This is a genomic window from Pseudomonas cuatrocienegasensis (assembly GCF_900110925.1).
Lineage (GTDB): Bacteria > Pseudomonadota > Gammaproteobacteria > Pseudomonadales > Pseudomonadaceae > Aquipseudomonas > Aquipseudomonas cuatrocienegasensis.
Genome location: NZ_FOFP01000007.1, coordinates 113526 through 170523, shown reverse-complemented (window position 1 = coordinate 170523; position 56998 = coordinate 113526). Strand labels below are relative to the sequence as shown.

The 56998-nt window shown below is 62.7% G+C and carries 51 protein-coding genes and 3 pseudogenes (2 of these 54 only partly in view); 27 read left to right on the top strand and 27 right to left on the bottom strand.

The genetic code is table 11. The features are described 5' to 3' along the window. Nucleotides 1-375: the start of a serine hydrolase domain-containing protein gene (locus tag BMW49_RS11990; protein WP_069520124.1), read on the bottom strand. The gene continues 738 nt to the left of window position 1, outside the view; only the first 375 of its 1113 coding nucleotides appear in the window; its start codon is at nt 373-375; its stop codon lies beyond the left edge, outside the window. A gap of 73 nt (nt 376-448) precedes the next feature. Beyond that, entirely contained in the window at nt 449-1234 is a 786-nt protein-coding gene (locus BMW49_RS11985; RefSeq protein WP_069520125.1) for an oxygen-binding di-iron domain-containing protein, read from the bottom strand. Nucleotides 1235-1509: 275 nt separating this feature from the next. On the opposite strand from BMW49_RS11985, the gene olsB reads away from it, so the two are divergent. Continuing rightward, nucleotides 1510-2253, top strand: a complete 744-nt coding sequence (gene olsB, locus BMW49_RS11980; protein WP_069520126.1) for an L-ornithine N(alpha)-acyltransferase — start codon at nt 1510-1512, stop codon at nt 2251-2253. Between the two features lie 73 nt (nt 2254-2326). Continuing rightward, nucleotides 2327-3118 carry a lysophospholipid acyltransferase family protein gene (locus BMW49_RS11975; protein ID WP_069520127.1) on the top strand — a complete coding sequence of 264 codons (792 nt, stop codon included), beginning with the start codon at nt 2327-2329 and terminating at the stop codon, nt 3116-3118. Here the strand turns inward: BMW49_RS11975 and BMW49_RS11970 are convergent. Beyond that, nucleotides 3115-3690 carry an acyl carrier protein phosphodiesterase gene (locus BMW49_RS11970; RefSeq protein ID WP_069520128.1) on the bottom strand — a complete coding sequence of 192 codons (576 nt, stop codon included), beginning with the start codon at nt 3688-3690 and terminating at the stop codon, nt 3115-3117. The genes BMW49_RS11975 and BMW49_RS11970 overlap by 4 nt on opposite strands. Before the next feature lie 431 nt (nt 3691-4121). Between BMW49_RS11970 and BMW49_RS11965 the strand changes: the two genes are divergently transcribed. Continuing rightward, nucleotides 4122-4424 (top strand): ArsR/SmtB family transcription factor, encoded by a 303-nt coding sequence (locus tag BMW49_RS11965; protein WP_069520129.1) that lies wholly within the window; start codon nt 4122-4124, stop codon nt 4422-4424. Nucleotides 4425-4566: 142 nt separating this feature from the next. Beyond that, nucleotides 4567-5616, top strand: a complete 1050-nt coding sequence (locus BMW49_RS11960) for an alkene reductase (RefSeq protein WP_069520130.1) — start codon at nt 4567-4569, stop codon at nt 5614-5616. Nucleotides 5617-5843: 227 nt separating this feature from the next. Here BMW49_RS11960 and BMW49_RS11955 read toward each other — a convergent pair whose 3' ends face one another. After that, nucleotides 5844-6695, bottom strand: a complete 852-nt coding sequence (locus BMW49_RS11955) for an ATPase (protein ID WP_069522649.1) — start codon at nt 6693-6695, stop codon at nt 5844-5846. A gap of 307 nt (nt 6696-7002) precedes the next feature. Between BMW49_RS11955 and BMW49_RS11950 the strand changes: the two genes are divergently transcribed. Beyond that, nucleotides 7003-7317 carry a hypothetical protein gene (locus tag BMW49_RS11950; protein WP_069522648.1) on the top strand — a complete coding sequence of 105 codons (315 nt, stop codon included), beginning with the start codon at nt 7003-7005 and terminating at the stop codon, nt 7315-7317. 269 nt (nt 7318-7586) lie between these two features. Here BMW49_RS11950 and BMW49_RS11945 read toward each other — a convergent pair whose 3' ends face one another. The 3 genes and pseudogenes from BMW49_RS11945 to BMW49_RS11935 form a co-directional block, all read right to left on the bottom strand. After that, nucleotides 7587-8201: a Rossmann-fold NAD(P)-binding domain-containing protein gene (locus tag BMW49_RS11945; protein WP_139133834.1), complete on the bottom strand. Its 615-nt coding sequence runs from the start codon at nt 8199-8201 to the stop codon at nt 7587-7589. 209 nt (nt 8202-8410) lie between these two features. Next, nucleotides 8411-8833 (bottom strand): annotated as a pseudogene (locus BMW49_RS11940) (NAD-dependent epimerase/dehydratase family protein); the annotation flags it as partial. Continuing rightward, complete coding sequence (locus BMW49_RS11935; protein WP_069519983.1) at nt 8830-9735, bottom strand: LysR family transcriptional regulator ArgP; 906 nt, start codon at nt 9733-9735, stop codon at nt 8830-8832. The pseudogene BMW49_RS11940 and the gene BMW49_RS11935, both read right to left, overlap by 4 nt. A 189-nt stretch (nt 9736-9924) precedes the next feature. Here BMW49_RS11935 and BMW49_RS11930 point away from each other — a divergent pair, with 189 nt between their 5' ends. From BMW49_RS11930 to BMW49_RS11920, 3 genes are all read left to right on the top strand, one after another. Further along, nucleotides 9925-10539 carry a LysE/ArgO family amino acid transporter gene (locus tag BMW49_RS11930; protein WP_069519982.1) on the top strand — a complete coding sequence of 205 codons (615 nt, stop codon included), beginning with the start codon at nt 9925-9927 and terminating at the stop codon, nt 10537-10539. A gap of 372 nt (nt 10540-10911) precedes the next feature. Beyond that, nucleotides 10912-11493: a superoxide dismutase [Fe] gene (gene sodB, locus BMW49_RS11925; protein WP_069519981.1), complete on the top strand. Its 582-nt coding sequence runs from the start codon at nt 10912-10914 to the stop codon at nt 11491-11493. A 313-nt stretch (nt 11494-11806) separates the two neighbouring features. Next, nucleotides 11807-13870 (top strand): putative bifunctional diguanylate cyclase/phosphodiesterase, encoded by a 2064-nt coding sequence (locus BMW49_RS11920; protein WP_069519980.1) that lies wholly within the window; start codon nt 11807-11809, stop codon nt 13868-13870. A gap of 217 nt (nt 13871-14087) precedes the next feature. Here the strand turns inward: BMW49_RS11920 and BMW49_RS11915 are convergent, their stop codons facing one another. Both BMW49_RS11915 and BMW49_RS11910 read right to left on the bottom strand, forming a co-directional pair. Continuing rightward, on the bottom strand, nt 14088-14984 hold the full coding sequence (locus BMW49_RS11915) for a GIDE domain-containing protein (protein ID WP_069519979.1): 897 nt from the start codon (nt 14982-14984) through the stop codon (nt 14088-14090). A 3-nt stretch (nt 14985-14987) separates the two neighbouring features. Continuing rightward, nucleotides 14988-15560 (bottom strand): LemA family protein, encoded by a 573-nt coding sequence (locus BMW49_RS11910; protein WP_069519978.1) that lies wholly within the window; start codon nt 15558-15560, stop codon nt 14988-14990. Between the two features lie 222 nt (nt 15561-15782). Between BMW49_RS11910 and BMW49_RS11905 the strand changes: the two genes are divergently transcribed. Further along, nucleotides 15783-17120 carry an imelysin family protein gene (locus tag BMW49_RS11905; protein ID WP_069519977.1) on the top strand — a complete coding sequence of 446 codons (1338 nt, stop codon included), beginning with the start codon at nt 15783-15785 and terminating at the stop codon, nt 17118-17120. A gap of 217 nt (nt 17121-17337) precedes the next feature. Here the strand turns inward: BMW49_RS11905 and BMW49_RS11900 are convergent, their stop codons facing one another. From BMW49_RS11900 to BMW49_RS11890, 3 genes are read right to left on the bottom strand one after another with little or no spacing between them, the layout of a single operon-like run. Beyond that, a complete protein-coding gene (locus BMW49_RS11900; RefSeq protein ID WP_083251789.1) occupies nt 17338-18147 on the bottom strand; it encodes a PAS domain-containing protein in 810 nt (269 codons plus the stop codon). Then, nucleotides 18144-18809 carry a two-component system response regulator NarL gene (narL, locus tag BMW49_RS11895; RefSeq protein ID WP_069519976.1) on the bottom strand — a complete coding sequence of 222 codons (666 nt, stop codon included), beginning with the start codon at nt 18807-18809 and terminating at the stop codon, nt 18144-18146. The genes BMW49_RS11900 and narL overlap by 4 nt, the downstream gene beginning before the upstream one ends. Continuing rightward, nucleotides 18806-19909, bottom strand: a complete 1104-nt coding sequence (locus BMW49_RS11890; protein WP_069519975.1) for a sensor histidine kinase — start codon at nt 19907-19909, stop codon at nt 18806-18808. Before BMW49_RS11890 ends, narL begins: the two co-directional genes overlap by 4 nt. 280 nt (nt 19910-20189) lie before the next feature. On the opposite strand from BMW49_RS11890, the gene BMW49_RS11885 reads away from it, so the two are divergent. From BMW49_RS11885 to BMW49_RS11840, 11 genes and pseudogenes are all read left to right on the top strand, one after another. Then, nucleotides 20190-21560 (top strand): NAD(P)-binding domain-containing protein, encoded by a 1371-nt coding sequence (locus BMW49_RS11885; RefSeq protein WP_069519974.1) that lies wholly within the window; start codon nt 20190-20192, stop codon nt 21558-21560. Between the two features lie 73 nt (nt 21561-21633). Further along, the gene (locus BMW49_RS11880) at nt 21634-23979 is read left to right on the top strand and encodes a trimethylamine N-oxide demethylase (RefSeq protein ID WP_069519973.1); all 2346 of its coding nucleotides are present in this window, start codon (nt 21634-21636) and stop codon (nt 23977-23979) included. Between the two features lie 107 nt (nt 23980-24086). Next, a pseudogene (locus BMW49_RS25395) lies at nt 24087-24848 on the top strand (PAS domain-containing protein); the annotation flags it as partial. A 27-nt stretch (nt 24849-24875) separates the two neighbouring features. Next, nucleotides 24876-25097 (top strand): annotated as a pseudogene (locus BMW49_RS25115) (methyl-accepting chemotaxis protein); the annotation flags it as partial. Between the two features lie 242 nt (nt 25098-25339). Continuing rightward, complete coding sequence (locus BMW49_RS11870) at nt 25340-26716, top strand: ammonium transporter (protein ID WP_069519971.1); 1377 nt, start codon at nt 25340-25342, stop codon at nt 26714-26716. Between the two features lie 54 nt (nt 26717-26770). Continuing rightward, nucleotides 26771-26950 (top strand): hypothetical protein, encoded by a 180-nt coding sequence (locus BMW49_RS11865; protein ID WP_069519970.1) that lies wholly within the window; start codon nt 26771-26773, stop codon nt 26948-26950. 151 nt (nt 26951-27101) lie between these two features. Further along, nucleotides 27102-28895, top strand: a complete 1794-nt coding sequence (locus BMW49_RS11860) for a methyl-accepting chemotaxis protein (RefSeq protein ID WP_069519969.1) — start codon at nt 27102-27104, stop codon at nt 28893-28895. After that, the gene (locus tag BMW49_RS11855) at nt 28895-30313 is read left to right on the top strand and encodes an ethanolamine ammonia-lyase reactivating factor EutA (protein WP_083251788.1); all 1419 of its coding nucleotides are present in this window, start codon (nt 28895-28897) and stop codon (nt 30311-30313) included. Before BMW49_RS11860 ends, BMW49_RS11855 begins: the two co-directional genes overlap by 1 nt. A 12-nt stretch (nt 30314-30325) precedes the next feature. Then, a complete protein-coding gene (gene eutB / locus BMW49_RS11850; protein WP_069519967.1) occupies nt 30326-32536 on the top strand; it encodes an ethanolamine ammonia-lyase subunit EutB in 2211 nt (736 codons plus the stop codon). Nucleotides 32537-32546: 10 nt separating this feature from the next. Next, complete coding sequence (locus BMW49_RS11845; RefSeq protein ID WP_069519966.1) at nt 32547-34025, top strand: aldehyde dehydrogenase family protein; 1479 nt, start codon at nt 32547-32549, stop codon at nt 34023-34025. A 460-nt stretch (nt 34026-34485) separates the two neighbouring features. Then, nucleotides 34486-36141 carry a methyl-accepting chemotaxis protein gene (locus BMW49_RS11840; protein WP_069519965.1) on the top strand — a complete coding sequence of 552 codons (1656 nt, stop codon included), beginning with the start codon at nt 34486-34488 and terminating at the stop codon, nt 36139-36141. A gap of 266 nt (nt 36142-36407) precedes the next feature. Here BMW49_RS11840 and BMW49_RS11835 read toward each other — a convergent pair whose 3' ends face one another. The 9 genes from BMW49_RS11835 to BMW49_RS11795 all read right to left on the bottom strand — a co-directional run bounded on the left by BMW49_RS11835 (nt 36408) and on the right by BMW49_RS11795 (nt 45257). Then, nucleotides 36408-37109 carry a type 1 glutamine amidotransferase gene (locus BMW49_RS11835; RefSeq protein ID WP_069519964.1) on the bottom strand — a complete coding sequence of 234 codons (702 nt, stop codon included), beginning with the start codon at nt 37107-37109 and terminating at the stop codon, nt 36408-36410. Between the two features lie 291 nt (nt 37110-37400). Continuing rightward, on the bottom strand, nt 37401-37739 hold the full coding sequence (locus BMW49_RS11830; protein ID WP_069519963.1) for a DMT family transporter: 339 nt from the start codon (nt 37737-37739) through the stop codon (nt 37401-37403). A gap of 61 nt (nt 37740-37800) precedes the next feature. Next, complete coding sequence (locus BMW49_RS11825) at nt 37801-38931, bottom strand: aminomethyl transferase family protein (protein WP_069519962.1); 1131 nt, start codon at nt 38929-38931, stop codon at nt 37801-37803. A gap of 51 nt (nt 38932-38982) precedes the next feature. Beyond that, nucleotides 38983-40011, bottom strand: coding sequence for a heme-dependent oxidative N-demethylase family protein (locus BMW49_RS11820; protein ID WP_069519961.1), 1029 nt, complete (start codon nt 40009-40011; stop codon nt 38983-38985). A 57-nt stretch (nt 40012-40068) separates the two neighbouring features. Then, complete coding sequence (locus tag BMW49_RS11815; RefSeq protein ID WP_069519960.1) at nt 40069-41013, bottom strand: PDR/VanB family oxidoreductase; 945 nt, start codon at nt 41011-41013, stop codon at nt 40069-40071. Continuing rightward, nucleotides 41010-41555, bottom strand: a complete 546-nt coding sequence (locus BMW49_RS11810) for a dimethylamine monooxygenase subunit DmmA family protein (RefSeq protein WP_083251787.1) — start codon at nt 41553-41555, stop codon at nt 41010-41012. The genes BMW49_RS11815 and BMW49_RS11810 overlap by 4 nt, the downstream gene beginning before the upstream one ends. 426 nt (nt 41556-41981) lie before the next feature. Continuing rightward, nucleotides 41982-43226 (bottom strand): dicarboxylate/amino acid:cation symporter, encoded by a 1245-nt coding sequence (locus tag BMW49_RS11805; RefSeq protein WP_069519959.1) that lies wholly within the window; start codon nt 43224-43226, stop codon nt 41982-41984. A gap of 148 nt (nt 43227-43374) precedes the next feature. Further along, nucleotides 43375-44583: an aminotransferase class I/II-fold pyridoxal phosphate-dependent enzyme gene (locus tag BMW49_RS11800; RefSeq protein ID WP_069519958.1), complete on the bottom strand. Its 1209-nt coding sequence runs from the start codon at nt 44581-44583 to the stop codon at nt 43375-43377. Then, nucleotides 44580-45257, bottom strand: coding sequence for an RraA family protein (locus BMW49_RS11795; RefSeq protein WP_371850882.1), 678 nt, complete (start codon nt 45255-45257; stop codon nt 44580-44582). The genes BMW49_RS11800 and BMW49_RS11795 overlap by 4 nt, the downstream gene beginning before the upstream one ends. A gap of 118 nt (nt 45258-45375) precedes the next feature. Here BMW49_RS11795 and BMW49_RS11790 point away from each other — a divergent pair, with 118 nt between their 5' ends. After that, the gene (locus BMW49_RS11790; protein ID WP_069519956.1) at nt 45376-46284 is read left to right on the top strand and encodes a LysR family transcriptional regulator; all 909 of its coding nucleotides are present in this window, start codon (nt 45376-45378) and stop codon (nt 46282-46284) included. 78 nt (nt 46285-46362) lie between these two features. On the opposite strand, the gene BMW49_RS11785 is transcribed toward BMW49_RS11790, so the two are convergent. Further along, nucleotides 46363-46842, bottom strand: coding sequence for a hypothetical protein (locus tag BMW49_RS11785; protein ID WP_069519955.1), 480 nt, complete (start codon nt 46840-46842; stop codon nt 46363-46365). Between the two features lie 328 nt (nt 46843-47170). Here BMW49_RS11785 and BMW49_RS11780 point away from each other — a divergent pair, with 328 nt between their 5' ends. Together BMW49_RS11780 and BMW49_RS11775 are read left to right on the top strand one after the other, a co-directional pair. After that, nucleotides 47171-48361, top strand: a complete 1191-nt coding sequence (locus tag BMW49_RS11780; RefSeq protein WP_069519954.1) for a GGDEF domain-containing protein — start codon at nt 47171-47173, stop codon at nt 48359-48361. A gap of 182 nt (nt 48362-48543) precedes the next feature. Then, nucleotides 48544-49293, top strand: coding sequence for a substrate-binding periplasmic protein (locus BMW49_RS11775; RefSeq protein ID WP_069519953.1), 750 nt, complete (start codon nt 48544-48546; stop codon nt 49291-49293). Between the two features lie 300 nt (nt 49294-49593). Here BMW49_RS11775 and BMW49_RS11770 read toward each other — a convergent pair whose 3' ends face one another. The 4 genes from BMW49_RS11770 to glnT all read right to left on the bottom strand — a co-directional run bounded on the left by BMW49_RS11770 (nt 49594) and on the right by glnT (nt 54119). Continuing rightward, nucleotides 49594-50919 carry an FMN-binding glutamate synthase family protein gene (locus tag BMW49_RS11770; RefSeq protein ID WP_069519952.1) on the bottom strand — a complete coding sequence of 442 codons (1326 nt, stop codon included), beginning with the start codon at nt 50917-50919 and terminating at the stop codon, nt 49594-49596. Between the two features lie 107 nt (nt 50920-51026). Further along, on the bottom strand, nt 51027-51710 hold the full coding sequence (locus tag BMW49_RS11765; protein WP_069519951.1) for a GltB/FmdC/FwdC-like GXGXG domain-containing protein: 684 nt from the start codon (nt 51708-51710) through the stop codon (nt 51027-51029). A gap of 40 nt (nt 51711-51750) precedes the next feature. Continuing rightward, complete coding sequence (locus BMW49_RS11760) at nt 51751-52659, bottom strand: class II glutamine amidotransferase (protein ID WP_069519950.1); 909 nt, start codon at nt 52657-52659, stop codon at nt 51751-51753. A 125-nt stretch (nt 52660-52784) separates the two neighbouring features. Continuing rightward, nucleotides 52785-54119, bottom strand: coding sequence for a type III glutamate--ammonia ligase (gene glnT / locus BMW49_RS11755; protein WP_069519949.1), 1335 nt, complete (start codon nt 54117-54119; stop codon nt 52785-52787). Nucleotides 54120-54363: 244 nt separating this feature from the next. On the opposite strand from glnT, the gene BMW49_RS11750 reads away from it, so the two are divergent. From BMW49_RS11750 to BMW49_RS11735, 4 genes are all read left to right on the top strand, one after another. Further along, the gene (locus tag BMW49_RS11750; RefSeq protein WP_069519948.1) at nt 54364-54963 is read left to right on the top strand and encodes a helix-turn-helix domain-containing protein; all 600 of its coding nucleotides are present in this window, start codon (nt 54364-54366) and stop codon (nt 54961-54963) included. A gap of 232 nt (nt 54964-55195) precedes the next feature. Next, nucleotides 55196-55489: a hypothetical protein gene (locus tag BMW49_RS11745; protein ID WP_069519947.1), complete on the top strand. Its 294-nt coding sequence runs from the start codon at nt 55196-55198 to the stop codon at nt 55487-55489. A 525-nt stretch (nt 55490-56014) separates the two neighbouring features. After that, the gene (locus tag BMW49_RS11740; protein WP_083251791.1) at nt 56015-56248 is read left to right on the top strand and encodes a Phd-YefM; all 234 of its coding nucleotides are present in this window, start codon (nt 56015-56017) and stop codon (nt 56246-56248) included. Between the two features lie 6 nt (nt 56249-56254). Beyond that, nucleotides 56255-56539: a type II toxin-antitoxin system RelE family toxin gene (locus tag BMW49_RS11735; RefSeq protein WP_069519945.1), complete on the top strand. Its 285-nt coding sequence runs from the start codon at nt 56255-56257 to the stop codon at nt 56537-56539. 195 nt (nt 56540-56734) lie between these two features. Here BMW49_RS11735 and BMW49_RS11730 read toward each other — a convergent pair whose 3' ends face one another. Beyond that, nucleotides 56735-56998, bottom strand: the 3' portion of a protein-coding gene (locus tag BMW49_RS11730) for an IclR family transcriptional regulator (protein ID WP_069519944.1). 486 nt of this gene lie beyond the right edge of the window; the window shows 264 of its 750 coding nt (coding positions 487-750); its start codon lies beyond the right edge, outside the window; the stop codon is at nt 56735-56737.

Sequence of the window (56998 nt, the reverse complement as noted above, 5' to 3'; positions counted from 1 at the left end):
CGGCGGGTAGTAACGGGCCACGGGCGCATCGAGCTGAAAGCGCCCCTCGCCATAGGCCACGCCCAGCACAGTCGCCAGCAGGCTTTTGCTGATCGACCAGCTCAGGTGGGCGCTGCTCGCCGTGGTCGGCGCCGCATAGCGCTCGTAGACAATCTGACCGTCACGGATCACCAGCAGCGCATCAGTACGCACACCCTGACGCGTAGCGTCATCACGGGGCGGGAAAGCATAGGTTTCCAGCGTGGCCAGGGCTTCGCCGCTCAATGCAGGGCCAGGCGTCCAGTCCGGCACCGGCCAGGTTTCGGCCAGCAGGGCAGGAGCAGGCGCCAGCAGCGCCCATGTCAGCAGGCAATGACGTAATAAAGCTCGGGACATCACGGATTCTCGGTCGCACCGCGAGTGCGGCAAGAGAACCTAGCACGCCGTTGATGACACCAAAAGTAGTGCCTCAGCGTGGTACGCGGTAATCCTCCGGGCCCATCAGGTCGAGGCCGCATTCGAGCTGTTCAATCCACTGGAGAAAGGCATCGATCATCGCCTGCCCGACAAAAGGCCGCCCGTGTTGCGGCACGATCATGGCCACGTCCAGCTCACGCACCATACCTGCCCACAACCGGCAGACCTTGTTGCTGGCCATGTAGCGCCGATGGAAACCTTCCATGTGCGGCACGTGGGCGGCAAAGGACTGCACCGGGCTGGCGTCGTCGACCAGCGAGGCACCCATGTCGCCGGAAAACAGAATCTTGCTCACCGGGTCGTACAGCTGAAAGTTACCCACCGAATGGAGAAAGTGCGCCGGCAGCGCCTTGAGCGTGCATTGGCCCAGAGCAAAGGACTGGCCGCGGTCTGGCAGGGCGATGATCCGGTCGTAGGTGGAAATGCCATGGTTGATGGCCAGGTAATTGGCGGTCAGGTGTGGCAAGAAGCGCGCCCAGAGTTTGGAGCAGATCACCCGCGCGCGGGTGTGCAGCAGCCACTTGTCCAGCGAGGCGATGATGTCCGGGTCCTGGTGCGAGGCGAAAATGTAGGTCAGGTCCTGCACCGACATGAACCTGGACAGGCCCAGCGACAGCGGCGTGTAGGTGAGATTGCCCCCCGGATCGAGCAGCAGCGACTGCTCATGATCGGTGATCAGAAACTGGTTGGACTGCACGCCCTCGCCGCTGACCAGATCATCGAACATCAGGCATTGGTGGCTGCCGTTATCGAACAGCACGATGGGCTCGCGGCGCATGGAAACCTCATAGATGGAACGCGAGGCAACCTTAGTGCGACGCCCGGCAGCGCGTACTGATATGGATCAAGCCTGGGCGACAATCTGCCGCGCCTGCTAACGGCGCCTGCTCCCGCAGGAGCCAGTAATCAGACAAGGTTCATACAGCCAGGCTACACCGTCACATAAGCATCAAAAAAGCGTCACGGGGGTGACACGGCGGCCACCTAGCCTGAGATTGCCCAACCGCAGTCATCGGTTGCAAGGCCCAGTCGCCAGACCATGGAGAATAAGGCATGACCCAGATCGCAGCCCCCCGCACGCGTCACCTGCAAGCCGAACGCCTGAATGGTGCCCACGCCCTGCGTGAAGCTCAGGCATTGCGCTACCGCGTTTTCAGTAGCGAATTCGCGGCCGAGATGCAGGGCGCCGAGTTGGGCCTGGACATGGATGCCTACGACCCCCATTGCCAGCACATCGGGGTACGCGACCTGAACACCGGTGCGCTGGTCGCCACCACCCGCCTGCTCGACCACCGCGCAGCCGCAGGCCTGGGCAGCTATTACAGTGAAGAAGAATTCAGCCTGCATGGCCTGCCCGAGCTTGAAGGCCCGGTACTGGAAATCGGCCGCACCTGTGTCGACGCGGCCTACCGCAACGGCGCGACCATCGCCGTGCTGTGGAGCGAGCTGGCCGAGGTGCTCAACGAAGGCGGCTATCGCTACCTGATGGGCTGCGCGAGCATCTCCATGCAGGACGGCGGTATCCAGGCCCAGGCGATCATGCAGCGCCTGCGCGAACGCTACCTGTGTACCGAGCACGTGCGCGCCGAACCGCGCCACCCGCTGCCCGCGCTGGATGTGCCGAGCAACGTGATCGCCGAAATGCCGCCACTGCTCAAGGCCTACATGCGCCTGGGCGCCAAGATCTGCGGCGAGCCGTGCTGGGACCGCGATTTCCAGGTCGCCGACGTGTTCATCCTGCTCAAACGCGATGAGCTCTGCCCGCGCTACGCTCGTCACTTCAAAGCCGCCGTGTGACCCACGGCTTGCACCGCTGGGGGCAGCCTAGGGACAATGCCGACCACTTGGCCGGCAGCCCCTGGGGAAATCGATGAGCACACTGCGTCTTGTTCTGCGCCTGCTGCACCTGTTTGCGGTCATTGCCCTGGGCGCCCTGCTCGCGGCACTGATCAGCCTGGGCGAGCGCCTGGCGCGCCACGACCTGCTGGCGCTGCGTCAGCGCATCAGTCGTTGGTACCTGGCGCGTCTGGCGGGTGTGCTGCCGTTTCGCGTGCACCTGCGGGGCGAGCGCCCGCAAGCGGCCATGCTCTGGGTCAGCAACCACGTGTCCTGGACCGACATCCCCTTGCTCGGGCTGATAGCCCCGCTGTCTTTCCTGTCCAAGGCCGAGGTGCGTGACTGGCCCCTGGCCGGCTGGCTGGCGCACAAGGCCGGCACCCTGTTTATCCGCCGTGGCGCCGGTGACAGCAGCGCCCTCAACGCCCAGCTCGGCGAACGTCTACAGGCCGGCCATTCGCCGCTGCTGTTCCCCGAGGCCACCACCACCGACGGGCGCGCAGTGCGCACCTTCCATGGCCGGCTGCTGAGCAGTGCCATCGACAACCAGGTCGCCGTGCAGCCGGTGGCGATCCGCTATCGGCGCAACGGCGAGCGCGATGATGTGGCACCCTTTATCGGCGACGACAGCATGGGCGCTCACTTGCTGCGCCTGCTGGCCTGTGAGGTCAGCGACGTTGAAATCACCCTACTGCCACCGATTGCCAGCCATGGCCTGAACCGCAACGAGCTGGCCCGGCGTGCCCAGGCAGTGATCAGTACCGTGGTGCTGGAGGCCGAGGTCGTGGCCGAAGTCGCCGAGGAAGAGGAAGGCGCAGCGGCCTAAGCGCGCTCCGTCGCGACGAACGCCTGCAGCTGCGGATAAAAGGCATGGAAGTCGTCCAGCAGCGGCTGGTACAGCGCCTCCAGCTCGGCCATGGCGCCGTCCAGCCCCTCGGGACGCGATAGGCGCCGCTGCAACCCTGCCACCACCTGTTCGAGCACCGCAAAATCACGATAACTGCCCAGCCAATCCTGCGCTGCCATACGTGGCGCGATCAGTGCCAGGCGCTCGGGTAGCGTCGGAGTCGCCGCCAGTACCTGGTAGACCCGCGCGGTGAACTGCCCCAGCGGTTCGGCGGCATACGCCGGCCAGTGACAGGCCAGACAGTGGTCGAAGAACACATCCAGCAGCATCCCGGCATAGCGCCGTCGCTCACGCGGGAAGCGCGCTCGCGATGCAGCCTGCAGCGGGTGGCTGTCGGTGAAGGCATCGATGCGCCGATGCAAGCGGATAGCCGCCTCGATATCGGCCGGCCAGCGCCCATCCAGCGGGCCTTTGACGAAATCGCCATACAGGCTGCCAAGCAACTGGGCCGGCGCATCGCCGCCCAGGTGAAGGTGTGCAAGGTAGTTCATGGCAGCCACTCTGGGTCTGTTGAAGTGGGCGACTAACCTTTATTCGCGACAGCAACAGCATCGCGAATAAATTCGCTCTCATCAAACAACTTTTATGTCATTGATTTTATGGGTTATTACGCTATACGTGGGAGGGGCTTTAGCCGCGAAATCTTCGCGGCTAAAGCCCCTCCCACAACAGCGAGCCCCGCGCGCATCCAGTTTGCTTCGCGACAGCGCGGCGTCTGGACGACGGGGCCTCATTACACCACAGCCATGCCAGCCTCCTACGCCATCGGCATGGATTGACAACGCGGTCACGCCGAAGCTTCAAAAGCCCCGATGCCATCACGCCGATCAATGAGCACTATCGTCACGAACGATCTGTATATCGGCACATAGCGATATAAAGTTCGCCCCACTCCGATATGCCAAGGTTTCAAAGGATTTTCATGCCGCCCGACTTCGACGATGTCATCAAGGCCCTCGCTCACCCGGTGCGTCGCGACATCCTGCATTGGCTGAAAGACCCAGAGGCTTATTTTGCCGAGCAGGATCATCCACTGGAGATCGGTGTATGCGCCGGCAAGATCGTCCAGCGTACTGGCCTGTCGCAATCGACGGTCTCGGCGCACCTGGCCACGTTGCAGCGCGCCGGGGTGATCAGCAGCCGCAAAGTCGGCCAGTGGCACTTCTTCAAGCGCGACGAAGCGGCCCTTCAGGCTTTTATCCAACAGCTTGGTCAAACCTTGTAACGGCCGACTTAGGGGCCGCAGCCTGCCCTGGCACTGATTGCCACGCTGCCGACATTTAACCCCCGCCGCACGCAGGCTGAACCTGTACCGGCGACTTCTGACTAACCTCAGGCACCGCCTGAATGACCCACCTGGAGACGATATGACGACTCTTTTCGACCCGATCACCATTGGCGAGCTGGAGCTGAAAAACCGCATCATCATGGCGCCACTGACCCGCTGCCGCGCCGATGCCGGCCGTGTGCCCAACGCGCTGATGGCCGAGTACTACGTACAACGCGCCTCCGCCGGGCTGATCATCAGCGAGGCTACCTCTGTCACGCCGATGGGCGTGGGCTACCCCGACACCCCCGGCATCTGGTCCGACGACCAGGTCCGTGGCTGGCACGGCATCACCCAGGCGGTGCATGCCAACGGCGGCAAGATCGTCCTGCAGCTGTGGCACGTCGGCCGCATTTCCGACCCCAGCTACCTCGACGGTGAACTGCCGGTCGCACCGAGCGCTATCGCCGCCAAGGGCCACGTCAGCCTGATCCGCCCGCTGAAGGACTACGTGACTCCGCGCGCCCTGGAAACCGAAGAGATTGCCGAGATCGTCGAGGCCTATCGCCAAGGTGCCGAAAACGCCAAGGCCGCCGGCTTCGACGGGGTAGAAATTCACGGCGCCAACGGCTACCTGCTCGACCAGTTCCTGCAGGACAGCACCAACCAGCGCACCGACCAATACGGCGGCTCCCTGGAGAACCGTGCGCGCCTGATGCTGGAAGTGACCGACGCCGTGCTCTCGGTGTGGCCAGCCGGCCGGGTCGGCATGCACCTGGCACCGCGCGCCGACGCCCACGACATGGGTGACAGCCAGCGTGCCGAGACCTTCACCTACGTGGTTCGCGAGCTGGGCAAGCGTGGCATCGCCTTTATCTGCGCCCGCGAGAAAGAAGCCGACGACAGCCTGTCGCCTAGCCTCAAGCAAGCCTTCGGCGGCGTATTCATCGCCAACGAGCGCTTCACCAAGGCCCAGGCCAACGACTGGCTGGCCAGCGGCAAAGCTGACGCCGTGGCCTTCGGTATTCCGTTTATCGCCAACCCTGATCTGCCGGCGCGCCTGCAGCAGGATGCCCCGTTGAACGAACCGCACCCGGAAACTTTCTACGGCGCAGGCCCGGTCGGCTATATCGACTACCCGCGTCTGTAATTCGCGGCGCCGACGTAACGCAGTGACGCCGTGTTACGTTCAAGTGCGGGGCCGCTGCATCCCGTAGGGTGCGCCGTGCGCACCAACGCTGGTTGCAATTGCTTGGTGCGCGCAGCGCACCCTACTGCCAAGTAGTGCCCCTTGGTACATAGCCATTAAAAAACCGCCGCTACGGTCGAAGCATGCTTCGTTCGTAGCGGCGGTTTTTTGCGTTGCGGCGCCGCGGCTTAACGCATGGCGTCGATCTGCTGCTGCAGGTTCTGCACCTGGGCCTGCAGGGTGCTGATATTACGGCTCATCTGCGCGCGGAAGGCATCGAACTCGGCGGTATTGCTGCTGGCTGCCGGGCGGGTTTCCAGGTCGCCCTTGAGTACCAGCAAGTCCTGCTCGATCCGGCTGATGGCCTGGTTCGGGTTGCCGATCTTCTTCAGTGCGTCCACCTCACCGCTCAGACGTTTAAGCTGCGCTTCCAGCTCACCCACACCCCCTTGTGCGGCCTTTAAGGTGGCCAATTCGCTCTTCAGCGCGGCTTGTTCGGTGCCCAGGGTCTTGAGCGGTGCCGCGAACTTGTCGGCTTCGCCCTGCTGCGCCTTGAGATCCGTGGTCAGCTGTTCCAGACGACCGTCCTGGCTACGCTGCTGGGTAATTGCAGCCTGCTGTTGCTTGGTCAGCTCGGCAACCTTGGTTTCCAGTTGGCGCACCTGCAGACGCAGCGCTTCACTGCCGCTGGTTACCGTCGACTCGGTGGCCACCACCTTGCCGGATATATCCTGGATACGCCCGGCGGCTTCCTCGCTGATACGCGCGAAGCTTTCCTGAGTCGCTACCAGTTGCTGCTCCATCAGATTGATCTGCTGGAAGCTCCACCAACCCAGCCCGCCGAGGGCGATCATCAAAGCCCCCACCAGCGCCCACAGCGCACCGGTGCTGGCGCCACGGCTGCTGGCTGGCGGTGTCGCACGGCCATAAGTCGGGGCCCGTGCCGGCTCGGCGCGCTCGACCTCGTAGCTGTCGCGGTCGCGCGCATCGGTGGTCAGGCTGGGCACATCATCGAGTTCATCGTGAGCATCGTTACGCATGGGAAAAACCTTCAGAAAAACGCCGGTCAGAAAGGCGGCCAGTATAGCGGTTCACGCCGCGAGCTTTTAGTCCCGCGCTATCACAGTGCAATCGCACCTGTGCAGGGCGCGCGCCACGCCTGGGACCGGCTACAAGCCGCGTAGTTTCAAGGGATGTGAACTGGTATGCACTTTGCACTTGCCTGAATACGACGTTCACGTGTGCACAGGAGCCATGCACCCCGTCGTGTACCGCGGGCTAGAGCTTGTGGTGCGCTATAGGCACGCCGGAGCGCGGCCATCAGCCAATGCGATAACGGGGGCAATAATGGAACTCAACAAGGCCGTACTCGATTGCATGAAAGCGCTACGCCGCCAACTGCGCGATGAGCAGGCACTGGATATTCGCCTGAGCCAGCCCGACGCAATCAACGCCATGCTCAGCGCCTGCCTGAGCTCCGATAATGACGACACCCGCCAGCTTGGCATGCGCCTGGCGCAATTGAGCGAAACCCCCTTCTCCTTCGAGCCCGCCGCACCTACTCCGCGCATGCAGGCCGGGCACCCGCTGCTGGTGGAGCCGGCCCCCGCCCATCACACAGGCTCAGTGCGCATCTACCGCGGCCAGCGGGTCTATGCCTAATGCTAGGGTCTGTTCCCGTTTCGTTCGCGGCCGCGCCGGAGCCAGTTTTAGCGCGAGGCAAGGCACGAGATGCGAAGTTTAGTGAGCTAAATGAGCCATCGAGAAACGCTGCATCGCGCTAAAACTGGCCCGGCCCTGCGGGTTGCGCGCAAAATCTCGCCATGCGGTGTTGGAGGACTTGGCAAGGGAACAACCATTACCTTCGTCCTCCGCCTAGCCTGGCGAGATTTTTCGCAGCAACGCGGCTTGCGACGAAACGGGAACAGACCCTAGGCCCGCCACCACTGGCAAAACTCATCCAGTGCCGTCCATAGGCTGACCTGCGGATCGTAGTTCAGGTACTGCCGCGCTAGGCCAATGTCCAGGCTGAAATCCTTGGCCATTACCGCCACGCCCAGACGGAACAGGGTCGGCTCGGGTTGGCCGGGGAGTAACCGGCAGGTCCACTCGTTGAGCGTAGCGGCGGCGTATGCCACGCCGTAGGGCAAGTGGCGAGTCACCGGCGGCAGCGCCAACTGACGCAATACATAATTGACTGCATCCCACAGGGGCACAGGCACACCATTGCTGATGTTGTACACCCGCCCAAGGGCCTCATCGCCGGCCAGCAGACTGCTGAACAAGGCGTCGTTGAGGTTCTGCATACTGGTGAAGTCGACCCGGTTAAGGCCATTGCCGATGATCGACAGCCGGCCTTTGCGCTGCATCGCGATCAGTCGCGGAAAAATGCTGGTATCACCTGCGCCAGTGACGAAGCGCGGGCGCAGAGCAATCACTTCCAGCCCCTCGGCCTGGGCCTCGAACACCCGTTGCTCGGCGAGGTATTTAGGGTCTGTTGCCGTTTCGCTCGCGGCCGCGCCGGAGCTCGTTTTAGCGCGAGGCAAGGCACGAGATGCGAAGTTTAGCCGGCTAAATGAGCCATCGAGAAACGCAGCATCGCGCTAAAACGGGCCCGGCCCTTCGGGTTGCGTGCAAAATCTCGCCATGCGTTGTTGGAGGACTTGGCAAGGGAACACCATTCCCTGCGTCCTCCGCCTAGCCTGGCGAGATTTTGCGCGGCAACGCGGCTCGCGACGAAACGGCAACAGACCCTACTCTTGCCGTAGTGATCGGAGAAGCGCTGCGGCACCTGGTTTTCCGTCAGCCCCTGATGCGCGCGCCCGTCGAAATACACCGACGGCGAGGAGAGCTGCACCAGGCGTCGCACGCCCTGGCTCAGGCACGCCGCGATGACATTTTCAGTCACGCTGACGTTAGCCTGGTGGAAATGCGCATACGGCCCCCAGACGCCCACTGCTCCGGCGCAGTGCACCACAGCATCCACGCCCTGGCACAGGCGCCGCACGCACTCGATGTCGCTCAGATCGCCCTGAATAAACTCCGCGCCACGCTCGACCAGAGCCTCCACCGCTTCGGCCCGCCGCCCGTTGATACGCACCGTGAGACCCTGCTCCAGGGCAAAGCGGGCGAAACGCCCGCCAATAAATCCGCTTGCCCCGGTCACCAGAATTTTCATGACTTGTCCTCGTTTGGTGCGATCAGACACTTGCGGCTTGCGCGGACCAGATGATCAGTCAACTGCCCGAGCAATTCGCCCCCATTGCGCCAGTGGTGCCAATACAGCGGCACATCGATCGGTCGCTGCGCCAGCAGCTCCACCAACCGTCCTGCCGCCATAGCCTCCTGCACCTGCAACTCCGGCACCAGCCCCCAGCCCAGCCCGGCCTCAGCCAGACGCACGAAACCTTCGGACGAGGGGCACAAATGATGGATAAAACTGCCTTCGACGCCCAGCAGCGCCATATAGCGATGCTGCAGTTGGTCATCAGGACCGTAGACGATGGCCGGGGCACGGGCCAAGGTATCGGCGCGCACACCGTCGGCAAAGTGTCGAGCAATGAACGCTGGACTGGCTAGCGCCCGGTAACGCATGGCACCGAGGGCCAGGCTGCGCGCGCCGGCTACTGGACGGTCGCTGGCGCAGACACAGGCGGCCACCTCGCCGGCACGCATGCGTTTGAGACCGACTTCCTGATCTTCTACAACCAGGTCCAGCACCACCCGATGGTGCGCGCAAAACGCCTCGACCGCCTGTGCCCACCAGGTCGCCAGGCTGTCGGCATTCAGGGCGATACGCAGAGGTTCAGGCAGGCCGTCCTCATCAAGCGCCGGCACCTGGCCTTGCAGGTCTCGCTCCAGCAGGCGTACCTGCTGCACATGGTTAAGCAGCCGCCGGCCGACGTCGGTCGGTGTCGGCGGCATTGCGCGCACGAGCACAGGCTGACCAATGCGCGATTCAAGCAATTTGATGCGCTGGGACACCGCCGACTGGGACAGGCCCAGCACCTGCGCCGCCCGCTCGAAGCCAGCCTGTTCCACCACCGCAGCCAAAGCGGCCAGCAGCTTATAGTCGAACAAATCGATTTTCCTTATGAGGGTCAACCATTATTGATTTTTCTTATACAACAATGGGCAGCAGACTGGCCAGCATCACCGACTTATGGAGCCACCATGAAAGCAATAACCGAGCTATTCAATGACGATCAGCAAACCCTTGCGCTCGCCCCCCCTGGCGGTCGGGCAAAGTACCAAGGCGAGGACTAAGCCATGTGGCAGAGCTACAGCAATGGCCTCCTGATTGCCGCCGGACTGATCATCGCCCTCGGCGCGCAGAATGCGTTCGTCCTGGCGCAAGGCCTACGCCGCGAACATCACCTGCCGGCCGCTGCGCTGTGCATTCTGTGCGATGCATTACTGGTTTGTGCCGGCGTGTTCGGCCTGGCCAGCGTATTGCTGCACAGCCCATTGCTGCTCGCGGCAGCACGCTGGGGCGGTATGGCCTTTCTCACCTACTACGGTTTACTGGCCTTGCACCGTGCCTGGCGGCCGCAGGGCGCTCTGCAACAGAACAGCGCCGCCGCGCCGCGCTCACGCAAGGCGGTACTCCTCGCCACCCTGGCCGTTACTCTGCTTAACCCTCATGTCTACCTCGACACGGTCCTGCTGATTGGCTCCCTCGGCGCCAACCAGAGCGTTCCGGCGGCCTATGCCCTGGGTGCAGCCAGCGCTTCGCTGATCTGGTTTCTCAGTCTGGCACTCGGCGCCGCACGCCTGGCGCCCTGGCTGGCACGCCCGGCCACCTGGCGGCTGATCGATCTGGGTGTGGCAGCCATGATGCTGAGTCTGGCCTGGCAACTGTTCAGGAACGCGCCAACAGGTTGAACCCTGGGCGCCGCTCGGCCTCCGATGCAATGCCCCAAGGGTCTGTTGACGTTTCGTTCGCGGCTGCGAACGAAACCCTGGCAGCGGCTTTCCCACACAGTTGCCGCGTGGTTATGACGCAGGGCCGGTGCTATGATCCGGGGCCTACGGTACAAGGAGCAGCAAGCTCCCGCCGTTTTGCAGGCTGTCTGAAAACGTACCGCGGTACGGCTACAGGCACTGCCGGAATACCCCCGTTGCTCGATGAACGACGGTCGGTCTATCGGCTTATGTGGCTGTCACCTGTCGCGCCTGTTTCCACACCGTCTGATTGTCTGGCCGCCCGTGATCGGCCTTGCGACCACCGCAACTGACCTGATTAGGAGATAAACCATGGCTTTCGAATTGCCGCCACTGCCGTACGCTCATGATGCACTGCAGCCGCACATCTCCAAGGAAACCCTGGAGTACCACCACGACAAGCACCACAACACCTACGTCGTGAACCTGAACAACCTGGTACCTGGTACCGAGTTTGAAGGCAAAACCCTGGAAGAGATCGTCAAGACCTCCTCTGGTGGCATCTTCAACAACGCGGCCCAGGTCTGGAACCACACCTTCTACTGGAACTGCCTGGCACCGAACGCTGGTGGCGAGCCGACTGGCGCCCTGGCTGAGGCGATCAACACCGCCTTCGGTTCCTTCGACAAGTTCAAGGAAGAGTTCAGCAAAGTGTCCATCGGTACCTTCGGTTCCGGCTGGGGCTGGCTGGTGAAGAAGGCTGACGGCTCCCTGGCCCTGGCCAGCACCATCGGTGCCGGCTGCCCGCTGACCAGCGGCGATACCCCGCTGCTGACCTGCGACGTATGGGAGCACGCTTACTACATCGACTACCGCAACGTTCGTCCGAAGTACGTCGAAGCGTTCTGGAACCTGGTCAACTGGGACTTCGTGGCGAAAAACTTCGCCGCCTAAGCCCCAATGAAAAAAAACGCCGCGATGCCTCTTGGTTCGCGGCGTTTTTTTATGCTCGGCAATAACCCACTCGGCGCCATTGACGACACCTCGTATCGCCTTTTGATGTCGGCTTAGTCCACAGGTGATATTCAAGTCCTCCGCTCTTGCTCCGATACAGCTATCAGGCGGTAGAATCCTGCAACAGCAACATGCCATGGACACTCAACGGCAGCCCAGGCAACGTGGCGAGATAATGGCCCTTTGACTGCAACCGTGAGTTTGCCAATACTCAGCACGTCGACGCATTTGGCAACGCACAAGGAATCGCCATTTGAAGCTGGAACTCAAGAACAGCCTGTCACTCAAGTTGCTGCGCGTCGTGCTGCTGTCAGCATTCGTGGTCGGTGTCGTACTCAGCTGTGCGCAGATCGTGTTCGACGTCTACAAGACCCGCCAAGCGGTGGCCAACGATGCCCATCGCATCCTGGGCATGTTCCGCGACCCCTCCACCCAGGCGGTCTACAGCCTGGACCGGGAAATGGGCATGCAGGTCATCGAAGGCCTGTTCCAGCACGAGTCGGTACGCTTCGCCTCCATTGGCCATCCCAACGAACCCATGCTGGCGGAAAAATCCCGTGAGGCGGTGCTTCTGCCAACCCGCTGGCTCACCGACCCAATCCTCGGCAAAGAACAGAGCTTCACCACGCGCCTGGTCGGCCGCGGCCCCTACAGCGAGTACTACGGCGACCTGAACATCACCCTCGATACGGCGCAGTACGGTGAAAGCTTCATCATCAACTCGGTGATCATCTTCATCTCCGGCGTGCTGCGCGCCTTGGCCATGGGCCTGGTGCTGTACCTGGTCTACCACTGGCTGCTGACCAAACCGCTGTCGAAAATCATCGAACACCTGACCAACATCAACCCCGACCGGCCCAGCGAAAACAAGCTGCCCATGCTCAAGGGCCACGAGAAGAACGAGCTCGGCCTGTGGATCAATACCGCCAATGAGCTGCTGTCCTCGATCGAGCGCAATACCCAGCTAAGACGCGAGGCCGAGAACAGCCTGCTGCGCATGGCCCAGTATGACTTCCTTACCGGCCTGCCCAATCGCCAGCAACTGCAGCAACAACTCGACCAGATCCTCGATGATGCCGGGCGCCTGCAGCGCCGCGTGGCGGTGCTCTGCGTGGGGCTGGATGACTTCAAGGGGATCAACGAGCAGTTCAGCTACCAGACCGGCGACCAGTTGCTACTGGCGCTGTCCGACCGCCTGCGCAGCCACAGCGGCAGGCTCGGCGCTCTGGCGCGCCTGGGCGGCGATCAGTTCGCCCTGGTCCAGGCCGATATCGAACAGCCCTACGAAGCGGCAGAACTGGCCCAGGCGGTCCTTGACGACCTGGAAGTACCATTTATTCTCGACCACCAGGAAGTGCGCCTGCGCGCCACCATCGGCATCACCCTGTTCCCCGAGGACGGCGACAGCACCGAAAAGCTGCTGCAGAAAGCCGAACAGACCATGACCCTGGCCAAGAGCCGTTCACGCAACCGCTACCAGTTCTATATCGCCAGCGTGGACAGTGAAATGCGTCGCCGCCGCGAGCTGGAAAAGGACCTGCGCGAGGCCCTGCCGCAAGAGCAGTTCCACCTGGTCTATCAGCCGCAGATCAGCTACCGCGATCACCGCGTAGTCGGCGTCGAAGCGCTATTGCGCTGGCAGCATCCGCAACATGGGCTGGTGCCGCCAGACCTGTTCATTCCACTGGCCGAACAGAACGGCACCATCATCGCGATTGGCGAATGGATTCTCGATCAGGCCTGCCGCCAATTGCGCGAATGGCATGATCAGGGCTTCGCTGACCTGCGCATGGCGATCAACCTGTCCACCGTACAACTGCACCACGCGGAACTGCCGAGGGTGGTCAATAACCTGATGCAGGTGTATCGCCTGCCGCCGCGCAGCCTGGAGCTGGAAGTCACCGAAACCGGCCTGATGGAAGACATCACCACCGCAGCCCAGCACCTGCTCAGCCTGCGCCGCTCCGGCGCGCTGATCGCGATCGACGACTTCGGTACCGGTTACTCGTCACTCAGCTACCTGAAGAGCCTGCCGCTGGACAAGATCAAGATCGACAAGAGCTTCGTGCAGGATCTGCTCGACGACGAAGATGACGCGACCATCGTGCGTGCGATCATTCAGCTGGGTAAGAGCCTGGGCATGCAGGTCATCGCCGAAGGGGTGGAAACCGCCGAGCAGGAGGCCTACATCATCGCCCAGGGCTGTCACGAGGGGCAGGGCTACTTCTACAGCAAACCCTTGCCAGCCCGCGAGCTGACCCTGTACCTCAAGCAGGCCCGGCGTATCGGCGCCTCGGCCAACCCCGCCACCCTGTAGCCGCGCCTCTGTCCCAGTACGGTGTTGCGTGGCGAGGATGCTTTTCGTGGGAGCTGCGCCCCGCGGCGAATGCCATGGGCAACGCCGAGGTAACTGAATGGCTGCAATCGCTTCGTCCCGAGGCGGGGCTCCTACACCTGGTTTCATGCCGGTGCTGCGCTATGGCCCTATTGGGACATAGCCTTAGCCGCGCCCGCCATGCGGCGGCGCGAGCGCATCAAAAACCCTTGATCCCCAGTAACCAGGCGTAAGCCACAGCGCCTGCCAGGCATAGCACGAAGCCCGCAGCAGCCTGCCAGTAAAAGCGTCGCGCCAGCTCATCCTCACCGGCACACGACAGCACGAAAGGCTGTGACTCCCGTGGTTTGCTCAGTTGGTGACGCGCAGGTTGCGCGCTCTGCGCCCGATGCCGGTCTTCGGCTTCCAGGCGGGCGGCCAGGCGTACCCGCGCCCACTCCCGCTCATCAAGCTGACCATCGCTGTTCTGGTCGAAGCGCTGCAGCAAACCATCGAAGTTGCCCTTCCACTCGCTCACCACCGTGCGCTGGGCGGCGTCCAGGTCCAACCCCTGGCGTCCGCCACCACTGCTGCGAAACTCACCGATGGCGTACAGCGGCTGCCCGCTGTGCAGGCGCTCTTCGGTGTAGCGGTATTCACGGCCCAGGCCCAGCGCTGCGAAAAAACCGGTCTTCGCCAACCCGCGCGGATGGCGTTGATGGCCCTGCCAAACCACCCGTGTAGCTGGGCGCACCAGCGCGCCGCGCGGGTCGATCAGGCACTGGCCAGTGTGATCATCGAGCAGCAGCCAGGCTTCGCTGGTGCCGCGCTCCACCACCCGCCAGCTGCGGCTCTTGCCACTGCCCTGGTATTCCTCGATGCGGTAGCGCCACCACTGGCAAGGCGTGCCGGTCAGGGGCGCGACTATTACCGTCTCGGGGATTTCCTGCAGCACACCATAGAACTCGGCATAGCCCTGGGCCGCAGAGCGGATCTTCGAGGTCGGCGTATCGAGCAGATGACGAGCCTGCACCAGGCGGCGCAGCGCCCACCAGCCACTGGCGACGCTGAGTACAGCACTGGCAGCCAGGCCAAATGTCAGGCCTTCAAGTCCCATGGCTCAGTTAAACAGCGAGGCCAGGTTGACGTCGGCCTTCTCTGCCTCACTGAACTCCAGCAGTGCTGCGGGCTTGAAGGCGAAAGCCCGGGCGAGCAACACATCGGGGAACTGCTCGATGCGCACGTTGTTCAGGTTCACCGCCTCGTTGTACAGCTCACGGCGATCGGCAATGCCGTTTTCCAGGCCGCTGATGCGCTGCTGCAGGTGCTGGAAACTGTCATTGGCCTTGAGCTCCGGGTAGTTCTCCGCCAGGGCGAACAACTGACCAAGGCCGGCACGCAGGCCGCTTTCAGCGCGCCCTACAGCGCTGACGTCGCCCTGCTCGCGGGCGCTGGAGACTGCCTGGCGCGCCGCAACGACCCGTTCCAGGGTGGTACGTTCGTGCTGCATGTACTGCTTGCAGGTTTCCACCAGCTTCGGCAATTCCTCATGCCGCTGGCGCAGCAGCACGTCGATATTCGCCCAGGCCTTGCTCACCCCATGTTTGAGGCGAACCAGGCCGTTGTAGAGCACCACGGCATAACCGGCGAGCAGAATAAGGACCACGAGAACAACGACACTGGCAAGGCTCATGCGCAAAGCTCCACAAATAGGGCAGCAGGTAAGTCAGTTGATTCTAGCGGCATCCAGCACTGTCCAGGCAGGCCTGGCGCACGCTTTTGCTTGCGTGCTCAAGCCATGAACATTCAATGCGTTGCACAGACCCTTTGCGCAAAATGCAAATCTTTCGCATTATGTTGCAGTTTTCCGTACGCAGTTGCGTGCGCACACCTCCACACCGCAAAGGAACTCGTCATGATTCGTATGCCCCTGGCCTCCGCCAGTCTGCTGGCCATCGCCATCTCCCTCGCCGGTTGCGGCGACGACAAGGCCCCTGCGCCGCAGGCCGCCGCGCCAGCCGCCAGCAGCGAAAGCGCACCGGTCGCCACCAGCGGCACGCTTGACGAGGCCGCTGCCAAAGCCGTGGTCGCCCACTACGCCGAATTGGCCCTGGCCGTGTTCAGCGATGCCGCCACCACAGGCAAGGCGCTGCAAAGCGCAGTCGACGCCCTGCTCGCCAACCCCAGCGACGACACCCTCAAGGCCGCCCGTGACGCCTGGCTGGCGGCGCGCGTGCCTTACATGCAGACCGAAGTCTTCCGCTTCGGCAACGCCGTGGTCGACGACTGGGAAGGCCAGCTCAACGCCTGGCCACTGGATGAAGGCCTGATCGATTACGTCGCCACTGACTACCAGCACGCGCTGGGCAACCCGGGCGCCCAGGCCAACATCATCGCCAACACCGAGATCCAGGTCGGCGAAGACAAGCTCGACGTCACCACCATCACCCCGGAACTGCTGGCCAGCCTGAATGAGCTGGGCGGTTCGGAAGCCAACGTCGCCACCGGCTACCACGCCATCGAGTTCCTCCTCTGGGGCCAGGACCTGAACGGCACCAACCCGGGTGCGGGTGAGCGTCCGGCGAGCGACTTCGTCGTGGGTGAAGGCGCCACAGGTGGTCATAACGAACGCCGCCGTGCCTTCCTCAAGGCAGCTACCGACCTGCTGGTTGCCGACCTGGACGAGATGGTCGGCCAGTGGCAAGCCGGCGTTGCCGACAACTACCGCGCCACCCTGGAAAGCGAGTCGGCCGAGAACGGTCTGCGCAAAATGCTCTTCGGCATGGGCAGCCTGTCCCTCGGCGAACTGGCTGGCGAGCGCATGAAGGTCGCGCTGGAAGCCAACTCCACCGAAGACGAGCATGACTGCTTCAGCGACAACACCCACAACTCGCACTTCTACAACGGCAAGGGCATTCGCAACGTTTACCTGGGCGAGTACAAGAAAGTCGACGGCACCACTCTGACCGGCCCGAGCCTGTCCTCCCTGGTGGCCAAGGCCGATGCTGCGGCCGACACCACACTGAAGGCCGACCTGCAAGAAACCGAAGCCAAACTGCAGGCCCTGGTCGACAGCGCCGAGAAGAACAACGTGCACTTCGATCAACTGATCGCCGCCGATAACGCCGAAGGTCAGCAACTGGTGCGCGACGCCATCGGTGCCCTGGTCAAGCAGACCGGCGCCATCGAGCAAGCGGCCGGCAAGCTGGGCATCAGCGACCTCAACCCGGACACCGCCGATCACGAGTTCTGATCGACCGCAGTGTCAGCAAACGGCTCGCCCTTGTGGCGGGCCGTTTTTCGTTGTGCAGACCCCGAGAGCTTTATGGCGGGGAATTGAATCCGGGGCCTCTCCCGGGTGTCGCTTCGCTCGACCCAGGCTACGACTTATCTGAGCACTTGGTAGCCTGGGTGGAGCACCGCGATACCCGGGACAGCGTCACCAGGGTATGGGGCGTTCAGCTACGTGCTCAGAAGCCCGCCGGGTGGGCCAGCGCGACTGGCAGCCGCTCACGCTCTGCGCGCTCCATCACCACACCTTCCAGCCCGAGGACGTCGCCCCAGTCGGAGTAGATGCCGCGGCCGCGTTCGCTCACCCACTTTTCCCGGCCATCAGCGCACAGCAGGCGATAGTCGAAAGCGTACGGCTGCACAGCGCGCAGGCCCTCTTGCACGCTGCTCCAGACGGGTTCGCGATCCAGCGGATGAATCAGGCTATTGAAGGTCAGGTGCTGGCTGTCGATCAGTTGCTCGGGGGCGTAACCGGTCAGTTCCAGGCACCCGGCGCTGACATATTCCATGCTCCAGTGCCGGTTGTTGCGGCAGCGGTAGACCATCAGCGGCAGACCATCGAGCAGATTGTTCAGACTGCGGTGGCGGGCGTGCAGCCATTGGCGCTGCGGGACCTGGGCGCTGATATCCGCCAGGCTGGCAACATAGCCACCTGAGCGGCGCACGACCCGTGCCTCGACCCACAGTAGCTCACCGGCCCGGCTGAGGTAACGCAGGCTACCGACCCAGGGTGAGGGGCCTTGTTCGGTCAGGCTCTGCAACCCCAGTTGCCAAAGCGGGCGGTCCTCGATATGCAGAAATTCGCAATGATCACGCTGCAGGCAGTCAGTCGCCCGGTAGCCGCTAAGCACCTCCCAGCCCCGGTTACCCCGGCACATCCGTCCGCGCTCATCCAGATAAACCAATGCCATGGGCAGGTCATCGACATCGGCGGCGTCTGGCGCCAGCAGTCGGCCCAGGCCTGCACGGCTACGCTGCAGCCAGTTCATCGCCACTCCCCACGATCATCGGCCAAGCCGCTGCGATGTGCCCAGGCCGCCAGCTCCAAGCGCGAACGCAGATTGAGCTTGCCCAGCAGGTGTTTGACATAGATTTTCACCGTGCCGTCGCTGATGCCCAACTGACGGCCGATCAGCTTGTTGCTGAAGCCTTCGGCGATCAGCGCCAGGGTTTGCCGCTCACGCTCGGTGAGGCTGACCCGCAGAGAGTCGACGGGAGCATCGCGCTCGCGCAGGCTGCCGGCCAGCAGCGTCGACAGCGCGGGGTCGAGGCGCGCCTGGCCACTGGCACAAGCGACTACGGCGGCGAGCAGGTCTTCCGGCTCGCTGTCCTTGAGCAGGTAGCCATCGGCGCCGGCGCGCAGCGCGGCAAGCAGGTCATCGCGCGCCGCCGAGGCAGTCAGCACCATGACCCGGCACGCCGGCTGCTGACGTTTCAGCGCCGCCAGAGTGGCCAGGCCGTCAAGGCCCGGCATATGCAGGTCGAGCAGCACCATCTGCGGCTGCAGTTGCTCAGCCAGCTCGATGCCCTGGGCACCGCTGGACACGCTGCCGACCACCTGGAACGCTCCACTCGACTCAAACAGCTCGGCCAGCCCGCGCCGCAGCAGCGGGTGGTCGTCGATCAACAACAGGCTTACCGGTTCGTTCATGGCCGCCCCCAGTGCACGCGCACGCAAGTACCGCCGCCAGGTGCCGCCTGCAGGGTCAACTGTGCACCCATGGCTGCTGCACGCTCGCGCATGATGCCCAGGCCGAAATGCCCACCCTCGGGCAAGGGTTCCGGCAGGCCGACGCCGTCATCGCGCACCTCGACCGTTGCCCCGCCCGCCACTGGCCACAGGCGCACCCACACCTGCCGCGCATGGGAGTGACGTACCGCGTTGGCCAGCGCCTCGCGGACAATCTGCAACAGCTGCAGCTCGCCCTCCGCCGGCAGCCAGTTGGCGGGCAGGCGATTATCCAGGGTGAACACGCAACTGCTGCAGCGGGCAAATTCGTCCACCGAGGCCTCCAGGGCCTGGCGCAGGCTGCGTCCATCCATGCCCAGGCGAGAATTGCTGATCAGCTCACGTACCTGGCGATGCATGACCCGCACGCTCTCACGCAGGTCGTCGAGCATCGCCCCGGCAGCGGGATGCGGGTGTTCGACCAACAGCGCCTGCAGGCGGCTGCTGCGGATCTGCAGGTAGCCAAGCTGCTGCGCCACCGAGTCGTGCAGCTCACGCGCCAGTACCGCCCGCTCGGCGGCCAACTCGCTGCGGCGCAGCCGCCGGGACTCGCCGAACGCCTGCAGCACCTCGCTCAGCCGCCGGGTGATGTCTTGCATGCGCTCGCGCTGCCAGGGGCCGGGACGCTGGCTGAAATCCACCAGCAACCAGGCCGGCCGAGCGTCTTCCGGCGGCAAACCGCCGAGAGCCCGGTAGCGGCCCTGGTCGAGACAGCCGCGGCACAAGCGCACCGTCCCCGGCACCGTCGGCTCGCAGGCCGCCAAACCGCAGGGGCAGCCCTCAGCGCTCGGCGCACCCAGTTGCCGCCAGCCTGGCGCGCCTGCCACGGGTAGCAGCAAGTACAGCGCGTTGGCGTTCAGTGCATCGCGCAGGTGCGGCAGCAGATCCAGCAAGGGCGCATCGCTGCCCGCCTGCTGCAGCAGGCGCAGCGGTAATTCATCGAGCCCCTGCTGGTAGCCAGGCGTGGCATCGACTCGCCTGGGCTGCTCGTGCAACAGGGTGCGCAACAACGACTGAAACATCCTGCCTCCAGAAAGCAGCGATGGGTGTCAGCGGTGAGCAAATTCCATGCCCCAGGCGCAAAGCGTCAAACACACCATAAAGAAAGATAATTTCTTGCCAGGAAACTAATAACGCCCCAGTTGCTGCACCAGCATAAGGCCCTCATGCCTTGGCGCAGTGCATGCGACTACCTCCAAAGGGGTACCTCCTCGGGACGAATTGCAGGCTGCCGTACAGGCCGTATGGTGATTCGCAGAGAGAAACTTAAATTCCTGAAAATAATTCCACCAGGAGCGCCACATGACCCCTCGTATCGCCATCATCGGTGCCGGCCCCTGCGGCTTGGCTCAGCTTCGCGCCTTCCAGTCCGCCGCTGCCAAGGGCGCCGTCATGCCGCATCTGGTCTGCTACGAGAAGCAGGCCGACTGGGGTGGCATGTGGAACTACACCTGGCGCACCGGTCTGGATGAACACGGTGAGCCGGTGCACGGCAGCATGTACCGTTACCTCTGGTCGAACGGGCCGAAGGAATGCCTGGAGTTCGCCGACTACACCTTCGATGAGCACTTCGGCCGGCCCATGGGCTCCTACCCACCACGTGAGGTGCTGTGGGACTACATCCAGGGTCGCGTCGAGAAAGCCGGCGTGCGTCAGTACATCCAGTTCAATACCACCGTGCGCGGGGTGACCTTCGACGAAGCCAGTGGCACCTTCGCCGTCACCGTACACAGCTACGACCAGGACCTGACCCACACTGAGCAGTTCGACTACGTGGTGGTCGCCAGCGGTCACTTCTCCACGCCCAACGTGCCCTACTTCGAGGGTTTCGAGCGCTTCGCCGGGCGCGTACTGCATGCCCATGATTTTCGCGATGCCCTGGAATTCAAAGGCAAGGACGTGCTGATCGTCGGCGCCAGCTACTCGGCCGAGGACATCGGCTCGCAGTGCTACAAATACGGCGCGCGCTCGATCACCAGTTGCTACCGCAGCGCGCCCATGGGCTACAAATGGCCGGAAAACTGGGAAGAAAAACCGCTGCTCACGCACGTCCAAGGCAGCACCGCCTTCTTCGCCGACGGCAGCAGCAAGCCGGTCGACGCGATCATCCTGTGCACCGGCTACAAGCACCATTTCCCCTTCCTCAGCGAAGAGCTGCGCCTGAAGACCGGCAACCGCCTGTGGCCACTGAACCTCTACAAGGGCGTGTTCTGGGAGCCGAACCCCAAGCTGATCTACCTCGGCATGCAGGACCAGTGGTACAGCTTCAACATGTTCGACGCCCAGGCCTGGTATGCCCGTGACGTCATCCTCGGGCGCATCGTGCTGCCCGACGAAGCCGCCATGCACGGGGAAAACCAGGCCTGGCGCGAGGAAGAACTGGGCCTGAAGAACGCCCAGGAAATGTTCGAGTTCCAGGGCAAATACATCCAGACCCTGATCGACGCCACCGACTACCCGAGCTTCGACATTGCCGCGGTAAACCAGACCTTCCTTGAGTGGAAGCACGACAAGTACGACGACATCATGGGCTACCGCAACAAGTGCCACCGCTCGTTGATGACCGGCACCCTGGCAACCGCGCATCACACCCCCTGGCTGGAGGCACTGGACGACTCACTGGAGGCGTACCTGGCGGACGAGCCGCAGACGGCCATCAAGGCCGTGGGCTGACGGATATATCGGTGCGCGCAGCAGCCCGTAGGGTGCGCCGTGCGCACCAATAAGAATAATCGAGGAACCTTGCATGCAGATGCCCGTGATCAGCCGACCACACGAGCCGGCGCTGTTCGCCCGCGCACCGGGCCTGGAGCGTCATCGCGTCGCCCCTGGCGGGCTGACGGTGATCGCCCTGGAGCCCGGCGATCGCCTGGAGGTGATCGACGTCGAAGGCGACCAGCGTGCCGAGCTACTGGCCTTCGCCGAGGCGGGTCGCGAGGCACTGGCCGAGCTGAGTCTGCTGGGCAGCCCTGGGGCCGACTTTATCGCCCGCTTGTTGCATGACGGCAGCGGCGAGTCGGCCCATGTACAGGCCGGGCTGCGCATGCGCGGCATCGATTGCCGCCACCTGCCCAACGCCGCCGCGCTGTGGCCCGAGAGCACGCCCGCCGGCTTCAGCCGCTCATTCACAGCCAGCGCGCCAGTGCTGGTGATAGTCGCGGCACCCGGCGGCCCGGTAGCAGTAGACAGCCAGCAGCGCGCCAGCGAACTGCGCCTGCTGATCCAGCGCGCCAACCCGTCGAGCCTGCTTATCCCAACGTTGCCGGCACCGCTCGGCGAGGTGATCGACGAATTTACCATCACCCCCGGCACGGCACGTGACTACCGTGTTGGCGCCGGTCAGTACATCCAGGTGATCGACGTCGCCGGGCGGCAGTGTTCGGACTTCGTTGCCTTCGACAGCCGCGGCCTGGACGCCGGCCGTGAGATCGACCTCGACCCCACCGTCACCCGCACCCTGAACGGCAACGCCTATCCCGGCCCTGGCCTGTTCAGCAAATTTTTCGACCGCAACCTGCAGCCGATGCTGGAAGTGCTGCGCGACACCGTTGGCCGTCACGACACCTTCGCCCTGGCTTGCACCGCCCGCTACTACGAGGCCCAGGGCTACTTCGGCCACGCCAACTGCAGCGACAACATCAGCCGCGCCCTCGCCGCCCATGGCGTGCAGGGGCGCGCGGGGTGGCCGGCGATCAACTTCTTCTTCAACACCGGGGTCGATGCGCATCAGCAGCTCACGCTGGATGAACCCTGGTCGCGCCCCGGCGACTACGTGCTGCTGCGCGCCATGACCGACCTGGTCTGCGCCAGCAGCTCCTGCCCGGACGACATCGACCCAGCCAACGGCTGGCAGCCGACCGACATCCATATCCGCGTGTATGCCGAAAAGGAGCGTTTCAGTATCGCCATGGCCAATCGCAAAACACCCGACGCCGACCCAGTGCTGACCCGCGAAAGCGGCTTTCACCCTGGCACCCGCACCCTCACCGGCCACTTCAGCGACTACCGCGGCTGGTGGACGCCCACCCAGTTCGACGGCTACGGCACCCTCGCCGAATACCACGCCTGCCGCGAACGGGTGGCGGTGATGGACCTCTCGGCCCTGCGCAAATTCGAGGTGCTCGGCCCCGACGCTGAAGCCCTGCTCAATTACTGCCTGACCCGCGACGTACGCAAGCTGGCGGTCGGCCAGGTGGTCTACAGCGCCATCTGCTACGAGCACGGTGGCATGCTCGACGACGGCACCCTGTTACGCCTCGGCCCGGATGCGTTCCGCTGGATCGGCGGTGAGGACTTCGGCGGCGAATGGTTGCGCCAACAGGCCGAAAAACTCGGCATGAAGGTGTGGATCAAGTCAGCCTCCGAGCAGATCCACAACATCGCCGTGCAAGGCCCGCTCAGCCGCGAACTGCTCAAACAGATGATCTGGACGCCGGGCACCCAGCCGGCGCTGGCGGAGCTGGGCTGGTTCCGCTTCCTGGTCGGCCGCCTGGACGACTACAACGGCATCCCGCTGATGGTATCGCGCACCGGCTACACCGGCGAGCTGGGCTACGAGATCTGGTGCCACCCCAGTGATGCCATGACGCTCTGGCAACGCCTCTGGCAACTCGGCGAGCCCCTGGGCCTGGCCCCGCTCGGCCTGCACGCGCTGGACATGCTGCGCATCGAAGCTGGGCTGATCTTCGCCGGCTACGAATTCAGCGACCAGACCGATCCGTACGAGGCCGGCATCGGTTTCTGCGTGCCCCTGAAGAGCAAGCAGGACGCCTTTATCGGCCGCGATGCCCTGTTGCGGCGCAAGGAACACCCCATGCAGCAACTGGTCGGCCTGGAACTGGACGGCAACGAAATCGCCGCCCATGGCGACTGCGTGCATGTCGGCCGTGCCCAGGTCGGCGTGATTACCAGCGCCACCCGCTCGCCGGTGCTGGGCAAGAACATCGCCCTGTGCCGCCTGGCCATCGACTATTGCGCGCCGGGCACACGGGTGGAAATCGGCAAGCTCGATGGCCAGCAAAAACGCATCGGTGCCACGGTAGCCACTGGCACCGTGGCCTATGACCCGGACAAGAGTCGGGTCAGGGCCTGATGCCGGCATGCCAATACGTAGGGTGCGCCGTGCGCACCAGCGGGCCTGGCTCAGTACGCACAGCGCCCCCGACGGACTTGGACGGCTAATTGCTAGGCAAGCAGTGAATGCCCCCATCAATGCCCAAGGAGGATCAGCCGATGTGGTTCAGCAATACGACCCGGAACCTGGCTAACGAGCTCAACCAGTGGCTTGATCGGCTGCTTGCCCAACAGCAACCGGACACCAGCCCCGCGCACCTGCAACGCCAGCCGCAGCTGCTGGGCAGCCTGGAACGTTTGCAGCGCGACTGGAGCGAGCTGCAACGCATTCGCCAACACGCCGAACAGCTGCCACCCGCGCCCTGCAGCGCCGAGCAATATGCTGCGCTGCAACAGCGCCTGGGCCAGGCCGAGCAGCAGTGCGCACTGCTCGAAGACGAGCTGCGCAACAGCCACGAGCAGAACCACAGCCTCCTGAGCGAGCGGGCGCACTGGGACGAAGAACGCCAGGTCTGGGAGCTGACCAAGCGCACCCTGACCGAAGGTTGCTGGGCGATGAACGTGGTGAATGGCGACCCCGACCACCCACAGAACCTGATCCGCTGGTCCGGGCAGTTCCGTGAGTTGATCGGCTACAGCGATGCCGAGTTTCCCGACGGCTGGGACAGCTATTTCAAGGTGGTCAACGCCGACGATCTCAAGCAGGTCATGCAGGCCTTCAACGCCTCGATGGTCGACAAGAACGGTGACGGTCTCTACGCCGTCGAGTACCGCATGCGCCACAAGACCCGTGGCGAGGTCTGGTTCCGCGAACGCGGGCGCTGCCTACGCGATGCCCAGGGCACGCTGATCCACGTCACCGGCGCGGTGCGCGAGATCAGTGATGAAAAAGCCGCTGCGGCCATGCGCGAGCGTGAGCAGGCCAGCATCCAGGCGACTTACGGGCAGATCGCCGAGGTCGCGGGAGTGATCAAGAGCATTGCCGAGCAGACCAACCTGCTGGCCCTCAATGCCGCCATCGAGGCCGCGCGCGCCGGCGAGCAGGGCCGCGGTTTCGCCGTGGTCGCCGACGAGGTACGCAACCTGGCGCGGCGCACCCAGGAGTCGGTGCAGCAGATCCAGGCAATGCTGCAGAAAAACCGCTGAACACGACCCATTTTCAGGCGTATCGCCAGCAGATTGATCAGAAACGGGGCATTTTCTTCACACCTCTGCAGCCCGCGTCGCCAGCCGTGGGCAGTGCATCAAAAAGCAGTTCTGGCACAAGGTTTGCCTATTCTCACAGTGAACTTTTTATAACTACAGATAAATACAGGGCACGCACACCGCTCCACTGCCAATACCCAGACCCTTCTAAGAACAGCATCGAGGATTGATTGATGGAAGAGCAGAAAACACCCCCTACTCTGGAGGAGCTACAGGCTCTGATAGAGATGACCAACACCTTGAATATGGAAATATTCTACTGGTGGTGCATCGCCCTGATGATCTGCATTCACGCCGGCTTCCTGTCCTACGAGATCGGTGCTTCGCGGCTGAAGAACGCGCTGGCGGCAGGCGTGAAAAACATCCTGGCATTCGGCTTTATCGTGCCCAGCGTATTTTTGCTCGGTTGGGCGGTGTACAACGCCTTCCCGGACGGCCTGGTGCCGCGCATGGACGCCCTGATGGCCGGCATGCCCTGGAGCGAATCCATGGGCCCGAACATCCAGGACAATGCCACCGGCATCTTCTGGGCCGCGTTCGCCATGTTTGCCGCCACCACCGGCTCGATTCTCTCCGGTGCGCTGATCGAACGGGCACGCATGAGCGCCTTCATCATCCTGACCATCGTTCTCGGCGGCTTCCTCTGGCTGCTCGCGGCATCCTGGGGCTGGCACCCGGAAGGCTGGCTGACCGTCAAGTGGGGCTACCATGACGTCGGCGCCGCCGGTGTCGTGCACATGATCGCTGGCTTCTTCGCCCTGGCCGTGGTGATCAACCTCGGCGCACGCATCGGCCGCTTCAACGAAGACGGCAGCGCCAACGCCATCGTCGGTCACAGCATGCCCATGAGCGTGGTCGGCCTGATGCTGATCATCGTCGGCTTCTTCGGCTTCCTCGGCGGCTGCATCATCTACAACTCCGGCGCCCAGTGGATCAACATCTACGGCCAGCCAACCAACCTCTCGGCGTTCGCCTTCAACACCCTGATGGGCTTTGCCGGTGGCCTGATCGGCGCCTACCTGACCACCCGCGAACCGTTCTGGATGATGTCCGGTGGCCTGGTCGGCATCATCTCCGTGGCCCCCGGCCTGGACCTGTACCACCCCGGGCTGGCTTACCTGATCGGCATGGGCGTAGCCGCGGCGGCGCCGCTGGTCAACAACCTGCTGCTCAAGTTCAAGCTGGATGACGCCGTCGGTGCCTTCGCCGTCCACGGCTTCGGTGGCTTTGCCGGTCTGGTCATCAGCGGCATCTTCCTCGCCGGTTACCCGAACATGAACGGCATGGCGCCGATCAGCTTCTTCGGCCAACTGGGCGGCGCCTTGGTCATGGCAGCCCTGGGCTTTATCCCTGGCTACATCATTTCCTACATCCTCAAGCACTTCGACATGCTGCGGGTTCCGGCACACGCCGAAGAACGCGGCCTGGACATGACCGAAGTACCGGCCCAGGCCTACCCGGAGTGGAATGCCATGTACGGCCAGAGCACCAGCGTCGGCGGCTCCGAGCCAACTTCGGGCCCGCTGATCGGCGACACCAAACCGGCCTGATCGCCATGCAGCCTGCCGTCAATGGACGGCAGGCCTACCTAAAGGAGCATTGCCATGAGCATCACCACCTTCGACGGCGCCAGCGCCGTGTTCACCTTCGCCGACAAGCCCGCCATTCTGATCTTCATCAGCCTGCTGGTGGCCGGTGTCAGCCTCTATGCGCTGATCGCCACCATCAAGCATGAGAAGCACAGCTACGCCCTGCCGGACGACAAACTCGCCAAGCTCAAGTAGCTCCCCGGCCGGCGGCGCTCGCCGCCGGCCCTTTTTTGCGAGTCGCTGCCATGCCAGCGCCCTATTCGCGCTGGAAGCCCCTTGGGTCTAGCTGCGCTCGCCTTACGTATCGATCAGCCCGGTAGCGCCCTGAAATGTCGAGGAGCCGTGCATGGCCTGGTTCAAATCCCCTCCCTCCGTTGTGCCAGCCTGGCAGGTCGTTCTGCTCGCCGGTGATGTTGAACGCGCCCTGCAGCTGGACGACGGCAGCCTACCCGAGCAGCTGCGTAGCTGCCTGGAACGCGGCCTGAGCGAGCCGCCGCCGAGCGAGGGCCGCGCTCTGAGCTTGCTCTATGGGCGCCTCGACGCATTGCAGCGGCATGCCATGCAGGCTGTCGAACAGACCGAGAACAGTCTGGCCGAAATCGCCGCCCGCAGCGGCGAACAGCTGACCTTTCTCAACCACACCCGCGGTTTTCTCGACCACAGTAGCCGCAGCGCCGATGAACTGCGCGGTGAGCTGGCCCACGAGCTGGAAAGCACCCGGCAGTTCTTCGCCAGCCAGTTCGCCGAGCTGCAGCAGGCCATCGAGGAGCGCGCCAGCGCCTCGCACCAGGTCATCCGCTCGATCGACGAGATCGGCCGCACCGTGCAACTGCTGTCGATCAACGCCGCCATTGAGGCGGCCCATGCCGGCGAGGCCGGACGTGGTTTCGCCGTGGTCGCCAGCGAGATCCGCGACCTGGCCCTGCGCACCCAGGCCAACACCCGCCAGGCCTTCGAGCAGATCGACATGTCTCAGCTCAGTGAGCAGCTGGACGCCCTGCTGCACAGCGCCGAGGCGCAGTTGCAGCAACTCAGCGGCCAAGTCGGCACCTCGCTGTCCAGTCTGCATGGTCTGTTCGGCCAGATGGCCGCGCGCCTGGACGAGATAGAAGGCAATAACAAGGTCATAGTTGCCGGCGTGCACTTGGGCCAGAGCGCCGAGGCGCAATTGCGCGGACGCAGCAACTGGAGCCGCTCGCTGCTCAATGATCTGACCTCAGTGTATGCCGACCCAGACCCGCGACAAGGACTGCAGCGCCTGCTGCACGAAGAGCGCCTGCACCTCGACCCACATTACGATCGCCTGGCCGAGATCCGCGCCCGTGGCGAAATCCGCGTGGCCATCGAGCCGGCCTTCAAGGGTCTATCCTTCCGCACCGAGGCCGGTGGCCCACTGCAGGGGCTGGACGCCGAACTGGTGCGTACCTTCGCCCACTGGCTGGGCGTGCAATGCCGCTTTATCGAACACCCCTGGGACCGCTGCCTGCATTTGCTGGAGGCCGGCGCGCAACGCCGCGACAACGAAGCCGATCTGGTGTGGAGCGCCATGCCGCCGATGCCCGGTTACGACCAGGTGGCCTTCTCCGCGCCCTACGTATTCCTCCCTTACGTGCTGGCCAAACGTGCCGGTGATACACGCATCCAGGGCGTCGAAGACCTGGCTGGCAAAGTGCTCGGCTGCATCAACGACCCGGCTGCCATGGCCACCCTGGAAGAACGCGGCCTGCGCTGGCAAGCCAACCAGCACAAGCCGGGCGGCAAGGTCGAACTGGCCAACCTGCTGGCCTACAGCGACCAGAGCCTGATCCACGACTGTCTGGCCGATGGCACGGTGGACGCCTTCGCTGTCGATCTGCCGATCTACCACTGGGCCTGCCAGGGCGAACGCAGCCCCTGGCGCGGTCGCCTGGAAATCCTCCCCGGCAACCTCAGCCCTAACCTGTGGTACTACTCGGCCGCCGTGGCTAACCAGCCGGCCAACGCCGGCCTGCTCGCCGCCATCGACGAATTTATCGCCCACTACCGTGCACAACCGGCATACCGCGAATTGGTGCAGCGCTGGCTGGGCAAGGTCTACGACGATAGCCACTGGCGCTTCGCCCCAGGCATCCACGACGCCGCTAGCCTGGCTCAAGCCTGATGCTGAGCGCACGTCATGTCCGCCTACTGGGCCTGGACTTCGGCTCCACCACCAGCAGCGCCCTGCTCGCCGAAGCGCGCCTGGGCGGGCACAGTGTCAGTGGGCGCATGGGCTTTGCCGAACCACGGGTGCTCTATCGCTCGCCGCCAGTGTTCACACCGTTCAATGGTGACGGCCTGGACGAGCCACGCTTGACCGCGCTGCTCGACGGCTGGCTACGCGACTGCGGGCTGGAGGACGAACCGCCCTTCGCCGGCGCGGCGCTGGTCACCGGGCTCGCCGCCCAACAGCGCAACGTAGCGACCCTGACCCGGCTGATCGAGGCGCGCATCGGCGACAACCTGATGGCCACAGCCGACGACCCCGGTCTGGAATCCTGGCTGGCTTTTATGGGCAATTGCGGCCTGCTCAGCCGTGCCCATCCGGGCCAGCCAATCCTCAACCTGGATATCGGCGGCGGCACCAGCAACCCGGCCCTGGGCCTGGACGGCAATGTGCTGGCCTGCGGCTGCCACTTTATCGGCGCGAGGCACTGGCGTTTCGCGCCCGGCAGCTATCGTCTGCAAGGCTGCAGTGAACAGGGCCAGGCGCTTCTGGAACACCTGGGTATCGCCTGCCGTGCGGGGGATGAACTCAGCACGGGCGACGTCGAACGCTTGGTGGGCTGGCAGGTGAGTGCTCTGGAGGCGCTGGTCAGCGGTGATGCGGCCTTCTTCGCCACGCCTATCGGCCGTCTGCACGAGCAACTGCCGCTGCGCCTGCCCGAGCTGCCATGCGCGCCCGCCATCACCTTTTCCGGCGGCGTCGGCGAGCTGATTTATGCGTACCTGGAAGGCGCGCCCTGGCCCGCCACCAGCGCCTTCGGCGACCTCGGCATTGATCTCGCCCAGGCGATTCTCGCCTCGCCCCTGCTCGGCGCCGGCCCGCACCTGCTGCCGCAAACCCGTGGCCGTGCCACCGTGCAGGGCCTGACGCTGCACAGTTGCGAAGTGTCTGGCAGCAGCCTGTACCTGCCCGATGCGCGGGTGCTGCCACTGCGTGACCTGCCGATCATCGCACGCCTGCCCTTAACCGCCAGCAGCGCCAGTCTGGCCAGCGCCCTCGACCTGGCCCGCTATCGACCCCAGGGCGCCTGCCTGCAATTGCTCGGCGCCAGCCCCAGCCTGGCTGCGCTGCGTCAGTTCGCCGAGTACCTGCGCGCAGCGTTGCAGCAGCGCCCGTTGCCCGCCGGGCAACCGCTGGTGTTGCTGCTCGAAGCCAACGTCGGCAAGACCCTCGGCCACTACGCCAGCGACTGGGGCCGCTTGCCCCAGTGCCTGTTGGTGGTGGACGAAATCCCGCCGCGCGCGGCGCAGTTCATCCATATCGGCCGCCCGCACCAGCAGATGGTGCCGGTGTCCTTCTTCGGCCTTGAATGAAGGAAGCTCCCCATGCGTGCCCTCACCCCGCTCGAGCAAATCGTTCTGCCCAGCCCGCAACCGCCACAGACCTACAGCAGCGAAATGCTGCAACGGCGCTTCAGCTTCCACGGTCTCAAACAGCTGCTCGGCGCAGCCGATATCAGCAAGGCCGGCGAACGCATGGCCGGGCTGGCGGCGGCGGATGAAGTGGAACGCGAAGCGGCGCGGGCGATCCTCTCCGGGCTGAGCCTGCAACACCTGCACGACCACCCACTGACCAACGCCCATGGGCAGATCGACAGCGTGATGCGGGTCAACTACCAGATCGACCGCGCGGTGTTCGCCGAGATCGCCGCACTCAGCCTCGGCGAACTCAAGGATCGCCTGCTGGCTAGCAAAGGTGCCGAAATCCGTCGCATTGGCACGGCCCTGACCGGGGTGATGGCCGCCGCTCTGGCCAAATTGTGCGACGTGCACGAGCTGATCCTCCTGGCCAAACGCCTGAAAAGCGGCGCCGCCGCCCGCGCGCGCACCCAGGTCGGCCTGCCTGGCACCCTGTCCTCGCGCCTGCAACCCAACCACCCCACCGACAACCTCGCAGGCATCAGTCTGCTGGTGTACACCGGCCTGTCGATGGGCGCCGGCGATGCGCTGATTGGCCTCAACCCGGCCATCGACACGGTGGACAACATCTCGGCCACCCTGCACCACCTGGACAAACTGCGCCGCGAGACGGGCGCGCCAACCCAGGTCTGCGTGCTTTCGCACATCAAGACCCAGCTCGCCTGCCTGGAGCGCGGTGCCCCGGTGGAGATCATGTTCCAGAGCCTGGCCGGCACCGAACGCACCCTGACCGACGAGTTCGACGTCACCGTCGAGCTGCTCGACCACGCCTACGCCCGCATGGCCGCCGACGGCCCACTGGGTGACAGCGCCGAGCACGTCATGTACTTCGAGACCGGCCAAGGCAGTGAGCTGACCTACGGCAAGCACGAAGGCATCGACATGGCCACCTGCGAGGCCCTGTGCTACGGCCTGGCGCGGCGTTACTCGCCGTTTATGGTGAACAACGTCACCGGGTTTATCGGCCCGGAAACCCACCTCGACAATTTCGAGATGATCTACTCCTGCCTGCAGGATCACTTTATGGGCAAGCTGCTCGGCCTCCCCATGGGCATGGCGCCGTGCTTCACCCTGCACTCGCAGGTCAGCGCCGAAGGCCAGCAGATGGCCACCGAACTGCTGGCCGCCGCAGGGGCCAACTTCTTTATGGACGTGTACCTGGGCAATGACCGCATGCTCGCCTACTTCGACACCAGCGGCCACGACGACCAGACCCTGCGCGAGGTCCACGACCTGCGCCCGGCGCCGGAGTACCTGCAGTGGGCGCTGACGCGCGGCATTTTCAGCGAGGATGAAAACGCTCAACTGCAGCGCGGGCCGAACTGGGGCAAACCCGAGCAGTTCTGCCACAGCGAGCTGGATTACCAGCGCCTGCTGGAATCAGTACCGGCCGCCTACGGTTTCACCAACGCCGGCCCGCGCCCGGCCAACCGCGTGGCCCGCACCCTGCGCGGCAACCAGGCGGTGGCGCGGCAGGCCATCTACGCCGACCTGCGCCCGGACGAACTGGGCTTTGCCGCCAACGGCCTGCCCGCACCGCGCTACCTCACCACCCGCGCGCAGAACCGCGAAGCGCACCTGGGCAACCCCGAACTCGGTGCCCAGCTGTCGGCAGACGCCCAGGCAACACTCGTCGCCGAACACACTGACGTGCAGGTGGTGATCTCCGACGGCCTCAGCGCCGAAGCCGTGCACCACAATATGAGCGATCTGCTGCCAGTGCTGTTCGACGGCCTGGCCAGCCGCGCGCTGAACCTTGGCCAAAGCATCATCGCGCCCTATGGCCGGGTAAAACTGGCCGAGGCCATCGGTGAGGCCGTGCAGACGCGCCTGGTGATCATGCTGATTGGCGAGCGCCCCGGCGGTGACGCCCTGGCCTCGCGCAGCCTGTCGGCCTATCTGGCCTATCGCCTGGAAACTGCGAGCCAGGCTGAGGCCGCGGGCTTCTCCGGCAACCCGCAGATCGCCTGGGAATACACAGTCATCTCGAATATTTACCGCGCCGGCCTGCCGCCCTTGGAAGCCGGCAGCGTGATCGCCGAAAAGGCGTTGCAGATCCTCGCCCATGGCGCGGCCGGCAACCGCCTCGAACACCTGCTCAAGCAACGCGCCGCCTGAAGGAGTTTCCATGTACCAGCGCCCCCATCTGTTTATTGAAGGCCAGTGGCTCGCCCCGCAACAAGGCGGCCAGTTCGAGGTCTTCGACCCCAGCGACGAAAGCCTGCTGGCAAGGGTTGCTGCTGCCGGCCCGGCGGATGTCGACCTGGCCGTGGGCGCTGCCCGCCGTGCTTTCGACCACGGCCCCTGGCCGCGCTTGTCTGGCGCCGAACGCGCGAGCGTGCTGCGGCGTATTGCCGAGGGCATTCGCGCGCGCCAGGACGAACTGGCGGTGCTGGAGGTGCGCGACAACGGCAAGCCCCTGCCGGAGGCGCAATGGGACATCGCCGACGCCGCCGGCTGCTTCGACTTTTACGCCGACCTGGCCGAGCGGTTGGACACGGACGAACGCCCAGTGGCCCTGGCTGATGCACGTTTTCGCGCCAGCGTGGTGCGCGAGCCGGTCGGGGTGGCCGCCGCGGTCATCCCTTGGAACTACCCGCTGCTAATGGCCGCCTGGAAAGTCGCCCCAGCCCTGGCCGCTGGCTGCACCCTGGTACTCAAGCCCTCGGAACTGACCCCGCTGACCGCTCTGGAGCTGGCGTGCATCGCCGCTGAAGCCGGGCTGCCTGCCGGTGTGCTCAACGTGCTGCCCGGCCTGGGCGGCGAAGCCGGCGCAGCGCTGGTCGAGCACCCTGGCGTGGACAAGGTGGCCTTTACCGGCAGCGTGCCGACGGGCAGCCGGATCATGCAGGCCGCGGCCCGCGACGTGAAGAACATCAGCCTGGAGCTGGGTGGCAAGTCGCCGTTTATCGTCTTCGCCGACAGCGACATCGAAGCGGCGGTGGAGTGGATCATGTTCGGCATCTTCTGGAACCAGGGTCAGGTCTGCTCTGCCACCTCGCGGGTGCTGGTGGAGCGTTCGCTGTACCCGGCGCTGCTGGCGCGCCTGAGCGATGCCGCCAGCCAGATTCGTATTGGCAACGGCCTGACCGAGGGCGTGCTGCTGGGGCCGCTGGTCAGCGCCGGCCAGCACGCCAAGGTCAGCGCTGCCATAGCCCAGGGCCTGGCCGATGGCGCGCGCCTGCTGCACGGCGGCGAACGGCCAGCCGAGCAAGCCAAGGGCTGGTTTATCCAGCCAACGGTATTCGCCGACGTACCGTTGCACAGCGCCCTGTGGCGCGAGGAAATCTTTGGCCCGGTGGTCTGCGTCAACCCTTTCGACACGGAAGCCGAAGCCCTGCACTTGGCCAACGACAGCCAGTTTGGCCTGGCCGCTGCGGTGATGTCCGCCGACCTTGAGCGCTGCGAACGGGTCGCGCGCAAGCTTCAGGCCGGCATTGTGTGGATCAACTGCTCGCAACCGACCTTCAGCGAACTGCCCTGGGGTGGCGTAAAACGCAGCGGCATCGGCCGCGAACTGGGCGAGTGGGGCTTGGACAATTACCTGGAAACCAAACAGATCACCCGCTACGAAAGCGGCGACGCCTGGGGCTGGTACCTGACGTAGGTGGCGCCGTGCGCACCAAGGCCCACAAAACTCTGTCTGCAATTGGCAGCGCAAGCCGTGGTTTGAGGATGCTTCATGCTACTTGCGCCAGCCCTCTCCTTACAAAAAGTATGTACATATGTAACTGCAGTGACACCTGTGAGGCACCCAACAAATCAGCGATAACCAATCAGAACGTGCCTTCCACAGCCCGCTATCCAGCACCGCACATTTTTAACGACTAACCGGTCATCGGGACTAACTGATAGTCCAATCGCAGCTTTGTACACACTGGCTACCATTCTGCTATCGCTGTACAGCTTCCACAGAAAAGGCTTTACAACAAAAAGCGATAGTCGTTCGCGGACGAACGACCATCAGCACCCGCGCAGGATGCGAAATCAAAGGCGTATCGCTATGCCCTTGCGGGTGCACCAATCAGCCACACCGTGTCGTTCACAAACGCACCAGGTAGTAATCTATGCCATCGAATACCCCTCGCCTCTCGACTCGCACTACCCTCTATGTCGGTTACGCCAGCCTGCTTGCACTTATGCTGGTGATCGCGAGCGTCTCGCTGTACAACCTGGCCGATAGCAATAAAAGCTTTGTGCGTTACGTCAACGGCGTAGATGCACGCGCCCGCCTGGCTAATGAACTGAATGATGCCGCCAAGGATCGCGCGATTGCCCTGCGTAATCTGGCCTTGAATGGCGATGCGGCCACTCGCGGGCAACAGCGGGCCGCCATCGAGGCCCATGAGAAGACCGTTGCCAGCAGCCTCGCCGCGCTGCGCCAGGCGGTTACGACCCATAACGATGTTTCGGCCACAGGACGTGAGATGTTTTCGCGAATCGAGCAGGTCGAGTCGCGTTACAGCCCGGTTGCTCACACCATTGCCGAGCACCTCTTCAAAGGTGATGACGCCCAGGCCCTGCGCATGGTCAGCGAGCAGTGCACGCCGCTGCTGGAAGAGCTGACCCAGGTCATCGGCGAATACCTGAGCCACACCAACGAGGTGGCTGACCAACTGGTTGCCGACAACGAGGTTCACTATCAGAAGCAGCGCAATCTGCTGATCATCATTACCGCTCTGGCGTTCGTGCTGGCGGCGATACTGGGCCACTGGATCAGCCGCAATCTGTTACGCGCACTGGGCGCCGAGCCGAGCGAACTCAACCAACTCGCCCAGCGGGTTGCCCAGGGCGATCTGCGCATCAGCCAGCGCAAAGCCGAGCCCCCACAAGACAGCGTGCTGGCAGCTCTGCTGCGCATGCAGCAGAACCTGCGCGAGATGACCCGGGGCATCGAAGCCTCATCCCAGGTCGTGGCGCAATCCAGCCAGGAACTGAGCCAGTCGAGCCTGCGCAACTCGGACAACGTGGCCCATGCTCAGCGCGAGGTCGAGCTGATCGTCACCGCTGTCCACGAAATGGCTGCGACCGTGCAGGATGTGGCGCGCAATGCCGAATCCGCCGCTGGCGCCGCCAGCGAGGCGGACAGTGCCGCCCTCTACAGCCAGCAAAAGGCCAAGGATGCGGTCAACCTGATCGGCGAGTTGGCCGAGGTTATCGGGCAGTCTAACGTTGCCATGGGCCGCATGAAAGACGAAAGCAACAACATCGGCAGCGTGCTCGATGTGATCAAATCGGTGGCCGACCAGACCAACCTGCTGGCCCTCAACGCGGCCATCGAAGCGGCCCGCGCGGGCGATGCCGGCCGCGGTTTTGCCGTGGTCGCCGACGAGGTTCGCAGCCTGGCAAAGCGCACTCAGGAGGCCACCTCGGAAATCCAGGGGTTGATCGCCGGCCTGCAGAAGATCGCCGATGAAACCTCGCAGTACATGCAGCGCTGCCAGCGCTCCAGTGAACAGTCGGTCAACGGGGTTTCCGAAGCGGGTGAAGCGGTGACCCGCATCGTCAGCATGATCGAGCGTATCAACAGCATGAACCAGCAGATCGCAGCTGCCTCTGAAGAGCAAAGCGCCGTCGCCGAGCAGATCAGCCAGGGCGTAGTGGCCGTGCGTGACAGCTCCGAACAGTCCGCCGCCGCCTTCCGCAGCGCTCAGCAGGAAAGCGAAAGCCTGTCGCGCACCAGCGTGGCGCTGCGCGAAAACATCTCCCGCTTCCAGCTCTGACCCGACTGTTCAACCCAGGCAGCACGTTGCCTGGGTTGAACTCAGCGATATCAGGAGCGCTGTTTAGCAGCGCAATTACGCAGAGCAAAAACTTCGCCGCGAGGCGCGACTCCCACAGAAAATGGCCTCCACCGGTTTAACCGGTAGCCTGGGTTGAGCGCAGCGATACCCGGAAACGATATTGCGAGTACCAAGAGACGCGCCTACACCGCGCCATCAGCCCCCGCTACGGATCCGAACGGCAAACACCTTGCCCGCCCCCAGCATCAGAGCGCGGCCCTATCCCCAACCAGATAATCCAGCAACCGAGCAATCAGTGCATTGCCCGGCACGTAGGTCGCAGGCGTGGCGGCGAGCTGTTCAGGGGTTTGCACCCAGGTACCAGGCTGTAGCTCAGCAGCACATTCAGCGAGCAACTCAGCGACTATTGCCGGGGTCATTTCCGGGTGGCACTGCAAGCCGATCACCCGTCGGCCAAGCTGGAATGCCTGATGCCGACAGGCCTGACTGGAAGCCAACAAGGTGGCACCTGTCGGCAGCGCAAAGGTTTCGCCGTGCCAGTGCAGCAGCTCGATGTGCTCCGGAAAAGCAAAACAGTCCCCCGCCAGTCCATCCGTCCGCCACACCGGGAACCAGCCAATTTCCGCCTCGGCATTCGGGTATACCGACGCACCCAGCGCGCTGGCAATCAACTGCGCCCCCAGGCACACACCCAACACCGCCACACCGGCGTCCATGGCCTCGCGCAGAAAGGCTTTCTCGGCGATCAACCAGGGCAGCGCCGCCTCGTCGTTGACGCTCATTGGCCCGCCCATAACGATGATCAGGTCGCAATCGGCAACCTTGGGCAATTGCGCATCGGCCTGAAAAAAGCGCGTATAGCTCAGCTTGGCGCCGCGCTCGGCACACCAGTCGGCCATGCTGCCGATATCCTCGAATGGTACGTGTTGCAGCACCTGTACCCGCATCGCACACTCCTTAGGGTCTGTTGCCGTTTCATCGCGAGCCGCGTTGCCGCGAAAAATCTCGCCAGGCTAGGCGAAGGACGCAGGTAATGGTTGTTCCCTTGCCAAGTCCTTCAACAACGCATGGCGAGATTTTGCGCGCAACCTAGGCGGCCCCACCCGAAGGGCCGGGCCCGTTTTAGCGCGATGCTGCGTTTCTCGATGGCTCATTTAGCCAGCTAAACTTCGCATCTCGTGCCTTGCCTCGCGCTAAAACTGGCTCCGGCGCGGCCGTGAATGAAATGGCAACAGACCCTAGACATTGCCCGGAGTCGCCAGCTTGAGGCCGACGATACCGGCGATGATCATCACCAGACACAAGCTGCGTACCAGGCCCAGGGTCTCGCCCATAAACAGCGTAGCGTAGGCCACGGTGCCAAGGGTGCCGATGCCCACCCATACCGCATAGGCCAGGCCCAGGGGCAGCACACGCACCGACAGGCTGAGCAGGTAGATGCTCAGCAGCAGAAAGAAGCCGCAGTACAAACTCGGCCACAGCCGTGTAAAACCATCGGTACGCGGGATGATCGAGGCGTAGAACACCTCGCAGATACCTGCCAGCAGCAGAAAACCCCAGCCATTCAACCAGGCCACGTTGTTACTCCTTATGGCTTTATATCGTGCAGGCGCTCGGTCTCAGCAGAAAGCGAACGGCTCAGCCCTTGGCGGTGCGTTTTTTCTTTTCCGGGTCATCGAACGGCAGCGTGTGGGCGATGGCGCTGACCGCCAGGCTGCCCTTGACCTTGAGCTTCACGCCCTGCTCGGCGTAGGGCACGTCCATCCGCGCGATGGCCATGGACTTGCCGGTCAGCCGCGAGTACACGCCACAGGTGAGCACGCCCACCTGTTTGCCGTCGGCCCACAGGGTGTCGCCGCCGGCTGCGGCCTGCTCGCCTTCAAGTAGCACACCGAAGATCTTGAAACGCTCGCGGCCCTTGAGCCGGTAGTGCTCGCGGGCACCGCGAAACTCCTGCTTGCCCGGCGATACGGTGAAGTCCAGGCCCAGCTCCCAGAGGGTGTCGCCGGCCGGTTCGTCGGCAAAGGGGTACATCTCGGAATTGTCGTAGGGAAAGAACAGCAGGTAGCTCTCCACCCGCAGCCAGTCCAGTGCGGTGAAAGCGCAGGGGATGATGCCCAGAGCCTTGCCCTGGTCGAGAATGCTGTCCCAGATCAGCGGCGCGTCGGCAGCCTTGCAGAAGATCTCGTAGCCGCGCTCGCCGGTGTAGCCGGTGCGCGAGATCATTACCGGGCGGTCGAACAACTTGGTCTGCAGGTGATGAAAGTACGCCAGGTCGCGGATGCCCGGCACGTGCTCGGCGAGAAAGTCCACCGCCAGCGGGCCTTGCAACGACAGGTCATGCAGGTCGTCATCGAACAGCACCGCCACCTGGCGGCCCTGGGCCGAGCGCAGCAGCGATTCGTACCCAGTGCCGGAGCCGTGCACCACCATAAAGGCGTTGGGGCCGGTGCGGTAAACGATGCAGTCATCGATAAATTTGCCGGCCTCGTTGAGGATGCAGGCGTAAACGCTCTTGCCCGGATACAGCTTGCCGATGTCGCGGGTGGTGGCGTAGTCCAGCAGGCTTTCGGCATGGGGGCCGACGTAGTGGACCTTCTTCAGCCCGGAGACGTCCATAAGCCCGGCATGGGTGCGGATCGCCTCGTGCTGGTCAGCCAGATCGCTGGTATAGGTCCAGGCGGTGCCCATGCCGCTCCAGTCTTCGAGGTTCGAGCCCAGTGCACGGTGACGTTCGGCAAGGGCGGAAATGCGCCAGGAATTGGCCATGGGGATACTCCTCTTGATAATGCGGTTGGCCTGCAGGCAGGCGGTATGGGTTCAGGCCGCGCAGGCCTGGGGGTCGAACTGACGCAACCAGTCCACTACGGTCTGGCGGTAGCGGGTCAGGCCTTTGTAGTCGGCGATCTCATCTGGCAGGTCGCGCAGCACGCGGTGCAGACGGCAGGCCCAGGCCGGGTTGCTGGCCAATTCTTCGAGGCTGATCAGGTAGGTACGGATGCCGAACAGCAGCGCATTGCTGCGCGGCAGGCGCGGCATGAACTGCAACTCAACGCGCAGGTGCACCAGGCTGGCGACATTTTCGGCGGTGACCTCGCCGCGCTCGTGGCCCCACTCGTGGAAGGTCTCCGAGGAGGTATCCAGGCGCGGGTTGATGGTCATGGTCCAGTTGAGCCGGCGCACCGGGTGACCGACCTGGATATTCACCAGGTACTTCAGCGCCCGCTCGAACACCCCGAGCTGGTGTGCCACGCCCGGCACTGGCGCGTGCCACTGTTTAAAGCTCATACCGGCATCGAACTTGAGTGACCAGTCCGCCGGGCAGGTGACCATGCCGGCGTCCATAAACAGATCGCCATCACGCTGGTCGAGCAAGGCGAAATCGCCCTGGGCCTGGCGGGTGATGTACTCCAGCGGCTCGCACGGCAAGGTGCTGGCATCACCAAAGGTAAAACGCTGCTCAATGCCCAACGGACGGTTGCTCCACAGCCACTGGGCGCCCTCGCGCTGCAGGGCGAAGTGTTCCGGGTAATCGGCGGCCAGGTGTTCCATCAGCATTTCCAGGGTGTCCCAGGCGGCCTGGGCCATGTGTGGCATCACCAGACAGCGGTCCGGGTCCCTCTCCAGCACGCGGGCGCGCTCGGCCATCTCGGAAACGTAGTGCTCGTCGATATCGAACCAGTGGGCGAACACCGAACCCGGCTCACGCGGCGTGGCCGGCTCCAGGTTGACCGAGTACATGTAGCTGTCTTCGGGGAACGGAAAGGGGAAACGGGCGATGGCCTCGGGACTGTTGCGAAAGGTGAAGTCGTCTCGGTAGGTTTCCAGCGCTTTCATCACAACGGACATGACTCTCTCCTGTAGGGTGCGCCGTGCGCACCATTGCCAATCGGTGGGACACACGCCCTACAAATCGAGTAGCAGCGGGCCAGAGCAGCCACCGCGGGAAACACAGGGCATCAACACATGGCTACGCTGTTGCTCATCGAGATAGTGATCGCGGTGCTCGACCTCGCCACCCAGGTAGCCCGTGGCGCACTGCCCGCAGACCCCGCCGCGACAGAGATTCGGTACCTCGACACCGGCGGCTTCCAGGGCCTCCAGCAAACTGTGGTCGCCGGCGACAGCGATGCGCTGGCCGCTGCGCGTCAGCTCGGCGGTAAACGGCAGGCCCGGCTCGGGCGCGGCAAAAGCTTCCCAATGCAGGCGCCCAGCCGACCAGCCGAGCGCAGCGGCGCGGGCGCGCAGATCATCCAGCAGGCGTTGCGGGCCGCAGATATACAGATGACTGCCGAGTGGTTTGCCCGTAAGCAAGTTGGCGCAATCCAGGCGCTGCCCGGCTGCTGCGTCATAACCGTGGAAGCGCGCGCCGAGCCGCGCCTGCAGCTCGGCCGTGTAGGCATCGGTCAGGCCGCTGCGGTAGGCGTAATGCAGCTCGAAAGACGCGCCCTGGGCCTCCAGCTCGGCGAGGTACGCCATAAAGGGGGTGATGCCAATGCCGCCAGCCACCAGAATGTGATGACGCGCCAGCGAATGCAGGGGGAACAGGTTGCTTGGCACGCCGATCTGCAGGCGGTCGCCCACCTGCACCTGCTCGTGCAAGTATCGCGAGCCGCCGCGCGACGCCTCCTGCAAGCGCACGGCAATGCGGTAAACGCCCGAGTCGCGGGGGTCGCCCAACAATGAATAGGCATTACGCAGGGTCCGCTCGGCCAGGGGCAAGACCACCTGCACATGGCTACCCGAGGAAAACCCCGGCAGCCGACCGTTAACGGCCGCGAAGGTAAATTCGCGCACCACCGGCGTCAGTTGGCGTACTGCCGCGACCTGTACTTCCAGCAGCGCACTCATGGCTGTACCACCGTGGCAAAGGGACGGTCCGGGTCGATGCACACGCCCATATAGGCACCCAGACGTTGGGAAAAATGCTCACGCACCAACAGCCGAACGCCGCAGTGGCTACAGCTGCTTTCAGTCTCCGCGCCAATCTCCTGCAGGCGGGTGCAATGCACGCAATACAAGCGCCGGCGCGCGCCCTGGCGGAACAGTTCGATCTCATCGCCGAGCAAACCAGCCTGCCGCGCCACACGATGCACCTGCCAGACAAACACCTCGTCACCGATCGCCTGCACACAGGTACCGGCCTGGGCCTGGTCGAGCAGCGCGTGCAAGCGCAGGTACAGGGCCTCGCTGCTGGGCAGCTGCTCATGCTCGACAGCTGCCGACAACTCGCCGCCCAGGCTCAACAGCAGAGTCGGCGCCAGGTGGTCGAGCAACGTTGTGGCCAGGGCCGCATCCTGCGCCACCAACACACGGTAAAGCGCCGGCCTGCGGTTGGGCACCGTGGCGTAGCGAGGTGTACTGAACATCGGCTCAGCGCTGGGCGCGGTCATGGCGAGTGCCTCCCTGGTGTGCGCGAACGAGAAAGTGGCGTTCCATTAAATTCTTATCAGGAACTTTTTGTTCTCTTTAGGAAAGCATGGACCATGCCATTTCAAGCACTCGCCCATTCCCTGGGGGCGTGCAAAGCCAGCGGCTGAGAGGGCGAAAAAACTGCACAAAGGCAGGGCAACATGCGCCACCAGGGCGCAAAGGGAGGGAGAGTGAAGCGCGGGTTTTAAGGGTGAAAAGTAGGTGGCTGTATGCGCAGCGCGCAGATTGAGCGAAACGGTACCCGGGGTAAGCATTCCCGGGCATGGCGTTGCTCAACCTAGCGACCGACTGCCGTGGTCGATCCAACCAAGGCCGGCGTTCAACAGTGTCAGGGGCTATTCCCGCTTCGTTCGCGGCTGCGATGAAACGGGAACAAATACCTAGCTCTATTGCGTGACAGCTGCCTGGTTTGGCTCAGTTGAAACGGGCACGCCTTCCGGGCAATGAATCAGCCCCTCACTCTTGGCGACCAACAAGGCGCCGACAACATCACCGGTCACATTGAGGGAGGTATGCCCCATATCGATCACACGGTAGATGCCCGCGATCACACCAACGAGCTCGAACGGCAACCCCATGATCTGCAGCATCAAGGTGCCCATTACGATGCCTCCGCCGGGAATCCCCGGCGCCGCCATGGCCAGAAGCGTACCGACCATAACGACGTTGACCATCTGCCCCATGCTCAGCTCAACACCGTAAAACCGCGCAGCAAATACAGCCAAAACCGACAAGTAGACTGCCGCTCCCATCAAATTGATGGTCGCGCCCAGTGGTAGCATAAAAGAGGTTATCCAACTGGGAACCTGCAAGTCCTCATTAGTCACCTTCATGCTCATCGGCAAGGTCGCGGCACTACTCGTAGTGGACAGGGTAACCATCCAGACCTTGCCGAGACTTTTAAGCAAGTACAGAGGACTTATCTTGGTGTATGCCACAACGACCACCAAGGTAATGAGCAATACGATCAATACGCCTATCCAGTCCGCCAAAATAAACTGACCGACTTGACTGAATATTTCCAGACCGTAATTACCCATCGAAAACGCCATCAGTGCGAACACGCCATAGGGCGACACCGCCATGACCATGTCTAATAACTTCATGATGACGTTGGATGCCTGATCGCACAGTGTCTTGATGGCGCTGGCTTTATCCCCAAGCAATACCATGGCAACACCCACCAGCACCGCGATCAGGATGACCTGTATGACGCTTCCTTTAGCCATTGAATCCAAGATATTGGAGGGAATCATGCTGAGCAAAAACTGCCCGATGGTGGGCACCTCACTGGCAGACGCAACCGAAACGCCGGCAGTCGAGAACTCAGCACCTGGCTGCAGCACGTTCGCGACTATTAAGCCAACGATGCCTGCACACACGGTCATCACGGTATAGATAACCAAGGTCTTCCCACCGACCCGCTTTAGCTTGCCCACATCCCCCATATTCGCAATGCCAGCCGCCACGCTGAAAAACACAATAGGGATGATCAGCATCTGAATGGCGCGGATAAATGCATCGCCAAGTGGCTTGAGTGCCACCCCCCATTCAGGCGCGACCAAGCCGAACAACATGCCGGTGGTAAAGCCTATGAATATCTTTGTAGAGAGACCAAAAGAAATCTTCATGCTTGCTCCTCAAATCGAGGAAGCAACGCATTTAACAAGCGGGTATTTGAGCCCTTCATTTTCGTGCCCCTTCTATTGAAATTATCGTTTTAGGCAGATCATCAATGAGTCGTTCCATGACTCTATTCAGCTTGGTTTTATAATGAAGTCAGCTCAACTTCCGACACGCCGCCGCAATTTTTCGGCAGCCGTCTTCAATAATCTCGACAGGGCTTGCAAAAGACAGGCGCAAGTAGGGAGACATGCCATAAGCGTCGCCGCTGACAGTGGCAACATTTGCTTCTTGCAACAGATACGTCGTCAGGTCGGCATCGCTCGCTATCGTTTGGCCCTGCGGCGTCTGCTTGCCTAACAAACCACTGACATTGACGAAGAGGTAAAACGCACCTTGTGGTGGCGTGCAACGGAGGCCGTCAATATCACTGAGGGCAGCCAGCATTGCCTCTCGGCGCTGAACATAGACCTTGTGCATCTCTCTGACGGGGGTCTGGTCACCCGCAAAGGCAGCAACCGCCGCCGCCTGGCTTACCGAGCTCGGGCAGGTTGTGGTTTGCGAGATCAGCTTGCCAATGGCCTGGATCAGGACGCTGGGCCCTGCGGCAAAACCGATGCGCCACCCGGTCATGGCATAGCCCTTTGAGGCGCCATTGATGATGAGGGTGCGCGATTTGAGATCGGGTGCGACATTTACAATTGAAAGGTGCTGCGCACCCTCATAAACAAAGTGTTCGTAGATCTCGTCAGACAGGATCAGAACATGCGGGTGGCGACGCAGAACTTCAGCCAACCCTAAAAGCTCTTCCCTGCTGTAAACGGCGCCTGAGGGATTGTTAGGCGTATTGAGAATGACCCATTTGCTATTTGGCGTAATGGCCCCTTCCAGTGCCTGTGGGGTCAACTTGAAGCCATTGCCCTCATCACCAGGGATGACCACCGGCTTGGCATCGTTCAGGCGCGCGATGTCGGGATAGGACACCCAGTAAGGGGCATGCACTATCACCTCATCCAGCGGGTTTAGCGTGGCGGCCAGCGCGTGGTAGATAAGCGGTTTGCCACCGCTCCCGGCAATCACCTCATCCAGCGTGTAGGCCAGGTCGTTATCGCGGGAAAGCTTGGTCACAATCGCGTTGCGTAAATGCAGGGTTCCGCGCGTGTCGGTGTAATGGGTCTCGCCATTGGCCATGGCATCAGCGGCGGCCTGGAGGACATGTGCCGGCGTGTCGAAGTCCGGCTCGCCGATGGTGAAGTTAATGATGTCCCGCCCTTGAGCGCGCAACTCAGTGACCAGCGCATTAGCCGCAACACTTGGCGACGGCTGAATGGTCAGCAGGCGGGCGGAAAGATACTGGGCACTCATTGCTGATTACCCTGGGCAAGACCGTGCTTATCGAGCACCGCGTCCATCCAGGACTGGCGAGGATTTCCAGTGGCGATTTCAGCCTTGATGCGCTCTTCATGCAGCGCATGCTTACGCGCAGCCTCAAGAAGCGCTTCGGCATGCTCTTGGCCAAATGCCAGCAAGCCATCCTCGTCGCCAACCATGATGTCGCCAGGATTGACCAGCATCCCAGCAATGCTGACCGGCACGTTGATTTCGCCAGGACCGGTTTTATAGGGGCCGCAATGGACGACATCCAGGGCATAACAGGGCGTACGTTCAAAACTGGCGACATCGCGAATCGCACCGTTCACAACGAAGCCCGCGCATCCTCGTTGCTGTGCATAAAGCTTGATTAACTCACCGATTACCGCGTTGCGTGTATCGCCCTGTGCGTCGATCACCAGCACATGCCCTGGCTGGATCATGGACATCGCTTTATAGATAAAGAGGTTGTCACCTGGACGCGTTTTGACCGTGAGCGCAGTTCCTACAAGCTTGCCCGTCTGGTTGTAGCGCTTGAGCCCACGGGCTCCGATATGACGGCCCAGGCTGTCGCTCAGGTGAGGGGTGACAACGTCACGGAACGCATCGATCAGGTGCTGGGGGGCAGGACTAACGCAGGTTTGGATTCTCAGACCAGGCAACATTATTTTTAATCTCCGGGTGGGCTTCGCTGGTTTACAGCCCGATCTTAGGAGGTGATTAAAATTATTTTTAGCGATATTTTACGATCCAATCAGACCTCTTTTTTTCATATGGAATCGTATCGTGATCACTTTCAAGCAACTGGAAGCGCTCTACTGGATAGCGGAGATGGGCAGCTTTGAAACGGCTGCAAACAAGCTGCACATGTCTCAATCCGCCATTTCAAAGCGGATCCAGGAGCTGGAAGAATCGTTCGACGTGGAGCTGTTTGATCGCTCGAAACGCCAGGCGCGGTTAACCGAAAAGGGATTCGAGCTACTCGACGATGCTAAAAGCCTGCTCGAAAGCCGGGACGCATTGGTCGAGCGGATCAGCTCGAACGAGGTACTGGTCAAGCACTTTCGCATCGGTGTAACCGAGCTGACGGCAATGACCTGGCTTCCCGCGTTGGTGGGAGGGATTCGACAAACGTATCCAAAGGTTCATATCGAACCTTCAGTGGAGCTAAGCACCCAGCTGTTCCGGAAACTGCAAGATGACCAGTTGGATCTGATCATCGTGCCGGATGTCTACGAAGACGTCCGCTTTGTCGCGACGCCGCTGAAAACAGTCGAAAACGCCTGGATGTGTGCGCCTCATTTAGCGCCCCACACATCGGCCATGCGCCTGCAAGATTTAGGTGCCTACACCGTTCTGACGCAAGGTTCCAGTTCCGGGACCGGGGTGGTGTATGAACGCTGGCTATCGAGCCACAACGTGTATCTCCCGCGAACGCTGAGCAGTGACAATTTGCTGGTCCAGGTAGGGTTGACACTGTCGGGGATCGGCATCAGCTATCTGCCCAAACAATGCCTTTCCCATCTCGTGGATCTAGGCATGCTCAAGACCATTTCGACTACGCCGGGGCTGCCGCATATACGTTATGCCGCGCTCTATAGAAGCGACCGGCAAAAAGGCCTCAACCGGCATGTGGCAGAACTGGCCAGCGCAGTCTGCGATTTCTCGACCCTGCTGTTGAATCGGGCCAGCTGAGTCACAGTTGCATTCGACGCAACGAGCGCTTTGTGCAGGTATGCACCAACGAGCCGACAGTGGCTGCCTGGCGTGTGGTTAAACGCGCGCGTTTTTCTTCTGCAGGATCATCGACGCCTGGTTGTAGGCAGCCTGGAAGGCCTCACCACCGATCCATGCCACAGCCGTGTCTTCATCTTCATTGTGCAAGAGCGCGCGGTAGGTGATCAGCAGGCCCATCATAAAGTCAGTTGCCGCCTCTTCTTCCTCCTCCGAGACCACCAGCTCCAACACCGGGTATTGCAGGAACACCACGCACATCGCCAGCAGGCTGATGCCTTCGCCGAACTTCATCGCCTGGAACAGATCGTCAAAGTCCGCCGGGTCGAAACCGTTTTCTTCGATGTCCTTGAAGTCGAAGGTGCTCAGATCGATTGCGACATCATCGAACGGCTCGTTGATCAACGGATTGGCCAACACCGGGTGCACCACATTGGCTTTGGGCTTGCCCGCACGGTTCTGCTTGGCCTTGGCTTTGGCTCGCTGGGCGCGCTTTTGCTGTTTATCTGGGGAGGCCATTGAGGCGGGTTCCTTGTGTGATGCAGCCATATTTATGGCCTAGGTGTTTGGTCCCGCGAAGTTTAGCCGGCTAAATGAGCAATCGAGAAACGCAGCATCGCGCTAAACCGGGCCAGGCCTACAGCCGCGTATCGGCTGAAGGGCAGGACGCACTAAAAACGACATGCCGAACAGCCCGCGGGCTAACGTCATGTATTTCAGGCATGCTTGCCTGGCCGCGCTGGCCAAAAGCAATCACCCCAGCCTGTACAGCCCACTATAAATGCCGCTGGTGCACCTTAACTGAGGTGTGCTGTTCGGCCCTGACGATCTAAAGGAACAAGGCTCGATGAGCGCCTTCGAATTGGACTCTGCGCCCGTACGGCAGTATGGCCGGAGCATTCCCGCGCACCTGCAGGCGCCGTTCAAGCGCTATGTGGAGCAGCATTACGGCGGTTTTTTGCTGGCGATCAACTTTATCGCGATGATCGCCTACGACCTCTACGTGTTCGCCGATGCGCTGCTGATCCCGGACATGGCCCTGGAGTCGCTGCTGCTACGTGGTGGCTTGAGCCTGATTGGGCTGGTCAATATCTACATCGTGTTTCGCCACAGCCGCAACGTGCTGCTGATGGACATGCTGATGCCCTTGCACGATATCGTCTCGACCATCGCCTGGTTCGAGCTGCTCAAACGCAGCAGCTCGCCGGATATCCACACCTTCCTGTATGCCTCGGTGGTGTTCATCATTCTCGCCAACCTGGGCGCGCGCTATTCGCTGCGCGGCATTGTGCTGTGCTCGCTGACGATCTCGGCGATCATCCTCTACAACGTGTCGCTGCTGCACGACGGCCAGAGCAAGCCGGTGCTGGTGTTTGCCATCGCCTACTTGCCGGTGCTGCTGTTCAGCCTGTTTATCAGCTGGACCAATATCAATGGCGTGCGCGTGGCGTTTCTCAATGACCTGGAGAAAAAGCGCCAGCGCGACGAACTGGCCGAGCTGAACCTGCGTCTGGAAACGCTGGCCAGCACCGATGCGCTGACCGACGTCGGTAATCGCCGCGCCTTTGACCTGAGCCTGGAGAAACACTGGAATCAGATGCGCCTGGATGGCCGGCACTTTTCACTGCTGTTGGTGGATATCGACTACTTCAAACCCTTCAACGACCACTACGGCCACCTGGCCGGTGATCAGTGCTTGCGTAAGGTCGCAAGCTGCATGGGCAATAGCGTGCGCAACGGTCAGGGGCAGTTGTTCCGCTACGGCGGTGAAGAGTTCGTGATCCTGCTGCATATCGAGCATGACGACGAATTGAGTGCGCTCGCAGAGCGGCTGCGCGAACAGGTCGCCAGCCTCGGTATCGAGCACCTGCACCGCCCCGACACCTTGCGCCATTTGACCATCAGCCTGGGCGCGATCACCTCCGCCACACCCGGGCTGCTGCATGCTCATGACCTGCTCGCGCAGTGTGACCGCCTGCTCTACCAGGCCAAACAGCAAGGCCGTAACCGTATTTGCCTAGGTGAGCACACCCACTGAGACTCACGGGCTTGAGCATGGGCCGGTTCGGCCGCCAAACGGCCCTGCAAGCTTGCCGTAGATCGCGACATGACCCATTTAGCCCTGTTTAAAAAGTTAGGTGCGTGTCAGCAACTATGCTTGTCTTGCATGTTCGACCCTATTCGTTTTTAAAACAGCGCACAGCCCATCAGGCAGAACACGTGAAATTTTCGACGCTTGCTGCAGCACTGATCTGCCTACTGCTCGGTACTTTTGCCAGGGCCGAGGAGTATCAGGTAGTTACCGAAGAGTGGGCGCCATACAACTACCATGAGAACCACCAGCTTACGGGCATGACCACCGAAATCGTTCGGGCCATCATGGCGCTGACTGGGGATGACTTCGAGATGGTGCTACTGCCGAGTATGCGAGCCACCCGTGCACTGCAGACCCGGCCCAAGACCATCATGTACTCCATGTTCCGCACCGCCGAGCGCGAACCGTTATACAAGTGGGTTGGGCCCATCGTCGAAGAGTCCATTTACCCTTATCAGTTGGCCAGCGCGGCGCAGCCCGTACATTCCCTGGAACAACTGCTGCACGTCCCGCGAATCACCACGCGGCATGCCGGCCTGGTGCCCGATATGCTGCAGTCGCTGGGCCTCAATAACATCGATAGAAGTGCCACCGCGAACCATCAGCTCTATCGCATGCTCATGGCTGGGCGCACCGATATCATCATTGGCGATACCGATGCGGGGGTGGCCTATTACAGCCGCCAGTTGAACATCGCCCCTGGCACGCTGCGCAAAATCCCTATCGAGATCTACCGCGCCTCGCTGTACATCGCCTTTAGCCGCGACAGTGACGACGAACTGATAAGCGACTGGGCCCGTGCGCTGCACCAATTGCGCCTTTCAGGTGAACTGGAGCGCATCCAGCGTCGTTACACGCAGCCCGCTGCCCCGTAAATCCGCAACTTGCGGAGGCTGTTGGCTATGTCCCAATTGACTGTTGCATTCGCCTGCAGACCGTAGGAGCGCCGCCCACGGCGCGAAGCTTGTGGGCTATCTGATAGACCGCTGAATGGCTGCTATTCGCCGCGAGGCGCGGCTCCTACGAGAAGCCGCGGCGCCGTGCAACACCGAACTGAGACATAGACTTCTTGTTAGGGTCTGTTGTATGCCTGAGTCGGTGCGAAACGACGCGATTATCGCGAATAAATTCGCTCCTACAGCGCGGGGCAGCAGCCACCTGAGCACATAGCCCGCTCAGTACTGCAGCTGCCCCGGCACCCAGTTGGTGCCGGCCAGGGGCACGCGGGCCATGGCGGCGGCTTCCACGGTCAGGGCGACCAGGTCCTCGGGGTCGAGGTTGTGCAGGTGCGATTTGCCGCAGGCGCGGGCCATGGTCTGCGCTTCCAGCACTAGCACGCGCAGGTAGTTGGCCAGGCGCCGGCCACCGGCGACCGGGTCGAGGCGCTTGGCCAGTTCCGGGTCCTGGGTGGTGATACCGGCCGGGTCGCGGCCGTTCTGCCAGTCGTCGTAGAAGCCGGCGGCCGAGCCGATCTTCTTCAGTTCCTCGTCCAGGCTCGGGTGGTTGTCGCCCAGGGCAATCAGCGCGGCGGTGCCGATGGCCACCGCATCAGCGCCCATGGCCATGGCCTTGGCCACGTCGGCGCCGGTGCGAATGCCGCCAGAGACGATCAGTTGCACCTTGCGGTGCATGTCCATCTCCTGCAGAGCCTGCACCGCTTGCGGGATGGCCGAGAGAATCGGGATGCCGACATGCTCGATAAACACTTCCTGGGTGGCTGCGGTACCGCCCTGCATGCCGTCGAGGACGATCACGTCGGCGCCGGCCTTCACCGCCAGTTTGACGTCGTAGTACGGGCGGCTGGCGCCGATTTTCACGTAGATGGGTTTTTCCCAGTCGGTGATCTCGCGCAGCTCGGCGATCTTGATCGCCAGATCGTCCGGGCCGGTCCAGTCCGGGTGGCGGCAGGCGCTGCGCTGGTCGACGCCAATCGGCAGGGTGCGCATGCCGGCCACGCGCTCGGTGACCTTCATGCCCAGCAGCATGCCGCCGCCACCGGGCTTGGCGCCCTGGCCGAGAACGATCTCGATGGCATCGGCCTTGCGTAGGTCATCCGGGTTCATGCCGTAACGCGAGGGCAGATACTGGTAGACCAGGTGCTGCGACTGGCCGCGCTCTTCTGGGGTCATGCCGCCGTCGCCGGTGGTGGTGCTGGTACCGGCGATGGTCGCGCCGCGACCGAGGGCTTCCTTGGCTTGGGCCGAGAGTGCGCCGAAGCTCATGCCGGCGATGGTCACCGGAATGTTCAGGTGGATCGGCTTCTTGGCGAAGCGGTTGCCGAGTATGACATCGGTGCCGCACTTCTCGCGGTAGCCCTCCAACGGGTAGCGCGACATGGAGGCGCCGAGTAGCAGCAAGTCATCGAAGTGCGGCAGCTTGCGCTTCGTGCCGCCGCCACGGATGTCGTAGATGCCGGTTTCTGCGGCACGCTGGATTTCCTGAATGCTCAGGCGGTCGAAGGTGGCGGACTCGCGCAGTACCGGGGTGATTTTTTCGCTCATTGCACATTCCTCGTCGAAGCAGTGGTGCGCACAGCCTAGGCGGCCCCGCGCACCCTACGGGCGTCGGTAATCGGTAGGGTGCGCCGTGCGCACCGGGCGGTGCTTGATCAGTACGCCGAAGCGTTGTCGACCTTGAAGTTGTACAGCTGACGGGCCGAGCCGTAGCGCTTGAAGGCGCTGGGGTCTTGGTCGAAGCCGGCGCGGTTGAGCAGCTCGGCGAGTTCTTCCAGGTGCTCGGCGCGCATCTCCTTCTCGATGCAGTCCGAGCCCAGGGACTTGACCGTGCCTTTGACGTAGATGCGCGTCTCGTAGAGCGAGTCGCCCAGGGCGTCGCCGGCATCACCGCAGACCACCAGCCGGCCGGCCTGGCCCATAAAGCAGCTCATATGGCCGATATTGCCGCCGACCACGATGTCCACGCCTTTCATCGAAATCCCGCAACGTGCGCCGGCATCGCCCTCGATTACCAGCAGGCCGCCATGGGCGGTGGCGCCGGCTGCCTGGGAGGCGCTGCCGCGCACACGCACCTGGCCGCTCATCATGTTCTCGGCCACGCCGACACCGACGTTGCCGTGCACGGTGACACAGGCTTTCTGGTTCATGCCAGCGCAGTAGTAGCCGGCGTGGCCTTCGATATCGATGCTCAGGGCTTCACTCAGGCCCACGGCCAAATTGTGCTTGCCGCCGCTGTTGGTCACCCGCCACTCCCGCTCTTCGAGCGTCTTGGCCTGGTCGTGCAGGGCCTGGTTGAGGTCGCGCACGCTGGCGCTGGCAAGGTCGATGGTCTTCATGGGGTGTTCTCCGAATTCGTAGAGTCGTGCGCGGGGCGGCTCAGGCAGCGCGTGGACGTTCCCAGATATACAAGGTGGCCGGCTCCGGCTCCCAGACCCGGGCCTTGTCGATACCCGGCAGACTGGACAGCGCCTGGTATTCCGAGGCCATGGCCACGTAGTCATCGGTCTCGGCAAGGATTGCCGGCTTGCAGGCGATCGGGTCGCGGATCACCGCAAAGCCGTCGCGGGTGCCGATGGCGAAGGTGAAGAAACCGTCGAGGTCGCCCAACGAGTGGTCGAGCGCTTCCTTCAGCGAATCGCCTTCGCGCAGGCGCCAGGTCAGGTAGCCGGCGGCCACTTCGGTGTCGTTGTCGGTCTCGAACGCGATGCCGTGACGGCGCAGTTCCTGGCGCAGACGGAAGTGGTTGGACAGCGAGCCGTTGTGCACCAGGCACAGGTCCTGGCCGGTGGAGAACGGGTGGCTGCCTTCCATGGTCACCGCGCTTTCGGTGGCCATGCGGGTGTGGCCAATGATGTGGCTACCTTGCATGGTGGCCAGGGAGAAGCGCTCGGAAATGTCCTTGGGCAAGCCCATGCCCTTGAGGATCTCGATGCTCTGGCCAACGCTCATCACCCGCACCTCGGGCGCCAGTTCGGCCAGCACGGCGCGCACTGCCGCCTCTTCGGCGTTGGTCTTGAGCACTGCGGCGCTGGCGTTTTGAAACCAGTCCAGCGAGCAGCCCAGGCAGCCTTCCAGCGCCCCCATCAGGGCCTGGTAATCGACCTCGGCGGCAGTGCTCTGCAGGGTCAGTTTGATCCAGCCATCCTTCACTTCGTCACCGTAGATGGCAAATCCGGCGCTGTCCGGGCCACGGTCGGTCATGGCCAGCAACATGGGCTCGAATAGCGCGCCGAGCTGGGACTCCAGCGCCGGGTTCTTCAGGTACAGGCCTACGATTCCACACATAAAAGCAGTCCTCACTTCGTTCGCCAGCTACACGCTTCAAGCGGCAAGCTGACCGAGTTGATACGGATGTCGTGCAAGGCTTCGCACCGCAGTCGCTTGCGGTTTGAAGCGTGCGGCTGGGTGCTTCAAAAAAATTCGGTGTAGCGCTCGATCTCCCAGTCGGAGACGTGGCGGCTGTACTCGACCCACTCCATGCGCTTGAGCTTGATGAACTCGTCGACCACCTCCTTGCCCAGCACCTCGCGGAACAGCGGGTCGGCTTCGAGGGCATCGCAGGCTTCCTTGAGCGACTGCGGCAGGGTGTCGATGCCACGCGCGGCGATCTCGTCCAGGCTGAGGGTGTAGAGGTTCTCGTTGCAGGCCTTGCCCGGATCGAGCTGACGGTCGATGCCGTCGAGACCGGCGGCGATGATCGCTGCGCTGACCAGGTACGGGTTGCAGCCGGCATCCGGCAGGCGGAACTCGATGCGCCCGTAGGGGATGCGCAGCATCGCCGAGCGATTGTTGTCGCCATAGGCGATAAACGCCGGCGCCCAGGTCGCCCCGGACAGCGAGCGGCCCACCACCAGGCGCTTGTAGGAGTTCACCGTGGGCGCGGCGAAGGCACACAGCGCCGGGCCGTGGGCCAACAGACCGGCGAGGAAGTGATAGGCCATTTTCGACAGGCCCATGCCGCTGGGGTCGCTGGCGTCATGGAACAGATTCTTGTTGCTCGCGCTAGCAATCGACAGGTGGAAGTGCATGCCATTGCCGGCGCGTTTGGGGTCCGGCTTGGGCATAAAGGAGCAGATCATGCCCAGGTCGTTGGCGATCTCACCGGCGGCCATGCGGAAGAAGGTGAAGCGGTCCGCCGACTCCATGGCATCGCTGTAGGTGTAGTTGATCTCGAACTGGCCACAGGCGTCTTCATGGTCGATCTGGTAGATGTCGAAGCCGACCGGTTGCAGCGATTCGGTGAGTTTTTCCAGAAAGGCCCGCGAACGCGACAGGCCCTTGTAGTCGTAGCAGGGCTTTTCCAGCTTGTCGCTGCCATCCACCGGGCACAGCTTGCCGTTGGCATCGCGGCGGAACAGGCTGAACTCGGGCTCCAGCCCTGTATTGAGGGTCCAGCCACGCTCGCTCAGGCGCGCCACCTGCTGTTGCAGCACATAACGCGTGTCATAGGGCCAGGGCTGGCCATTGACGTGACCGACGCACACCACCCGGCCGTAACCCGGCTGCCAGGGCACCGGCATCAGCGTGGCCAGGTCGCCGCGCGCCATAAAGTCCGGGCCGTGGGGCTCCATGCCCATGCCCCAGATGGCGAACCCGGCAAAACCGGCGCCCTCCTCGGCCACGGTATGCAGACCCGAGACCGGCACCGACTTGGTCTTGGCGGCACCGTGGATATCGACGAATTGGGCCAGTACGTACTTGATGCCGTGCTGGTCGATGATCTTCTGGGTTTCGCTGGGCAACATGGGTATCAGCCTCCGGTTGTGCCGCCATATATTCCAATCAGGAATTTTAATTTCCTAAAGAGAAATGCAAGCAGCTTGCCAACCTGGCTCAGCCGGACCGAAAGGCCGCAAAGCCCCGGCATTCTTCTATCTGCTCAGGAAAGATGCTTTCATAGGAGGAAAGTCCCGCTCGGTACACGCACCGAAGCAATGCAATGCGCACATTCCTGGTGCGAATTTTTTATTCATGAAAGCATGGATACCCATGACGACGACCACACCTACCACGCCCCGCCTCAAGCTCGAACAGTACCTGGGCATGCAGATCCGTCGGCAGCGCCAGGCGCAGGAACTGAAGATCACCGACGTCGCGCGCATCGCCGGCATCAGCCAGGGCATGCTCAGCAAGATCGAGAACGCCCAGGTCTCCACCAGCCTCGACACCCTCAGCCGCCTGTGCGACGTGCTCGGCATGCCGATGTCCAAGCTGTTCAGCCAATACGACCAGCAAGGCGGCAGCGCGCTGTTGGTCAAGGCCGGCGAAGGCCTGGAAGTGGTGCGCCGCGGCACCGAAAAAGGCCACACCTACCGCCTGCTCAACCACACCCGTGGGCCGAAGAAAAGCTTCGAGGCCTATATGGTCAGCATGGACGACGCCAGCGAAGAATTCCCAACCTTCGCCCACCCCGGCACCGAATTCCTCCACCTGCTCGAAGGCGAACTGATCTACCGCCACGGCAACCAGCTCTACCCGATGCAAGCCGGCGACAGCCTGACCTTCGACGGCGAAGTCCCGCACGGCCCGGAGAAACTGGTGCAAGTGCCAATACGACTGTTGTCGATCATGAACTACGGGGCGGATTGATCGCGCTCTGCTGGTATTCACAGCCGATTTTGCATGTGTGTGTGTAGGAGCGAAGGGGGCGCCTAGCCTTTATTCGCGATGGGGTCGCGAGCTTAGCGAAGACAGGCTGGGTATTTTCTTCGCGCCGGCAAGAACGCAATAGCTCCCACAGAGATAGCCAAATACAATCCCCCCAAAAATTGCCTAGCACAGGCACCGATCCTCGATAGCCTGCTGCCCATCAGGAATCAACATGAACAAAGCGACATGGACGCCGCTGGAGAAGTATTTAGCGGGCTTTTGGCTACTCGGTGCAGCAGCCCTGAGCATCTGGATCGTTACCCATGCCAATGCGGCACCCTTGAGCAACTTGCTGCAGGGTTTTGGCCTGCTCGCGTTGCTTATTAGCTGGTCAATGAGCCCGACCTTCTTCCTACAACCGTTGAAAGGCAGCCTGAAGCGCCTACTACCAAAGGCATTGCTTCCTGGCCTGGGGGCACTTTGCGCATTGCAAGTCGCGTCATTGCTCGTCGAACATTGGGCATAACCGCTAACAGCCTAATCCTCGGACTTATCCAACCGCAGCACCGTGCGCGAATGTTGATGGGCAGCGCTCCGCATTTATGATGGCGGCGAGCCTTACCAGCAGCAGCGAGAGGCCGTGAAATAGCTGCAGACATCCGTGCCTGGGATTGGCTACTGCGCAGCCACTCACCGAACAAAGTGCAGCGCATAGAAGCCTACTTCAGTGGCCACGGCTACGAGCCCCATAGGCATGACACCTATGCCAATTCCAACTATTCAGGACCGGTGACTATCGGCCAAAACGGAAATTCTGCCCAATAAATAAATCCGTCCCCTTTTCCCTTCCCCAGAAACTACCACCGTAAAGGTGACCAGCACCCGATGAATGCGGGTTGATTTACGCATTATTATGCGTAATATAAAACACACCAATGCAGGAGTGAGCGCTGCGCCTCATCCCCGCACCCCAACCGGAGTAGCGCAGCAACGAGGTCAAACCATGATGGGATTACTAACCAGAGCTGAGCAGGCAGTGTCTGCTACGGCAATGGCGAGGTCCTTCGGAGCGAAATTGAAGGAGATCAGCAGTGGGCTCACCACTCACCTGGTCATCTTCAAGGACAATGAGCCAGCTGCAGTGCTTATCGGCGTCGAAGCCTTTCAAGCAATGCAGGACGAACTCGAAGACCTGCGTGCCGATAACCTTGCCGCCGTGCGCCTAAGCAGCCTGAAAGATAATGCAACGGTGAGTTTCGAAGACATGGAAGCTCGCTTCAGGTAAAGCGCAATGAGTTGGACAGTTCAGTTTCACGATGAAGTAGACGGGGACTTTAGGCAGCTCGGCAACGCCGAAACGCAGAGAGTTCTTAAAGTGATCAAAGAGCGCATTATTAACGGAGAGCCGGACAAGATCGGCAAACCGCTTCGAGGCGCTCTGGCCGGCTGCCGCCGGATACGGACAGGCGACGTTCGTATCGTCTACCGCATTGAGGGCACCAAGGTGGTCGTGGTGCTGTGCGTAGGCCCCCGTCGAGATGACGAGGTATACGACACGGTCACTGGCCGAGTCTGACCCTGACCCCGCTTCGGCGGGGCTTTTCTTTACTGCTGTCCAACAGCCCCTCCATCGGAGCCGACTGAGTTTTGTCGTGCGCGTAATTCAAGTGGACACCATGATCTGCTACCTCAGCGGCAGATCCGTAAAACAACTCATTGCAGATTTATAGCCGAAGCATCCTTTGGTAAGTGACCGCTTCTGGCTACCCAGCTACCCGCGAACCAACCTCCGCGCCCCCTCCTTCATCGCCTCGGCCAGCGCCTGCCGCCTTGCCTCGGTCATACGCGGGCGAGCCAGAGCACAACTAAGTGCCCCGAGCGGCTGGCCGTCGGCATCGAGGATCGGCACGGCCAGGCCGGTGTAACCCGGTAGGCGTTTGTCGACCAGGCCGCTGGCGTAGCCCAGGCGTTTTACGCTGGGCAGGCTGGCGCTGATCTGTGCGACATCGAGGCCGTAGTCGAGGCGTAGGGTCGC

Coding starts and splice junctions, on each gene's coding strand:
- glnT (WP_069519949.1), bottom strand. CDS start 54,119: ATGTTGCCCAGCGAAACCCAGAAGATCATCGACCAGCACGGCATCAAG.
- BMW49_RS11865 (WP_069519970.1), top strand. CDS start 26,771: ATGAGCATCACCACCTTCGACGGCGCCAGCGCCGTGTTCACCTTCGCC.
- olsB (WP_069520126.1), top strand. CDS start 1,510: ATGACCCAGATCGCAGCCCCCCGCACGCGTCACCTGCAAGCCGAACGC.
- sodB (WP_069519981.1), top strand. CDS start 10,912: ATGGCTTTCGAATTGCCGCCACTGCCGTACGCTCATGATGCACTGCAG.
- BMW49_RS11750 (WP_069519948.1), top strand. CDS start 54,364: ATGACGACGACCACACCTACCACGCCCCGCCTCAAGCTCGAACAGTAC.
- BMW49_RS11950 (WP_069522648.1), top strand. CDS start 7,003: ATGGAACTCAACAAGGCCGTACTCGATTGCATGAAAGCGCTACGCCGC.
- BMW49_RS11740 (WP_083251791.1), top strand. CDS start 56,015: ATGGCGAGGTCCTTCGGAGCGAAATTGAAGGAGATCAGCAGTGGGCTC.
- BMW49_RS11985 (WP_069520125.1), bottom strand. CDS start 1,234: ATGCGCCGCGAGCCCATCGTGCTGTTCGATAACGGCAGCCACCAATGC.
- BMW49_RS11855 (WP_083251788.1), top strand. CDS start 28,895: ATGCTGAGCGCACGTCATGTCCGCCTACTGGGCCTGGACTTCGGCTCC.
- BMW49_RS11825 (WP_069519962.1), bottom strand. CDS start 38,931: ATGGCCAATTCCTGGCGCATTTCCGCCCTTGCCGAACGTCACCGTGCA.
- BMW49_RS11805 (WP_069519959.1), bottom strand. CDS start 43,226: ATGAAGATTTCTTTTGGTCTCTCTACAAAGATATTCATAGGCTTTACC.
- BMW49_RS11780 (WP_069519954.1), top strand. CDS start 47,171: ATGAGCGCCTTCGAATTGGACTCTGCGCCCGTACGGCAGTATGGCCGG.
- BMW49_RS11955 (WP_069522649.1), bottom strand. CDS start 6,695: ATGCGTAACGATGCTCACGATGAACTCGATGATGTGCCCAGCCTGACC.
- BMW49_RS11735 (WP_069519945.1), top strand. CDS start 56,255: ATGAGTTGGACAGTTCAGTTTCACGATGAAGTAGACGGGGACTTTAGG.
- BMW49_RS11900 (WP_083251789.1), bottom strand. CDS start 18,147: ATGAACTGGCTGCAGCGTAGCCGTGCAGGCCTGGGCCGACTGCTGGCG.
- BMW49_RS11820 (WP_069519961.1), bottom strand. CDS start 40,011: ATGTCCGTTGTGATGAAAGCGCTGGAAACCTACCGAGACGACTTCACC.
- BMW49_RS11815 (WP_069519960.1), bottom strand. CDS start 41,013: ATGAGTGCGCTGCTGGAAGTACAGGTCGCGGCAGTACGCCAACTGACG.
- BMW49_RS11965 (WP_069520129.1), top strand. CDS start 4,122: ATGCCGCCCGACTTCGACGATGTCATCAAGGCCCTCGCTCACCCGGTG.
- BMW49_RS11745 (WP_069519947.1), top strand. CDS start 55,196: ATGAACAAAGCGACATGGACGCCGCTGGAGAAGTATTTAGCGGGCTTT.
- BMW49_RS11800 (WP_069519958.1), bottom strand. CDS start 44,583: ATGAGTGCCCAGTATCTTTCCGCCCGCCTGCTGACCATTCAGCCGTCG.
- BMW49_RS11860 (WP_069519969.1), top strand. CDS start 27,102: ATGGCCTGGTTCAAATCCCCTCCCTCCGTTGTGCCAGCCTGGCAGGTC.
- BMW49_RS11765 (WP_069519951.1), bottom strand. CDS start 51,710: ATGAAGACCATCGACCTTGCCAGCGCCAGCGTGCGCGACCTCAACCAG.
- BMW49_RS11970 (WP_069520128.1), bottom strand. CDS start 3,690: ATGAACTACCTTGCACACCTTCACCTGGGCGGCGATGCGCCGGCCCAG.
- eutB (WP_069519967.1), top strand. CDS start 30,326: ATGCGTGCCCTCACCCCGCTCGAGCAAATCGTTCTGCCCAGCCCGCAA.
- BMW49_RS11785 (WP_069519955.1), bottom strand. CDS start 46,842: ATGGCCTCCCCAGATAAACAGCAAAAGCGCGCCCAGCGAGCCAAAGCC.
- BMW49_RS11960 (WP_069520130.1), top strand. CDS start 4,567: ATGACGACTCTTTTCGACCCGATCACCATTGGCGAGCTGGAGCTGAAA.
- BMW49_RS11890 (WP_069519975.1), bottom strand. CDS start 19,909: ATGTTTCAGTCGTTGTTGCGCACCCTGTTGCACGAGCAGCCCAGGCGA.
- BMW49_RS11880 (WP_069519973.1), top strand. CDS start 21,634: ATGCAGATGCCCGTGATCAGCCGACCACACGAGCCGGCGCTGTTCGCC.
- BMW49_RS11910 (WP_069519978.1), bottom strand. CDS start 15,560: ATGAGCCTTGCCAGTGTCGTTGTTCTCGTGGTCCTTATTCTGCTCGCC.
- BMW49_RS11870 (WP_069519971.1), top strand. CDS start 25,340: ATGGAAGAGCAGAAAACACCCCCTACTCTGGAGGAGCTACAGGCTCTG.
- BMW49_RS11835 (WP_069519964.1), bottom strand. CDS start 37,109: ATGCGGGTACAGGTGCTGCAACACGTACCATTCGAGGATATCGGCAGC.
- BMW49_RS11975 (WP_069520127.1), top strand. CDS start 2,327: ATGAGCACACTGCGTCTTGTTCTGCGCCTGCTGCACCTGTTTGCGGTC.
- BMW49_RS11810 (WP_083251787.1), bottom strand. CDS start 41,555: ATGACCGCGCCCAGCGCTGAGCCGATGTTCAGTACACCTCGCTACGCC.
- BMW49_RS11915 (WP_069519979.1), bottom strand. CDS start 14,984: ATGGGACTTGAAGGCCTGACATTTGGCCTGGCTGCCAGTGCTGTACTC.
- BMW49_RS11905 (WP_069519977.1), top strand. CDS start 15,783: ATGATTCGTATGCCCCTGGCCTCCGCCAGTCTGCTGGCCATCGCCATC.
- BMW49_RS11845 (WP_069519966.1), top strand. CDS start 32,547: ATGTACCAGCGCCCCCATCTGTTTATTGAAGGCCAGTGGCTCGCCCCG.
- BMW49_RS11760 (WP_069519950.1), bottom strand. CDS start 52,659: ATGTGTGGAATCGTAGGCCTGTACCTGAAGAACCCGGCGCTGGAGTCC.
- BMW49_RS11770 (WP_069519952.1), bottom strand. CDS start 50,919: ATGAGCGAAAAAATCACCCCGGTACTGCGCGAGTCCGCCACCTTCGAC.
- BMW49_RS11930 (WP_069519982.1), top strand. CDS start 9,925: ATGTGGCAGAGCTACAGCAATGGCCTCCTGATTGCCGCCGGACTGATC.
- narL (WP_069519976.1), bottom strand. CDS start 18,809: ATGAACGAACCGGTAAGCCTGTTGTTGATCGACGACCACCCGCTGCTG.
- BMW49_RS11840 (WP_069519965.1), top strand. CDS start 34,486: ATGCCATCGAATACCCCTCGCCTCTCGACTCGCACTACCCTCTATGTC.
- BMW49_RS11885 (WP_069519974.1), top strand. CDS start 20,190: ATGACCCCTCGTATCGCCATCATCGGTGCCGGCCCCTGCGGCTTGGCT.